The sequence below is a fragment of the Pseudomonas sp. HN2-3 genome, from assembly GCF_020691745.1.
Taxonomy (GTDB): Bacteria; Pseudomonadota; Gammaproteobacteria; order Pseudomonadales; family Pseudomonadaceae; genus Aquipseudomonas; species Aquipseudomonas capeferrum.
Window position 1 is genome coordinate 1,653,010 of record NZ_CP085704.1, and the last position, 57,671, is coordinate 1,710,680.

At 63.1% G+C, this 57,671-nt stretch carries 48 protein-coding genes and 1 pseudogene (1 of these 49 running past the window's edge); 25 read left to right on the forward strand and 24 right to left on the reverse strand.

The features are described from left to right. Nucleotides 1-29: 29 nt before the first annotated feature. The 5 genes from LJX93_RS07540 to LJX93_RS07560 all read right to left on the reverse strand — a co-directional run bounded on the left by LJX93_RS07540 (nt 30) and on the right by LJX93_RS07560 (nt 4,471). Nucleotides 30-812, reverse strand: coding sequence for an aldolase (locus LJX93_RS07540; RefSeq protein ID WP_033701487.1), 783 nt, complete (start codon nt 810-812; stop codon nt 30-32). Between the two features lie 156 nt (nt 813-968). Beyond that, the gene (soxR, locus tag LJX93_RS07545; RefSeq protein ID WP_081874759.1) at nt 969-1,415 is read right to left on the reverse strand and encodes a redox-sensitive transcriptional activator SoxR; all 447 of its coding nucleotides are present in this window, start codon (nt 1,413-1,415) and stop codon (nt 969-971) included. A gap of 62 nt (nt 1,416-1,477) precedes the next feature. Next, nucleotides 1,478-1,948: an NUDIX hydrolase gene (locus LJX93_RS07550; protein ID WP_033701486.1), complete on the reverse strand. Its 471-nt coding sequence runs from the start codon at nt 1,946-1,948 to the stop codon at nt 1,478-1,480. A 92-nt stretch (nt 1,949-2,040) separates the two neighbouring features. Continuing rightward, nucleotides 2,041-3,129, reverse strand: coding sequence for a polyamine ABC transporter substrate-binding protein (locus tag LJX93_RS07555; RefSeq protein ID WP_052040669.1), 1,089 nt, complete (start codon nt 3,127-3,129; stop codon nt 2,041-2,043). 43 nt (nt 3,130-3,172) lie between these two features. Then, nucleotides 3,173-4,471, reverse strand: coding sequence for an NAD(P)/FAD-dependent oxidoreductase (locus tag LJX93_RS07560; protein WP_095064918.1), 1,299 nt, complete (start codon nt 4,469-4,471; stop codon nt 3,173-3,175). A 133-nt stretch (nt 4,472-4,604) separates the two neighbouring features. On the opposite strand from LJX93_RS07560, the gene LJX93_RS07565 reads away from it, so the two are divergent. Next, the gene (locus LJX93_RS07565) at nt 4,605-5,552 is read left to right on the forward strand and encodes a LysR substrate-binding domain-containing protein (RefSeq protein WP_050506121.1); all 948 of its coding nucleotides are present in this window, start codon (nt 4,605-4,607) and stop codon (nt 5,550-5,552) included. Between the two features lie 52 nt (nt 5,553-5,604). Here the strand turns inward: LJX93_RS07565 and LJX93_RS07570 are convergent, their stop codons facing one another. After that, nucleotides 5,605-5,958: a hypothetical protein gene (locus LJX93_RS07570; protein WP_033700495.1), complete on the reverse strand. Its 354-nt coding sequence runs from the start codon at nt 5,956-5,958 to the stop codon at nt 5,605-5,607. A gap of 273 nt (nt 5,959-6,231) precedes the next feature. On the opposite strand from LJX93_RS07570, the gene LJX93_RS07575 reads away from it, so the two are divergent. Then, the gene (locus LJX93_RS07575; RefSeq protein WP_033700493.1) at nt 6,232-11,097 is read left to right on the forward strand and encodes an NAD-glutamate dehydrogenase; all 4,866 of its coding nucleotides are present in this window, start codon (nt 6,232-6,234) and stop codon (nt 11,095-11,097) included. Nucleotides 11,098-11,233: 136 nt separating this feature from the next. On the opposite strand, the gene LJX93_RS07580 is transcribed toward LJX93_RS07575, so the two are convergent. Further along, on the reverse strand, nt 11,234-12,052 hold the full coding sequence (locus LJX93_RS07580; RefSeq protein ID WP_033700492.1) for a pyruvate, water dikinase regulatory protein: 819 nt from the start codon (nt 12,050-12,052) through the stop codon (nt 11,234-11,236). A gap of 177 nt (nt 12,053-12,229) precedes the next feature. On the opposite strand from LJX93_RS07580, the gene ppsA reads away from it, so the two are divergent. The 8 genes from ppsA to LJX93_RS07620 all read left to right on the forward strand — a co-directional run bounded on the left by ppsA (nt 12,230) and on the right by LJX93_RS07620 (nt 20,472). Continuing rightward, a complete protein-coding gene (gene ppsA / locus LJX93_RS07585) occupies nt 12,230-14,605 on the forward strand; it encodes a phosphoenolpyruvate synthase (protein ID WP_033700491.1) in 2,376 nt (791 codons plus the stop codon). 102 nt (nt 14,606-14,707) lie between these two features. Then, nucleotides 14,708-15,700 carry an alpha/beta fold hydrolase gene (locus LJX93_RS07590; RefSeq protein WP_077068566.1) on the forward strand — a complete coding sequence of 331 codons (993 nt, stop codon included), beginning with the start codon at nt 14,708-14,710 and terminating at the stop codon, nt 15,698-15,700. 220 nt (nt 15,701-15,920) lie between these two features. Next, nucleotides 15,921-16,412 carry a ribonuclease E activity regulator RraA gene (gene rraA / locus LJX93_RS07595; protein ID WP_033700488.1) on the forward strand — a complete coding sequence of 164 codons (492 nt, stop codon included), beginning with the start codon at nt 15,921-15,923 and terminating at the stop codon, nt 16,410-16,412. Between the two features lie 27 nt (nt 16,413-16,439). Continuing rightward, nucleotides 16,440-17,435, forward strand: a complete 996-nt coding sequence (locus LJX93_RS07600; RefSeq protein ID WP_033700487.1) for a zinc transporter ZntB — start codon at nt 16,440-16,442, stop codon at nt 17,433-17,435. A gap of 121 nt (nt 17,436-17,556) precedes the next feature. Next, on the forward strand, nt 17,557-17,820 hold the full coding sequence (locus LJX93_RS07605; RefSeq protein WP_033700486.1) for a hypothetical protein: 264 nt from the start codon (nt 17,557-17,559) through the stop codon (nt 17,818-17,820). 2 nt (nt 17,821-17,822) lie between these two features. Beyond that, nucleotides 17,823-18,647: a mechanosensitive ion channel family protein gene (locus LJX93_RS07610; RefSeq protein ID WP_033700485.1), complete on the forward strand. Its 825-nt coding sequence runs from the start codon at nt 17,823-17,825 to the stop codon at nt 18,645-18,647. 112 nt (nt 18,648-18,759) lie between these two features. Further along, entirely contained in the window at nt 18,760-19,326 is a 567-nt protein-coding gene (gene sigX / locus LJX93_RS07615) for an RNA polymerase sigma factor SigX (RefSeq protein ID WP_033700483.1), read from the forward strand. A gap of 111 nt (nt 19,327-19,437) precedes the next feature. After that, nucleotides 19,438-20,472 (forward strand): OmpA family protein, encoded by a 1,035-nt coding sequence (locus LJX93_RS07620; RefSeq protein ID WP_047583273.1) that lies wholly within the window; start codon nt 19,438-19,440, stop codon nt 20,470-20,472. A gap of 87 nt (nt 20,473-20,559) precedes the next feature. On the opposite strand, the gene cobA is transcribed toward LJX93_RS07620, so the two are convergent. From cobA to LJX93_RS07645, 5 genes are all read right to left on the reverse strand, one after another. Further along, nucleotides 20,560-21,303, reverse strand: coding sequence for a uroporphyrinogen-III C-methyltransferase (cobA, locus tag LJX93_RS07625; protein ID WP_033700480.1), 744 nt, complete (start codon nt 21,301-21,303; stop codon nt 20,560-20,562). Between the two features lie 27 nt (nt 21,304-21,330). Beyond that, nucleotides 21,331-23,001 (reverse strand): bifunctional protein-serine/threonine kinase/phosphatase, encoded by a 1,671-nt coding sequence (locus tag LJX93_RS07630; protein WP_047583275.1) that lies wholly within the window; start codon nt 22,999-23,001, stop codon nt 21,331-21,333. A 9-nt stretch (nt 23,002-23,010) separates the two neighbouring features. Next, a complete protein-coding gene (locus tag LJX93_RS07635) occupies nt 23,011-24,222 on the reverse strand; it encodes a nitrate/nitrite transporter (protein WP_033700478.1) in 1,212 nt (403 codons plus the stop codon). Between the two features lie 165 nt (nt 24,223-24,387). Beyond that, nucleotides 24,388-24,963, reverse strand: a complete 576-nt coding sequence (locus tag LJX93_RS07640; RefSeq protein WP_033701481.1) for an ANTAR domain-containing response regulator — start codon at nt 24,961-24,963, stop codon at nt 24,388-24,390. A gap of 11 nt (nt 24,964-24,974) precedes the next feature. After that, a complete protein-coding gene (locus LJX93_RS07645) occupies nt 24,975-26,189 on the reverse strand; it encodes a CmpA/NrtA family ABC transporter substrate-binding protein (protein ID WP_227696894.1) in 1,215 nt (404 codons plus the stop codon). Between the two features lie 136 nt (nt 26,190-26,325). Between LJX93_RS07645 and LJX93_RS07650 the strand changes: the two genes are divergently transcribed. Further along, nucleotides 26,326-27,363, forward strand: coding sequence for a quinone-dependent dihydroorotate dehydrogenase (locus tag LJX93_RS07650; protein ID WP_047583277.1), 1,038 nt, complete (start codon nt 26,326-26,328; stop codon nt 27,361-27,363). 93 nt (nt 27,364-27,456) lie between these two features. Here LJX93_RS07650 and rmf read toward each other — a convergent pair whose 3' ends face one another. Next, a complete protein-coding gene (rmf, locus tag LJX93_RS07655; protein WP_003248687.1) occupies nt 27,457-27,672 on the reverse strand; it encodes a ribosome modulation factor in 216 nt (71 codons plus the stop codon). A gap of 559 nt (nt 27,673-28,231) precedes the next feature. Between rmf and rlmKL the strand changes: the two genes are divergently transcribed. Both rlmKL and LJX93_RS07665 read left to right on the forward strand, forming a co-directional pair. Beyond that, entirely contained in the window at nt 28,232-30,424 is a 2,193-nt protein-coding gene (gene rlmKL / locus LJX93_RS07660; protein ID WP_095064873.1) for a bifunctional 23S rRNA (guanine(2069)-N(7))-methyltransferase RlmK/23S rRNA (guanine(2445)-N(2))-methyltransferase RlmL, read from the forward strand. A gap of 94 nt (nt 30,425-30,518) precedes the next feature. Next, a complete protein-coding gene (locus LJX93_RS07665; RefSeq protein WP_227696896.1) occupies nt 30,519-32,924 on the forward strand; it encodes a diguanylate cyclase in 2,406 nt (801 codons plus the stop codon). Between the two features lie 78 nt (nt 32,925-33,002). Here the strand turns inward: LJX93_RS07665 and dacB are convergent, their stop codons facing one another. The 8 genes from dacB to LJX93_RS07705 all read right to left on the reverse strand — a co-directional run bounded on the left by dacB (nt 33,003) and on the right by LJX93_RS07705 (nt 42,055). Continuing rightward, nucleotides 33,003-34,460 carry a D-alanyl-D-alanine carboxypeptidase/D-alanyl-D-alanine-endopeptidase gene (gene dacB / locus LJX93_RS07670; protein WP_033700473.1) on the reverse strand — a complete coding sequence of 486 codons (1,458 nt, stop codon included), beginning with the start codon at nt 34,458-34,460 and terminating at the stop codon, nt 33,003-33,005. A 196-nt stretch (nt 34,461-34,656) separates the two neighbouring features. After that, the gene (locus LJX93_RS07675; RefSeq protein WP_047583280.1) at nt 34,657-35,001 is read right to left on the reverse strand and encodes a YggL family protein; all 345 of its coding nucleotides are present in this window, start codon (nt 34,999-35,001) and stop codon (nt 34,657-34,659) included. A gap of 63 nt (nt 35,002-35,064) precedes the next feature. Beyond that, entirely contained in the window at nt 35,065-38,673 is a 3,609-nt protein-coding gene (locus LJX93_RS07680; RefSeq protein ID WP_095064876.1) for a transporter substrate-binding domain-containing protein, read from the reverse strand. A gap of 8 nt (nt 38,674-38,681) precedes the next feature. Next, nucleotides 38,682-39,299 carry a response regulator transcription factor gene (locus LJX93_RS07685; RefSeq protein ID WP_033700468.1) on the reverse strand — a complete coding sequence of 206 codons (618 nt, stop codon included), beginning with the start codon at nt 39,297-39,299 and terminating at the stop codon, nt 38,682-38,684. Nucleotides 39,300-39,581: 282 nt separating this feature from the next. Beyond that, nucleotides 39,582-40,913 (reverse strand): deoxyguanosinetriphosphate triphosphohydrolase, encoded by a 1,332-nt coding sequence (locus LJX93_RS07690; RefSeq protein ID WP_033700467.1) that lies wholly within the window; start codon nt 40,911-40,913, stop codon nt 39,582-39,584. Between the two features lie 117 nt (nt 40,914-41,030). Next, entirely contained in the window at nt 41,031-41,360 is a 330-nt protein-coding gene (locus LJX93_RS07695; protein ID WP_186653961.1) for a hypothetical protein, read from the reverse strand. Further along, a complete protein-coding gene (locus LJX93_RS07700) occupies nt 41,357-41,731 on the reverse strand; it encodes a phage holin family protein (RefSeq protein ID WP_033700463.1) in 375 nt (124 codons plus the stop codon). The genes LJX93_RS07695 and LJX93_RS07700 overlap by 4 nt, the downstream gene beginning before the upstream one ends. Before the next feature lie 9 nt (nt 41,732-41,740). Beyond that, complete coding sequence (locus LJX93_RS07705; protein WP_047583282.1) at nt 41,741-42,055, reverse strand: DUF883 family protein; 315 nt, start codon at nt 42,053-42,055, stop codon at nt 41,741-41,743. 323 nt (nt 42,056-42,378) lie between these two features. Here LJX93_RS07705 and LJX93_RS07710 point away from each other — a divergent pair, with 323 nt between their 5' ends. From LJX93_RS07710 to LJX93_RS07730, 5 genes are all read left to right on the forward strand, one after another. Beyond that, nucleotides 42,379-43,587 carry an ammonium transporter gene (locus tag LJX93_RS07710; RefSeq protein ID WP_186664138.1) on the forward strand — a complete coding sequence of 403 codons (1,209 nt, stop codon included), beginning with the start codon at nt 42,379-42,381 and terminating at the stop codon, nt 43,585-43,587. 72 nt (nt 43,588-43,659) lie between these two features. Beyond that, nucleotides 43,660-43,899 carry a glutaredoxin family protein gene (locus tag LJX93_RS07715; RefSeq protein WP_033700458.1) on the forward strand — a complete coding sequence of 80 codons (240 nt, stop codon included), beginning with the start codon at nt 43,660-43,662 and terminating at the stop codon, nt 43,897-43,899. A gap of 107 nt (nt 43,900-44,006) precedes the next feature. After that, complete coding sequence (locus LJX93_RS07720; protein ID WP_033700455.1) at nt 44,007-44,438, forward strand: D-Ala-D-Ala carboxypeptidase family metallohydrolase; 432 nt, start codon at nt 44,007-44,009, stop codon at nt 44,436-44,438. A gap of 73 nt (nt 44,439-44,511) precedes the next feature. Next, nucleotides 44,512-44,820 carry a hypothetical protein gene (locus tag LJX93_RS07725; RefSeq protein ID WP_033701480.1) on the forward strand — a complete coding sequence of 103 codons (309 nt, stop codon included), beginning with the start codon at nt 44,512-44,514 and terminating at the stop codon, nt 44,818-44,820. A gap of 51 nt (nt 44,821-44,871) precedes the next feature. Then, entirely contained in the window at nt 44,872-45,756 is an 885-nt protein-coding gene (locus LJX93_RS07730; RefSeq protein ID WP_033700454.1) for a pseudouridine synthase, read from the forward strand. Nucleotides 45,757-45,802: 46 nt separating this feature from the next. On the opposite strand, the gene LJX93_RS07735 is transcribed toward LJX93_RS07730, so the two are convergent. Together LJX93_RS07735 and acnA are read right to left on the reverse strand one after the other, a co-directional pair. Beyond that, nucleotides 45,803-47,368, reverse strand: a complete 1,566-nt coding sequence (locus tag LJX93_RS07735; RefSeq protein ID WP_033700452.1) for a PAS domain-containing methyl-accepting chemotaxis protein — start codon at nt 47,366-47,368, stop codon at nt 45,803-45,805. A 326-nt stretch (nt 47,369-47,694) separates the two neighbouring features. Next, entirely contained in the window at nt 47,695-50,436 is a 2,742-nt protein-coding gene (acnA, locus tag LJX93_RS07740; RefSeq protein ID WP_033700451.1) for an aconitate hydratase AcnA, read from the reverse strand. A gap of 223 nt (nt 50,437-50,659) precedes the next feature. On the opposite strand from acnA, the gene rlmM reads away from it, so the two are divergent. The 3 genes from rlmM (at nt 50,660) to pdxB (ending at nt 53,244) form a co-directional block, all read left to right on the forward strand. Next, nucleotides 50,660-51,724, forward strand: coding sequence for a 23S rRNA (cytidine(2498)-2'-O)-methyltransferase RlmM (gene rlmM / locus LJX93_RS07745; protein WP_047583284.1), 1,065 nt, complete (start codon nt 50,660-50,662; stop codon nt 51,722-51,724). A 74-nt stretch (nt 51,725-51,798) separates the two neighbouring features. After that, nucleotides 51,799-52,041 (forward strand): sulfurtransferase TusA, encoded by a 243-nt coding sequence (gene tusA / locus LJX93_RS07750; protein ID WP_033700449.1) that lies wholly within the window; start codon nt 51,799-51,801, stop codon nt 52,039-52,041. A 60-nt stretch (nt 52,042-52,101) separates the two neighbouring features. Then, a complete protein-coding gene (gene pdxB, locus LJX93_RS07755) occupies nt 52,102-53,244 on the forward strand; it encodes a 4-phosphoerythronate dehydrogenase PdxB (RefSeq protein WP_227696897.1) in 1,143 nt (380 codons plus the stop codon). Nucleotides 53,245-53,325: 81 nt separating this feature from the next. On the opposite strand, the gene LJX93_RS07760 is transcribed toward pdxB, so the two are convergent. Further along, nucleotides 53,326-53,499, reverse strand: a complete 174-nt coding sequence (locus LJX93_RS07760) for a PA1571 family protein (RefSeq protein ID WP_167334463.1) — start codon at nt 53,497-53,499, stop codon at nt 53,326-53,328. Between the two features lie 212 nt (nt 53,500-53,711). Here LJX93_RS07760 and LJX93_RS07765 point away from each other — a divergent pair, with 212 nt between their 5' ends. The 4 genes and pseudogenes from LJX93_RS07765 to mqo all read left to right on the forward strand — a co-directional run. Next, entirely contained in the window at nt 53,712-55,475 is a 1,764-nt protein-coding gene (locus tag LJX93_RS07765; protein ID WP_033700445.1) for an ABC transporter transmembrane domain-containing protein, read from the forward strand. A 765-nt stretch (nt 55,476-56,240) separates the two neighbouring features. Continuing rightward, nucleotides 56,241-56,351 (forward strand): annotated as a pseudogene (locus LJX93_RS27445) (hypothetical protein); the annotation flags it as partial. A gap of 228 nt (nt 56,352-56,579) precedes the next feature. Continuing rightward, nucleotides 56,580-57,284: a methyl-accepting chemotaxis protein gene (locus LJX93_RS27450; protein ID WP_410936563.1), complete on the forward strand. Its 705-nt coding sequence runs from the start codon at nt 56,580-56,582 to the stop codon at nt 57,282-57,284. Nucleotides 57,285-57,452: 168 nt separating this feature from the next. Further along, nucleotides 57,453-57,671 carry the beginning of a malate dehydrogenase (quinone) gene (mqo, locus tag LJX93_RS07775; protein ID WP_033700443.1) on the forward strand. The gene runs 1,350 nt beyond the window's last position, so only the first 219 of its 1,569 coding nucleotides appear in the window; it begins with the start codon at nt 57,453-57,455; its stop codon lies beyond the right edge, outside the window.

Here is a 57,671-nt window from a genome sequence, read left to right on the forward strand (position 1 = left end):
CCGTTGTTCAGGAAGGGGGACAACTTCGATCAGCCCAGGCAGTCGCCATGGGCACGCAAGGCACGACGCGCGTAATAGCTGAACGCGGCGCCATGGCGTTTTGGCGTGGAAATCCAGTCATGGGCTTCTTTGCCAAGTGCTTCGGGGATCGGGCGGATCTCACCGGCGCCCATGGCCAGCAGCTGCATCCTGGCGGCGCGTTCGAACAGTAGAGCAAGCACACAGGCTTCCTCGATCGAGCGGCCGGCGATCAACAGGCCATGGTGTGAAAGCAGGATCGCCCGCTTGTCGCCGATGGCCCCGGCGATGATCTCGCCTTCTTCATTGCCCACCGGCACACCCGGCCATTCCTTGAGGAAGGCGCAATCGTCGAACAGCGGGCAAAGGTCCATGTGCGAGATGGCCAGCGGCACTTCGAGCATCGACAGGGCGGCGCTGTGCAACGGGTGGGTATGGATGATGCAGTTCACGTCGGGGCGTGCGCGATACAGCCAGCTGTGAAAGCGATTCGCTGGGTTGGCCATGCCGTGGCCGTGCAGCACGTTCAGGTCTTCGTCGACGACCAGCAGGTTGGAGGCCGAAATCTCGTCGAAGCCCAGGCCAAGCTGTTGGGTGTAGTAGGTGCCAGGCTCCGGCGCCCGTGCGGTGATCTGCCCGGCCAGGCCGGAGTCGTGGCCGCCGTCGAACAGGATTCGGCAGGTCAGGGCGAGTTTCTGCCGCGGGGTGTAAGTGTTGTCGGCCAGCGCAGTCAGCATCTGCTGCTGGGCATGTTTGACGAGCTGGTCCTTGGGGGTCTGCATGGTCGTGGTCACGGAGAGTACCTGCATGAGAAGGCGGTAATGACTACCTGGCTGGCACAGCGTGCAAGCTAGGACACACATCGATACTAATGACACTTCGTGTCATAAGCAAGCAATGTGTCATCGCTTCTCGATGATCAGATACAGGTCGCCATGAAAGGCCCGCGCTTACCGTCCCCCGGCAGCGCCGCCATTTTCCAGGATCCTGGCCCCCGATCCCTCCTTGCCCAGCACGTCCTCGGGGTTGCGCAGCGGGCAGTCTTGCAACGACAGGCAACCGCAGCCGATGCAGTTGTCCAGGCTGTCTCTCAGGGCCTCCAGCGTGCGAATGCGGGCGTTCAGGTCTTCTCGCCAGGCCGATGACATCTCGCCCCACTGGGCGGCCGTGAGTTTGCTGTTCGGCGGGTAGCGGCCCAGGGCGCGTTTGATTTCTTCGAGGGGGATGCCGGTGCGCTGGGCCACCTTGATGATGGCGATGGTGCGCAGCACCAATGCGGGGTAACGCCGCTGGTTGCCGGCGGTACGGGTGCCGGCGATCAGCCCTTTGGATTCGTAGAAGTGCAGGGCGGAGACCGCCACGCCACTGCGTTTGGCGACCTCGCCGACGGTGAGCAGCCGCGAGCTGTCGGTGGATGATTTAACTGTCACGCCGGTTGACCTCAAGTTAGCTTGAGCTCTTATAGTCCCGCCCGATCGTTCCTGCAACCACCCAGCAGGTGCGCATCTGGCCAATGGCCGCCTAGTTTCAGCGAATTGCTCAAGTAGCCCAGTGCTCGCTGAAAGACCGGGTGGCACTCGGCATAGGGCAAATGGTCGAGCGCAGCCCAGAAGAACTCGAACGTATGGCCATGGTCATCCAGTGTCTGGTGAAGCCATCGCTCAGGTAGAACACCCTCTGCCCGGCACAGGTGAAACGACCAGGTCTGCCCAAGATGGCCGGAATCCCAGCACCCCAAATCGTCCCCGATCGTGGCGTTGTGGATACCAGACTCTTCATGCAATTCACGCAGGGCGGCTTCCCGCGGCGTTTCGCCGTTTTCAATGGAACCCTTCACCAGCTGTACGCCCGCCAGGGGATGACGGAACAACAGAATACAGGGCGGCGACGAGGGAGAGAGGACGACTGCGCACGCCTTGTCCGGGAGCATGTTGATTTCCGTATCGATAAACAGGGGGGCAGCATCATACGCGCTCATGCGCTCGCAGGTGTCGACAGCGCTTGCAGGCAGCACGCAGCCGCTCACTTGCCGCTGATCACCCGGGTCCACAGCCGGGTGCTCAAGCGCATGCCCGCCGGTGACAAGGTCTGGATCGGGAACAGCGTATCCAGCACGGCCTGGGGCGGGTACACCGCCGGGTTGTCGCGCAGCGCCGGGTCCACATACGGTAATGACGCCGCATTGCCGTTCGGGTACTTCACCGCATTGCTGATATGCGCCATGACCTGGGGGTCGAGCAGGTAGTTGAGGTAGGCGTAGGCTGCATCCAGGTGCGGCGCAGCTTTTGGAATCACCACCATGTCCACCGCCACCGTCGAGCCTTCACGGGGAATGCTGTAGCCCAGGTGCACGCCGTTGTTGGCCTGCTGCGCGCTGTTCATCGCCTGCAGCACATCGCCGCTGAAGCCGATCGCTACGCAGATGTTGCCGTTGGCCAGGTCGCTGACGTACTTGGACTGGTGGAAGTAGCTGATCGACGGGCGAATCGCCATCAGCGCCGCCTCGGCATGCTTCAGGTCTTCAGGGCGCTCGCTGTGCGGGTCGAGCCCCAGGACCTTGAGGGTGATTGGCAACACCTGCGTCGGGTTGTCGAGGAACGCCACGCCACAGGCACTGAGCTTGCGGATGTTTTCTGGGTTGAACAGCAATTGCCAGGACTGGGTGACATCGGTGTCGCCGAAGATCGCCTTGATCTTGTCGACGTTGTAGCCGATGCCGGTGGTCACCCACATGTAGGGGATGGCATGGCGGTTGCCGGGGTCGCTGGCCTGCAGCAGTTGCATCAGCTTGGGGTCGAGATTGTTCCAGTTGGGCAGCTTGCTGCGGTCGAGCGCCTGGATGGCGCCGGCCTTGATCAGCCTGGGCAGGAAGTGGTTGGACGGGCTGACCAGGTCGTAGCCGCTGCCGCCGGTCATCAGCTTGGCCTCGGTCGTCTCGTTGCTGTCGATAAGGTCGTAGGTGGGCTGGATGCCGGTGCGGCGGGCGAACTCGGCCAAGGTGTCATCGGCAATGTAGCCGCTCCAGTTGGCGATGTTGACCGATTCGGCGGCCTGGGCCGTCAGGCTGAACAGCGCCGCGGACAGCACGGCCATGCAGGTACGTTTCATCATCTTGCCCTCTGTTGTTGTAAGTGTTCGCAAGTGCTCATGGCAGTCAACGTTCGCGCCGCGCGCGGCGTACTTCCCAGGCCATGCGCAGGGAGGCGCCGATATCGAAGAACGGGCGTGGCGGCAGGTAGCCGGGTTGGGCCTGGCCGAGCACGTCGGTGAGCAGCGCCGAGGTCGATGTGCTGGCCATGTCGACCAGCAGCCTGCCCCACAGGGTGCCGCGGGCGACGCCCGAACCGTTGCAGCCGGCCACGGCATGCAGCCCTTCATCGATCCGCGCGAAGCACGGCTCGCCGGAGCGGGTGCCGCTCAGGTGGCCGGTCCAGGTGTATTCGAGGTCCGTGGCGGCCAGCCCGGGGAAGCGTTTTTCCAGCCCTTGCAGATGTTGCTGGCGACGGGCCTGCAACTGCGTGCCATTGAGGTCGCGCTGGCGGTACTCCACCGTGTTGCGAATCAACAGCCGTCGGCCCGGCAGCAGGCGCAGGGTCGCGCCGCCCGGCAGGGTCGACAGCACGCCCCAGGTGCGCTCGCCGAACTGGCTTTGCCAGCGAGCCTCGGTCAAGGGGCGGGTGATGCTGGCGCTCAGTTCCAGCGCGAAGGTGCCGCTATGGTGCACGCCGACCCGGGGCAAGAACGCCCCGACGCAGGCCAGCACTTGGGGCGCGTTTATAACGCCGGCTTCGGTCTGGGCCTGCCAGCCACGCCCGGCGCGGCGAAGGCTCAGCACCGCGCTGTGCTCGTATACCTCCACCGCCTTGGGCAGGCTGTCGGCAAGGCCGCGCACATACTTCGCCGGCTGCAGCAGTGCGTTGCCACCGGCGCAATGGATGGCGCGGGTGTAGAAACTGCTGCCAAGGCGCTGCTGCAACGCTTCGCCTTCCAGGTAGCGAGCGTTGGCGCCAACGGCCTCCAGTGTGTGGATCACGGCGTCGGCCTGCTGCAGGTGCGCGGGTCGATGCACGGCAAAGTGATAGCCCGCGTCATCGTATTCGCAGGCGATACCCAGCTCGCCGATACGCTGGCGCACCTCCTGTGCGGCCGCCACACCAATGCGCGAAGCCACGGCAAAGCCGGCAAAGCCTGGGTTGCCGAGCAATTCATTGGGCGAGGGTAGTTCATGGCTGACGGCAAAACCCGAGTTGCGTGCCGAGGCACCCTGGGCCACTCGCTGCCGGTCAAGCACGACAATGCGTTGCCCTGGGAAACGTGCGGCCAGCGTGTGGGCTGCGGCAAGGCCGGTGATGCCGCCGCCAATGATCAGCCAGTCGCAGGCGTGCTGGCCTGAAAGGCGCGGGTGCGGGGCAGACTCGCCCGCCAAGGCGATCCATCCACAGCGGTTGTCGATTGCCATCAGCTCCTCCACAATCAATGCGCACCGGTTATCGGTGTTGGTCTTGGGTGCGCCTTCAGGGCTTAATCTACGAGGGCTGTGGCCTTGTTTCTAACGCTAAAATTTCATTCAGCTATTCTTGAAACGCATGGATAAAATCTTTCGTGTGCCCTCGCTTCAAGCCCTTCAGGCGCTTATCCACGTAGCGGACAGCAGCAGCTTTACCGAGGCCGCCAGGCAGCTGCACTTGACCCAGAGTGCGATCAGCCGCCAGGTTCAGCAGCTGGAGGAGCATTACGGTGTGGCGCTGTTCGACCGCACCAGCCGCAAGGTGGCGCTGACCGAGCAGGGCCGTGATGTGTATGCGGTGGCTTGCGAAGCGCTGAACGGTCTGCGGGCCCTGGCGCAACGGCTTTCCCCGGCACCGGTGGATCGGCCGTTTCGTATTCGTATCTTCGTGTCACTGGCGGTGCGCTGGCTGCTGCCCAGGCTGAGCAGCTTCTACGCACTCAACCCGGCGTTATGCCTGTCCATCGAAACCGTGAGCGGGGAGGTGGTGGACACCAGCGGGGATTGCGATGCCTACGTGCTGTATTTGCGTGACGGCCTGGATGGTCGACCCTTGACGGTCTTGTTCGATGAGTACCTGGTGCCGGTCTGTGCGCCAAAGCTGGGCGACGGGCAGTTGCCGCCACGCTCGCTGAAGGCGCTGGGTGAGCATGCGCTGATCCATGGCTCGACCGCGCGTCACGAGTGGAACCTGTGGCTGCAGGCGCACCAGGAGGGCCCCGAACGCAGTTACAAACACCTGATGTTCAACCTTGACGACCTTGCCCTGGATGCTGCCGCCCGCGGCCTGGGCGTGGCCATGAGCGACCAGGTGCTGGCGCACGACGCACTGGCCCGGGGCGACCTGATCGTGCCGTTCGGCGCACCGCTGAAGACCGGTGGCGTGTACGCGCTGTGGTTACGCGACAGCGGCGTCGCGCACCCGGCCTGCAAGGCGGTATTGCAGTGGTTTGAGGCGCAGCTGGAGCGCACGCGCCAGGCGAATAGCGAATGGCATGATCTGGGCGTGACCAGGTCAGCGCCCTGATGTAGTCCATTGCCGAAACAAACTTCTGCCTTCGCGGCCCTTCAGGCTTGCATCAGACCTCGCAGACGAACGTCCCGGTCCCCTGCAGAATGTTCTGCAGCGTTTCCTTCACCTCGTCCATATCGCTCAGTTCGCTGGTCAGGATGATCTCCAGCGTTTCATCCCCCTTCAAGGCATCGCGATCCCCGGCCGCCACTTCGATCAGCAGGCGCTGGGCAGTCAAGGTCACCTTCAAGCCATCCAGCGTCGAGGGCTCGTCATCGAGCGTCAGGTCGACCGTGTCTTCATCCGGGTAACGGGTGAGCAGGACCATCTGACCCTTGTCGCCGTGGCAGCAGAGGGTCGCCATGTTGTCTTCCTCGTCATCGCAAGGGTTGGCGAAGAGCAGGGCGGTCTTGATTTGCATGAACAGGCTCGGGTCAAAGGAAACGGAAGGGAATTCTGACAGTCTTGTGTACATCCATAAACGTAAAGTTACCGCCCCTTGACCGAAATTGTCGCAGCGCTGCAAGCGTTGGTGACTACTCAGTCGTTAAGCTTCGGCGAGCCCTGAGCGTGCCACGCACGTTCAACGCCTGGTTTAACCGTCCGCCTTGCCACGGGTTGGCTATCGTTGATTCGTACACGGCGCACGCGAGCGACGCTTCAATTATTACAAAGCCCAAGCGGAGTACCACAGATGGCGTTTTTCACCGCAGCCAGCAAGGCCGACTTCCAGCATCAACTGCAAGCGGCTCTGGCGCAGCACATCAGCGAACAGGCACTGCCACAAGTGGCCCTGTTCGCCGAACAGTTCTTCGGCATCATCTCAATGGACGAACTCACCCAGCGCAGGCTTTCCGACCTGGCTGGCTGTACCCTTTCTGCCTGGCGCATCATCGAGCGCTTCGACGCCGAACAACCCCAAGTGCGGGTGTACAACCCTGATTACGAACGCAACGGCTGGCAGTCGACCCACACCGTGGTCGAGGTGTTGCACCACGACCTGCCGTTTCTGGTGGACTCGGTGCGCACCGAGCTCAACCGCCGCGGCTACAGCATCCACACCCTGCAGACCACCGTACTGAGCGTGCGCCGCGGTGCCAAAGGCGAGCTGCTCGAGCTGCTGCCCAAGGGCACCCACGGCGAGGGTGTGCGCCATGAGTCGCTGATGTACCTGGAGATCGACCGTTGCGCCAACGCCGCCGAACTGACGGTGCTGACCCGCGAGATCGAACAGGTGCTGGCTGAAGTGCGTGTGGCGGTCGCCGACTTCGAACCGATGAAGGTCAAGCTGCGCGAAGTGGTGGCGCAGGTCGAGCAGACTGCGTTTGGCCCGGCGCAGCACGAGAAGGGCGAGGTGAAGGCGTTTCTCGAGTGGTTGCTGGACAACCATTTCACCTTCCTGGGCTACGAGGAGTTCACCGTCCAGGGCGGCAGCGATGGCGGCCAGATGGTCTACGACGAGCAGTCCTTCCTCGGCCTGCCGCGGCGCTTGCGCGTGGGGCTGACGTCTGAAGAGCTGCGCATCGAAGACTACGCCGTGGCCTACCTCAACGAGCCACTGTTGTTGTCCTTCGCCAAGGCCGCGCTGCCCAGCCGTGTGCACCGCCCGGCCTACCCGGACTACGTGTCGATTCGCCAGCTGGACGCCGAGGGCAAGGTGGTCAAGGAATGCCGCTTCATGGGCCTGTACACCTCTTCGGTGTACGGCGAGAGCGTGCATGCCATCCCTTACATTCGGGTCAAGGTTGCCGAAGTCGAGCGCCGTTCGGGCTTCGATCCCAAGGCTCACCTGGGCAAGGAGCTGGCCCAGGTGCTCGAGGTGCTGCCGCGCGACGACCTGTTCCAGACGCCGATCGACGAGCTGTTCAGCACCGTCATGGCCATCGTGCAGATCCAGGAGCGCAACAAGATCCGCGTGTTCCTGCGCAAGGACCCGTACGGCCGCTTCTGCTACTGCCTGGCCTACGTACCGCGTGAGATCTACTCCACCGAAGTGCGGCAGAAGATCCAGCAGGTGCTGATGGAGCGCCTGAAAGCCAGCGACTGCGAGTTCTGGACCTTCTTCTCCGAGTCGGTACTGGCGCGGGTGCAACTGATTCTGCGGGTCGATCCGAAAAACCGCATCGACATCGACCCGCAACAGCTGGAAAACGAAGTGATCCAGGCGTGCCGCTCGTGGCACGACGACTACTCGACCCTGGTGGTGGAGAACTTCGGCGAAGCCCAGGGCACCAACATCCTGGCCGACTTCCCCAAAGGCTTCCCGGCGGGCTACCGCGAGCGCTTCGCTGCGCATTCGGCAGTGGTCGACCTGCAGCACGTGCTGGGGCTGTCCGAAAGCAAGCCGCTGGCCATGAGCTTCTATCAGCCATTGACCCAGGTCGGCGAGCGTACCCTGCATTGCAAGCTGTACCACGCCGACACCCCGCTGGCGCTGTCCGATGTGCTGCCGATCCTGGAGAACCTCGGCTTGCGCGTGCTGGGCGAGTTCCCGTACCGCCTGCGTCACGCCAATGGCCGTGAATACTGGATCCACGACTTCGCCTTTACCTACAGCGAAGGCCTGAGCCTGGACATCCAGCAGCTCAACGACACCTTGCAGGACGCGTTCATCCACATTGTCGGCGGCGACGCCGAGAACGACGCCTTCAACCGCCTGGTGCTGACCGCCGGCCTGCCTTGGCGCGATGTGGCACTGCTGCGTGCTTATGCCCGCTACCTCAAGCAGATCCGCCTGGGCTTCGACCTGGGTTACATCGCCAGCACCCTGAACAACCACACCGACATCGCCCGCGAGCTGACCCGGTTGTTCAAGACCCGCTTCTATTTGGCGCGCAAGCTTACCCAGGACGACCTGGACGACAAGCAGCAACGCCTGGAACAGGCGATCCTGAGCGCCCTGGACGATGTTCAGGTACTCAACGAAGACCGCATCCTGCGTCGCTACCTGGACCTGATCAAGGCCACCCTGCGGACCAACTTCTACCAGCCGGACGGCAACGGCCAGAACAAGTCGTACTTCAGCTTCAAGTTCAACCCCAAGCTGATCCCCGAGCTGCCAAAGCCGGTACCCAAGTTCGAGATCTTCGTCTATTCGCCACGGGTCGAGGGTGTGCACCTGCGCTTTGGCAACGTCGCCCGCGGCGGCCTGCGCTGGTCGGACCGCGAGGAAGACTTCCGCACCGAGGTGCTCGGCCTGGTCAAGGCCCAGCAGGTGAAGAACTCGGTGATCGTGCCGGTCGGCGCCAAGGGCGGCTTCCTGCCGCGCCGCCTGCCACTGGGTGGCAGCCGTGACGAAATCGCCGCTGAAGGCATTGCCTGCTACCGCATCTTCATTTCCGGCCTGCTCGACATCACCGACAACCTCAAGGACGGTGGCGTGGTGCCGCCGGCCAATGTGGTGCGCCACGACGATGACGACCCGTACCTGGTGGTGGCCGCCGACAAAGGCACCGCGACGTTCTCCGACATCGCCAACGGCATTGCCATCGACTACGGCTTCTGGCTGGGCGATGCCTTCGCCTCGGGCGGCTCGGCCGGCTATGACCACAAAAAAATGGGCATCACCGCCCGGGGCGCGTGGGTTGGCGTACAACGCCACTTCCGTGAGCGCGGCATCAATGTGCAAGAAGACCCGATCACCGTGATCGGCGTCGGCGACATGGCCGGCGACGTGTTCGGCAATGGCTTGCTGATGTCCGACAAGCTCAAGCTGGTGGCGGCGTTCAACCACCTGCACATCTTCATCGACCCGAACCCGGAGCCGGCCAACAGCTTCGCCGAGCGCAAGCGCCTGTTCGACTTGCCGCGTTCGGCCTGGAGCGACTACGACACCAGCATCATGTCCGAAGGCGGCGGGATCTTCCCGCGCAGTGCCAAGAGCATCGCCATCAGCCCACAGATGAAAGAACGCTTCGCCATCGAAGCCGACCGCCTGACCCCGACCGAGCTGCTCAATGCACTGCTCAAGGCGCCGGTCGACCTGCTGTGGAACGGCGGCATCGGCACTTACGTCAAGGCCAGCACAGAAAGCCACGCCGATGTCGGCGACAAGGCCAACGACGCCCTGCGCGTCAACGGCAACGAGCTGCGCTGCAAGGTGGTGGGCGAGGGCGGCAACCTCGGCATGACCCAGCTCGGCCGGGTCGAGTTCGGCCTCAATGGCGGTGCGACCAACACCGACTTCATCGACAACGCTGGTGGCGTCGACTGCTCGGACCACGAGGTCAATATCAAGATCCTGCTCAACGAAGTGGTGCAGGGTGGCGACATGACCGAGAAGCAGCGTAACCAGCTGCTCGGCAGCATGACCGAAGAGGTCGGCGCGCTGGTGCTGGGCAACAACTACAAGCAGACCCAGGCGCTGTCCCTGGCAGCCCGTCGCGCCCGCGAGCGGATCGCCGAATACAAGCGCCTGATGGCGGACCTGGAAGGGCGTGGCAAGCTGGACCGTGCCATCGAATTTCTGCCGTCCGAAGAGCAACTGGCCGAGCGCCTGGCCGCAGGCCAAGGCCTGACTCGCGCCGAGCTGTCGGTGCTGATCTCGTACAGCAAGATCGACCTCAAAGAGCAACTGCTCAAGTCGCGGGTGCCGGACGACGACTACCTGACCCGCGACATGGAAACTGCGTTCCCGCCCTCGCTGGTCAGCAAGTTCGCCGATTCCATGCGTCGCCACCGCCTGAAGCGCGAGATCGTCAGCACCCAGATCGCCAACGACCTGGTCAACAACATGGGCATCACCTTCGTCCAGCGCCTGAAGGAGTCGACGGGCATGAGCCCGGCCAACGTGGCGGGTGCGTATGTGATCGTGCGCGACATCTTCCACCTGCCGCACTGGTTCCGTCAGATCGAAGCCCTGGACTACCAGGTGCCGGCCGAGGTCCAGCTGACCTTGATGGACGAACTGATGCGCCTGGGCCGCCGCGCCACCCGCTGGTTCCTGCGCAGCCGTCGCAATGAGCAGGACGCCGGGCGCGACACCGCGCACTTCGGGCCGAAGATCGCGCAACTGGGGCTCAAGCTGGACGAGTTGCTGGAAGGGCCGACCCGCGAGCGCTGGATGGTGCGTTACCAGGGCTTTGTCGAAGCCGGTGTGCCTGAACTGCTCGCGCGCATGGTGGCCGGTACCAGCCACCTGTACACGCTGTTGCCGATCATCGAGGCGGCTGATGTCACCGGCCATGACCCGGCGCAGGTGGCCAAGGCGTTCTTCGCGGTGGGCAGTTCGCTGGACCTGACCTGGTACTTGCAGGAAATCAGCAACCTGCCGGTGGAAAACAACTGGCAGGCCCTGGCCCGCGAGGCATTCCGCGACGACATCGACCTGCAGCAGCGGGCGATCACCATCTCTGTGTTGCAGATGGCCGATGCGCCGCAAGACATGGATGCCCGCGTGGCGCTGTGGGCCGAGCAGCACCGGGTGATGGTCGAGCGCTGGCGTGCGATGCTGGACGACCTGCGCAATGCCACCGGCACGGACTATGCGATGTATGCGGTGGCCAACCGCGAGCTGGTCGACCTGGCAATGAGCGGGCAGGCGGCGGTGGTGCCTTCATAAGTCGCAGGCTGTAAGCTACAAGCTGCAAGCAGACCTTCGCAGGTTTCGCTTGCAGCTTTTGTCTCCGCCACCATTGGCTGTCTTGGCGCAGTCCCGCTTTTTTCTTGTAGCTTGAAGCTTACAGCTTGAAGCTTTCTTACTTGAACCGACGCTCCACGCCTTTTTCCACCAGAATCTTCGCCGAAATCTCCTCCACCGAAAAATGCGTGGAATTGATATTGGGAATGTTCTCCCGGCGGAACAGGCTCTCTACCTCGCGGACTTCGAACTCGCACTGGGCAAAGCTTGAGTAGCGGCTGTTGGGCTTGCGCTCGTGGCGAATGGCGGTCAGGCGGTCGGGGTCGATGGTCAGGCCGAACAGCTTGTTGTGGTGCTTTTTCAGCACCGCTGGCAATTGCAGGCGCTCCATGTCGTCTTCGGTCAGCGGGTAGTTGGCCGCACGGATACCGAACTGCATGGCCATGTACAGGCAGGTTGGCGTCTTGCCGCAACGCGAGACCCCGACCAGAATCAGGTCGGCCTTGTCGTAGTAGTGCGTGCGCGCGCCATCATCATTGTCCAGGGCGAAGTTGACCGCTTCGATGCGCTCCATGTAGTTGGAATTACCGCCGATCGAGTGCGATTTGCCGACGGAATACGACGAATGGGCGGTCAATTCCTGCTCAAGCGGGGATAAAAACGACGAAAAGATGTCGATCATGAAGCCGTTCGAGGTGGCCAGGATCTCACGGATGTCCTGATTGACGATGGTGTCGAAGATGATCGGCCGCACGCCATCACGCTCGGCAGCAGCGTTGATTTGCTGCACCATGGTTCGCGCTTTGTCCGGCGAATCGATGTAGGGACGGGTGAATTTGCTGAACGGAATGCTTTCGAATTGAGCGAGCAGGCTTTGCCCCAGGGTCTCGGCAGTGATGCCGGTGCCGTCGGAGATGAAGAACGCGGTTCTTTTCATTTGCACCCTGGGCCTTAAGCTGATGACGTTTCTTGGATATGATAAGTTCGGTTTGCCGAATGCGGCTGTCGGCATTCTCACTTATTTTCCAGGTACAGGCCACAAACGCCCGGCCAAGTCAAAGAAGACAGGCGGGCGCCTTTGAGCTTTTCCAACACAGTTAGTGGAGAGATCACCTTGGTAGAGTACGTAGTTTCCCTCGAAAAGCTCGGCGTCCATGATGTGGAGCATGTGGGGGGCAAGAACGCATCCCTGGGCGAGATGATCAGCAACCTTGCGGGTGCTGGTGTATCGGTGCCGGGCGGCTTTGCCACTACGGCGCAGGCGTACCGCGATTTTCTCGAACAGAGTGGTCTCAACGAGCGTATCCATGCCGCGCTCGATGCGCTGGATGTCGATGACATCAATGCCCTGACCAAAACCGGCGCGCAGATTCGCCAGTGGGTCATGGAAGCCGAATTCCCGGCGCGTCTGGATTCGGAAATCCGTACGGCCTTCGCTGAAATGGCCGCAGGCAACGACAACATGGCCGTAGCCGTGCGCTCGTCTGCCACCGCCGAAGACTTGCCGGACGCCTCGTTCGCCGGCCAGCAGGAAACCTTCCTCAACATCCGTGGCGTCGACAACGTGATCCGCGCGGCCAAGGAAGTGTTCGCCTCGCTGTTCAACGACCGCGCCATCGCCTACCGCGTGCACCAGGGCTTCGACCACAAGCTGGTGGCCCTGTCTGCCGGTGTGCAGCGCATGGTCCGTTCGGAAACCGGCACCGCCGGTGTGATGTTTACCCTCGACACCGAGTCGGGTTTCCGCGACGTGGTGTTCATCACCGGCGCCTATGGCCTGGGTGAAACCGTGGTGCAGGGTGCGGTCAACCCAGACGAATTCTACGTACACAAGAACACCTTGCAGGCTGGCCGCCCGGCGATCCTGCGCCGCAACCTGGGCAGCAAGGCGATCAAGATGGTCTACGGCGACGAAGCCAAGGCCGGTCGTTCGGTCAAGACCGTCGAGGTCGACCGTGCCGAGCGCGCCCGCTTCTGCCTGAGCGATGCCGAAGTCAACGAGCTGGCCAAACAGGCCATGATCATCGAGCAGCACTACCAGCGCCCGATGGACATCGAGTGGGCCAAGGACGGTGACGACGGCAAGCTGTACATCGTTCAGGCCCGCCCTGAAACGGTGAAAAGCCGCTCCAGCGCCAATGTCATGGAACGCTACCTGCTGAAAGAAAAGGGCACCGTACTGGTCGAAGGCCGTGCGATCGGCCAGCGCATCGGCGCCGGCAAGGTCCGCGTGATCAACGATGTGTCCGAGATGGACAAGGTGCAGCCCGGTGACGTACTGGTCTCCGACATGACCGACCCGGACTGGGAACCGGTCATGAAGCGCGCCAGCGCCATTGTCACCAACCGCGGCGGGCGTACCTGCCACGCGGCGATCATTGCCCGTGAGCTGGGTATCCCTGCAGTCGTCGGTTGCGGTAACGCCACTCAGTTGCTCAAGGACGGCCAGGGCGTGACAGTGTCCTGCGCCGAGGGCGACACCGGCTTCATCTTCGAAGGTGAGCTGGGCTTCGACATCAAGCAGAACTCGGTCGACGCCATGCCGGACCTGCCGTTCAAGATCATGATGAACGTCGGCAACCCGGACCGTGCCTTTGACTTCGCCCAGCTGCCCAACGCCGGTGTCGGCCTGGCGCGCCTGGAGTTCATCATCAACCGCATGATCGGCGTGCACCCCAAAGCGCTGCTCAACTACGCCGGCCTGCCGGCAGAGTTGAAGGACAGCGTCGACAAGCGCATCGCCGGCTACGACGACCCGGTCGGCTTCTATGTCGAGAAGCTGGTCGAAGGCATCAGCACCCTGGCGGCAGCCTTCTACCCGAAAAAGGTCATCGTGCGCCTGTCGGACTTCAAGTCCAACGAGTACGCCAACCTGATCGGCGGCAAGTTGTACGAGCCGGAAGAAGAAAACCCGATGCTGGGCTTCCGCGGTGCTTCGCGTTACATCAGCGAATCGTTCCGTGACTGCTTCGAGCTCGAGTGCCGTGCCCTGAAGCGCGTGCGCAACGAGATGGGCTTGACCAACGTCGAGATCATGGTGCCGTTCGTGCGCACCCTGGGCGAAGCCAGCCAGGTCATCGACCTGTTGGCCGAAAACGGCCTGGCCCGTGGCGACAATGGCCTGCGCGTGATCATGATGTGCGAGTTGCCGTCCAACGCGATTCTGGCCGAAGAGTTCCTCGAGTACTTCGACGGCTTCTCGATCGGCTCCAACGACCTGACCCAGCTGACCCTGGGCCTGGACCGTGATTCGGGTATCATCGCGCACCTGTTCGACGAGCGTAACCCGGCCGTGAAGAAGCTGCTGGCCAACGCCATCCAGGCGTGCAACAAGGCCGGCAAGTACATCGGCATCTGCGGCCAGGGCCCATCGGACCACCCGGACCTGGCCAAATGGCTGATGGAGCAGGGCATCGAAAGCGTGTCGCTGAACCCGGACTCGGTGCTCGAGACCTGGTTCTTCCTGGCCGAGGGCCAGGGCGCAGCCTGATACAGTGGATTGCGGGGGCGCGTCTGGCGCGCCCCCGCCTGGTTTGATCCAGGGCGAGTTCCAGTAATGGTTCCCGCCCTTTTTTGTGCACCAAGCAACCTTATGCAAAGCAGCAGCACTTTATTTCCCGTGGCCTTGCTCAGCGCTGAGCGGCGAGGCGACTTGAGCGAAGACGTGTACCGGATCAAGGCCGGCAACAGCCCTGACCCGAGCGTCGAGCTGGCCGTGACCCGCCTTGGCCTGGCCGATCAGGGTCAGGCTCAAGGCGTACCGGTCATTCTTTTGCACGGCAGTTTTTCCAATCGGCGCTTCTGGTATTCGCCCAAAGGGGTCGGCCTGGGCGCGTTTCTGGCCCGCGCGGGTTTCGATGTGTGGATCCCGGAGATGCGCGGCCATGGCCTGTCGCCGCGCAATCGCCAGTGGCAGCACAACCGTGTCGCCGACTATGCCCGCGATGACTTGCCGTTGATTGGCGCTTTCGTGCTGGAACAAACCGGCCAGGCGCCGCACTGGCTTGGCCATTCCCTGGGCGGGACAACCTTGGCCGCTGCACTGGGTGGCGGCTACCTGCCAACCGAGCAGGTGGCCAGCGCCGCGTTCTTCGGTACCCAGGTCAGCCGCGTGTACTGGCCGTTGAAAGTGCCGCCGGTGGTGTGGGGGGCGAAGCTGCTGCTCAAGCGCTGGCGGCAGATTCCCGGGCAGCGGCTTAAGCGTGGCCCCGAGGACGAACCGATCGGCTTGGCACTTGAAAGCATGCGCTGGCATGGCCTGTTCGGGCGCTTTGGCGACAAGGACAACGACTGGTGGGCGGGCCTTGCGCAAGTGGATGTGCCGGTGCTGGCCGTGGCCGGTACGGGCGATTACCAGGACCCGGTCTGGGCTTGCCGCAAGCTGTTCGACCAGTTGGGCGGGGAGCGCAAGCAGTTTCTGCGCTTGGGCCGCGAGGAAGGCTTCGATGCGTTCGGGCATGTCGACATGCTGGTCAGCAAGGCCGCGCAGGCGCAGGTCTGGCCGTTGGTGGAACGCTGGTTGAGGAACCCGTCTATGCCGGTGCATGCATCGACTGTTGTGGCGCAGGCTGTGCCAGCCAGCTGATTCCATGCTGCCTGCGCTGGCCCCTTCGCGGGGCAAGCCCGCTCTCACAGGTGCCCCACTGTTCTTAAGGCAGTGAAATACCTGTGGGAGCGGGCTTGCCCCGCGAAGAGGCCAGTGCCGAAGGAATGCAACTGACTGCTCGGTCCCGGATGACGTCAACAGCTTCCTCGGTGTAGCCTTGGCCCATACCCGCTTTCGTTGTGACTGACAGGAGCTTCCCATGCAGCATTACGTAACGCCCGACCTGTGTGACACCTACCCTGACCTGGTCCAGGTGCTCGAACCTATGTTCAGCAACTTCGGCGGCCGCGATTCGTTCGGTGGCCAGATCGTCACCCTCAAGTGCTTCGAAGACAACTCGCTGGTCAAGGAGCAGGTCGAGCTCGACGGCAAGGGCAAGGTTCTGGTGGTTGACGGTGGCGGTTCGCTGCGCTGTGCGCTGCTGGGCGACATGCTGGCCGAGAAAGCGGCCAAGAACGGCTGGGAAGGCCTGGTGATCTACGGCTGCGTGCGTGACGTGGACATCTTGATCCAGACCGACGTCGGCGTGCAGGCCTTGGCCAGCCACCCGAAAAAAAGCAACAAGCGTGGCGTCGGCGAGCTCGACGTGCCGGTGACTTTCGCCGGGGTGACCTTCCGCTCGGGCGAATATGTGTATGCCGACAACAATGGCGTGCTGGTTTCGCCAAGCCCGCTGAAAATGCCGGAGTGATGCGCCGCACGCGCTGATGGAGCTTTGATGTTCGAGGAAGACAACGCGCAGTGGGGGCTGGTGCATGCCCTGGTGCTCGATGGCAAAGGCGGCGCGCGCTCGATTGCCCGTACCGAACTGGACGACCTGCAACTGCACCCCCAGGAAAGCCTCTGGTTGCACTGGGACCGCAGCCATCCACAAACCCGCACCTGGCTGCTGCGCGACAGCGGCCTGAGCGAGTTCGCCTGCGAACTGCTGCTGGAAGAAAACACCCGGCCGCGCTTGCTGCCGCTGGTGGACGAACAGTTGTTGCTGTTCTTGCGCGGGGTCAACCTCAACCCGGGCGCCGAACCTGAAGACATGGTCTCGGTGCGCATCTTCGCCGAGGCGCAACGGGTCATCTCGCTGCGCTTGCGGCCGCTTCGGGCCAGTGACGAGATGCTCCAGTTGCTCGGCGAGGGCAGGGGGCCGAAGTCAGCTTCGGCGTTATTGCTGCTGATGGGTGAGCTGCTGACCGAGAAGGTCCAGGGCCTGGTCAGCGACCTGTCCGAGCTGGTCGACCTCGAGGAAGAAAAGGTCGAATCCGACGAGCGGTACACTCCCGAGCAGGGTAGCCTGCAGCAGATCCGCCGCCGTGCGGCCGGCTTGCGACGTTTTCTGGCGCCGCAGCGGGAAATCTACGCACAGCTGTCACGCAGCAAGTGGAGCTGGTTCGCTGATGCCGATGCCGACTACTGGAACGAGTTGAACAACAGCCTGATCCGTTACCTCGAAGAGCTGGAGCTGACCCGCGAGCGGGCCGCATTGGTGCTTGAAAGCGAGGACCGGCGGCGCAGCGAGCGCATGAACCGCACCATGTACCGCTTCGGCATCATCACCTGCATCTTCCTGCCCATGAGCTTCATCACCGGCTTGCTGGGCATCAATGTCGGCGGCATTCCGGGGGCGGAAAACCCCTACGGCTTCTTGTTTGCCTGCATCATCGTGCTGGGGCTGGCGGTAGGGCAGTGGTGGCTGTTCCGTCGGCTGCGGTGGGTCTAGATGTTGAATTCCTTGCCCGCGAAGCAGGCGACAGCGGTTCATTTTGCACCACACGCCCCCAGGCGATGTGTGACCCATGCCCCGGCGCTCTCGTCTCTGACAGATACTGCGCGAGGTGCCCATGCACGATCCGTTTGAAGAATCCCTGCGCGACCTGCTCAAGGCGTCGCCGTCCGGCCAGGACCGAGACGACGCCGCCTGCCTGGGTCGTGTGCTGAAAACCGCCAACCGCCAGGTCGGTGCGGGTGATCTGTTCAGCCTGCTTGGCCGTTGGAGCCAGGCGCTGCTGATCGCCGTCAACAATGGCTCGGCGCATGTAGCGCCGGTGCGCAGAAACTCTACCCGCAACGCTGCCACCGGCAGCAAAGCAGATAAGGCCGATTGAATATGGAACTGGATCTCTGGACCCAAAGCCTGGTCACCGCCATGACTGCCCTTTGGACCAAGGTGGCGAACTTCATCCCTAACCTGTTCGGCGCCCTGGTCGTGGTGCTGCTCGGTTTCGTAGTGGCCAAGCTGCTCGATACGCTGCTGTCCAAGCTGCTGGCCAAGCTCGGCCTGGACCGCCTGATGGCAGGTACCGGGCTGACCAAGATGCTGAGCCGCGGTGGCATCCAGGTGCCGATTTCGACCCTCATCGGCAAGATCGTCTACTGGTTCGTACTGCTGATCTTCCTCGTCTCGGCCGCGGAATCGCTGGGCCTTGAGCGGGTTTCGGCGACCCTCGACATGCTCGCCCTGTACCTGCCGAAAGTATTCGGCGCGGCGCTGGTGCTGCTGGCCGGTGTGCTGCTGGCGCAGGTGGCCAATGGCCTGGTGCGCGGCGCTGCCGAAGGCATTGGCCTTGAGTACTCCGCAGGCCTTGGGCGTATCACCCAAGGCCTGGTGATCATCATCAGCATCTCGGTGGCCATCAGCCAGCTCGAGGTCAAGACCGACCTGCTCAACCACGTGATCGTCATCGGGCTGATTACCGTTGGTCTGGCCGTTGCCTTGGCCATGGGCCTCGGCAGCCGCGAAATCGCCGGGCAGATATTGGCCGGTATTTACGTGCGTGAGCTGTATCAAGTCGGCCAGCAGGTGCGGATTGGAGAGGTCGAAGGGCATATCGAGGAAATCGGCACGGTCAAGACGACGCTGTTGACCGATGATGGCGAACTGGTGTCGCTGTCGAACCGTGTGCTGCTTGAGCAGCGCGTCAATAGCCGCTAACCGCACAAAAGCTGTTAATGTATGCCGCCGCGAAATCGACCCCCGGGGTCGCGCGGCGACATTGACCTGACTGTCGGCCAGATTCGTTTTGAATAAAGTTCATTCGCCGCCCATGCGTTATGACCCCCGCGAGCTCACCGACGAAGAGTTGGTGGCGCGTTCGCATGAGGAGCTGTACCACGTTACCCGCGCCTATGAGGAGCTCATGCGGCGCTACCAGCGGACCCTGTTCAACGTCTGTGCGCGTTATTTGGGGAACGACCGGGATGCCGACGATGTCTGTCAGGAGGTGATGCTCAAAGTGCTGTACGGGCTGAAGAACTTCGAGGGCAAATCGAAGTTCAAGACCTGGCTCTACAGCATCACCTACAACGAGTGCATTACCCAGTACCGCAAGGAGCGCCGCAAACGTCGGCTGATGGATGCCTTGAGCCTGGACCCTGTTGAAGAGGCGTCCGAGGACAAGGCTCCGAAACCCGAAGAAAAGGGCGGGCTGGACAAGTGGCTGGTGCATGTGAACCCGATCGACCGGGAAATCCTGGTGCTGCGATTTGTCGCAGAGCTGGAATTTCAGGAGATCGCCGACATCATGCACATGGGCCTGAGCGCGACGAAAATGCGTTACAAGCGCGCGCTAGACAAGCTTCGGGAGAAATTTCACGGGCTCGATGAAACTTAAGCGTGTGCAAATATCTCTAACGAATCGGCGAGTTCTGCTAGACTTGCCGTCGAGTTGTCCCCCTTGTTGTTGGTGGGACTGCTTAACTATCACCAGATGGGGATTTAACGGATGAAATTGAAAAACACCTTGGGCTTGGCCATTGGTTCGCTTGTAGCCGCCACTTCGATTGGCGCTATGGCACAAGGTCAAGGCGCCGTCGAAACTGAAATCTTTTACAAAAAAGAATTCTTCGACAGCCAGCGCGACTTCAAGAACGACGGCAACCTGTTCGGCGGCTCGATCGGTTACTTCCTGACCGACGACGTTGAACTGCGTCTGGGCTACGACGAAGTTCACAACGCTCGTGGCGAAGACGGCAAGAACATCAAGGGCTCGAACACCGCCCTGGACGCCGTTTACCACTTCAACAACCCGTACGACGCCATCCGTCCGTACGTTTCCGCTGGTTTCTCGCACCAGTCGCTGGGCCAGACCGGCCGTGGCGGTCGTGACCACTCCACCTTCGCCAACGTTGGCGCTGGCGCCAAGTGGTACATCACCGACATGTTCTACGCCCGTGCCGGCGTTGAAGCTCAGTACAACATCGACCAGGGCGACACCGAGTGGGCCCCGAGCGTTGGCGTTGGTCTGAACTTCGGCGGTAGCCCGAAGCAAGCTGAAGTTGCTCCGGCCCCAGTTGCCGAAGTCTGCTCCGACAGCGACAACGATGGCGTCTGCGACAACGTCGACAAGTGCCCAGACACCCCGGCCAACGTCACCGTTGACGCCGACGGCTGCCCGGCTGTTGCCGAAGTCGTTCGCGTTGAGCTGGACGTCAAGTTCGACTTCGACAAGTCGGTCGTCAAGCCTAACAGCTACGGCGACATCAAGAACCTGGCTGACTTCATGAAGCAGTACCCATCGACCACCACCACCGTGGAAGGTCACACTGACTCCGTGGGTCCAGACGCTTACAACCAGAAGCTGTCCGAGCGTCGTGCCGACGCTGTCAAGCAAGTACTGACCAATCAGTACGGCGTAGAATCCAACCGTGTTGAATCGGTTGGCTACGGCGAGACCCGTCCGGTTGCCGACAACGCCACCGAACAAGGTCGCGCTGTTAACCGTCGCGTTGAAGCGCAAGTAGAAGCCCAGGCCAAGTAATTGGTTTGATGCTTCATGAAAAACCCGGCCTCGGCCGGGTTTTTCTTTGTCTGTGATTTAGGGGGTGACACTGAGATTCTGGGGCTGCTACGCAACCCTTTCGCAACGCAAGGCTGCGCTTACAGCGCCGGTGACGACCTCGCCGATCACCAGAATTGCCGGGCTGCTTAGCCCGAACGCCCGCGCATCCTCAACCATCCCCTGTACATCACTGCGGCATTCGCGCTGCTGCGCCAATGACGCATTCTCGATCATCGCCACCGGCATATGCGCAGCCATCCCGCCGGCCAGCAGGCCTTGGCGAATCTGCTCCAGCCGCGCAACGCCCATGTACACCACCAGCGTCGTACCGCCCTGGGCCAGCGCCGCCCAGTTCAGCTCGCTGTCATCCTGGGTGTGTGCCGTTACCAGCGTCACGCCGCGGCTCACCCCGCGCGAAGTCAGCGATATACCGCATTGCGTCGCGCCTGCCAGGCCCGCCGTGATGCCGTTGACCAGCTCCACTTCGATGCCATGCCCTTGCAGCCAGGCAGCCTCTTCGCCGCCACGGCCGAAGATGCACGGATCGCCCCCTTTGAGCCTGACCACGCAGCGCCCCTGGCGCGCATGGCGCAACATCAGGCGCTGGATAAAGGCTTGAGGCGTGGACCGGCAGCCGCCGCGCTTGCCCACGGCCATCACCCGTGCCTGGGGGCAATGCTCAAGCACTGCGGGGTTGACCAGGTCGTCGATCATCACTACCTGGGCTTGCTGCAATGCGCGCACGGCCTTGAGGGTAAGCAGTTCGGGATCACCAGGGCCGGCGCCGACCAGCCAGACTTTCGCATTCATCGTTGTTTCCTCTTCGGCAAGGTGTACTCAGCCCTTGAGCAGGACGAGCAGCACTATCAGGTTGCACAGCAGGGACAGCAGGGCCAGGGTGCGCCAAACTTTCAGCGGTTCGCGCTCCAGCAAGGGGCGGGGGCGGTGGGCCAGCTCCTGGCGGTCGCCGCGTTCGAGTAGCAACAACCAGTGCTCGGCGGTTTCAAAGCGTTGCGCCGGGTCGGCCGCTACCGCTTGCAGCAGGTTGTGCTGCAACCATTCCGGCAGGTCGGGGCGATAGCGCGCAGCGTTGACCGGCTGGCTGAAGCGTGGCCGCTGGAACGGCTCCACTTCGCCATAGGGGTAGTGCCCCGTCAGCAGCTGGTAAAGCGTCACGCCGACGGCATAAAGGTCTTGCCGCGGGCTGGGTGGTTGGCCGTCGAAGGCTTCCGGGGCGATATAGGATGGCGTGCCAGGCAGCTCGTGCTGCGGGTCTTCAGACAAGCCGGGGCAATACGCCAGGCCGAAGTCCAGCAACCGCAACTGTCCATCGGCGCCCAGGTGCAGGTTGTCTGGCTTGATGTCGCGGTGCAGCAAGTTGCGCCGATGCAGCACGCCGACCGCTTGCAGCAGTTGACGGGCGATCTCCAGCCACTGCGCCAAGGGCAGCGGCCCGTGCTCGGCGAGCAGTGCCGAAAGGCTCTGGCCGGGGTGTTCGCGCATCACGTAATACAGGTGCTGGCGCTGGCTGGCGACGTGGAGTTCGGGGAAGTGTCGCCCTGCGACCCGGCGCAGAAACCACTCTTCCATCAGCAACCCTTGGGCGGCCCCTGGCTCCTGTTCGCGCGCGCTGGGCAGGGTCTTGAGCAGCCAGGGCTGGCCGTGGCCGTCACGTACCCGGTACAGCAGCGATTGACGGCTGTGCGAGAGCAGGGTGTCGACCTGCCAACCATCGAGCGCCTGGCCTTCACGCAGGGGGCCGGGTACAGGCCACTGTTGCAACTGCGCCAGGGTATCGCCCAGGCTGGCCGTACCCAGCTGTTGCACCTGCACCAGCAGGGCGCTGGCGTTGTCCTGGCTGCCATTGAGGTGAGCGCTGGCGACCAGCGTGTCAGCGGCCAACTGCAGGTCGGGTTGCTCGCGCAATACCGCCTGGATGTGCTGGTCCCCCAGGCTGGCCCAGACGCCGTCGCTCACCAACACATAGCACTCGCCCGCCTGCAGTTCACCTTCCAGGTAATCGACCAGCAGTTGTTGGTCCAGGCCCAGCGCGCGCTTGAGCACATGCTGCATACCCGGTTGGTCCCAGACGTGGTCTTCGCTCAGGCACCGCAGGTGCCCTTGGTGCCAGCGGTAGACCCGGCAGTCGCCAACATGCGCCAAGGTAAAACGCCGCCCGCGTAGCACCAGGGCGCTGAGCGTGGTCAGCAGCGGTTGGCCGCTACCCTGGGCACGCAGCCAACGGTTCTGCGCCAGCAGCAGGCGGTCCAGCGCCTGCGCCACGCTCCAGGTGGCGGGGGTGGCGTAGTAGTCCAGGGCCAGGGCCTGCAAGCTGGCGCGTGCTGCCAGGCCGCCATCGGCGCATTGGCTGACACCGTCGGCGAGGGCGAACAGGTAGCCTTTGCTGGCGGCCAGTTCCGGCGCCGGCGTGACCAGGCGCAGGGCATCCTGGTTTTCCGCGCGCGGCCCGGTGGCACTGGCGTGGGCAAAGCTCAGTTGCAGGCTCATCGGCGTGCCTCAGACCCGCGCCGCAGTCACGGCGGCCGAGCCCCAGGTGGTGCGCCAGCGCTGTTTGACGCCATGCAGGCCGAACCAGGCCAGCAGGCCGAGGCTGGCGAACAGCCACAGCCCCAACTGGTAGTCACCGGTGTGCTGCTTGATGGTGCCAAGCCCCGCAGCCAGCAGGAAGCCGCCAATACCACCGGCCATGCCGATCAGCCCGGTCATCACGCCGATCTCCTGGCGAAAGCGTTGCGGCACCAGCTGGAATACCGCGCCATTGCCGGCGCCCAGGCCGAGCATGGCGCTGACGAACAGCGCCAGGGCAGCGGTTGCGCTGGGCAGGTTGAAGCCGACTGCGGCGATGCAGATGGCGGCCACGCTGTACATGCCCAGCAAGGTGCGGATGCCACCGAAGCGATCGGCCAGGGCGCCGCCGAGTGGGCGCATCAGGCTGCCGGCAAAGACGCAGGCAGCCGTGTAGTAGCCGGCGGTGACCGGGCTCAGGCCATATTGGTCACTGAAGTAGCCGGGCAGGGCGCTAGCCAGGCCGATGAAGCCGCCGAAGGTGACGCTGTAGAAGAACATGAACCACCAGCTGTCGCGGTCACCGAGGGCCTTGAGGTAGTCGGCCATGGCCTTGCGCTTGGGCCGCTCAGGTGCGTTGCGCGCCAGCAGGGCAAATACCACCAGGGTCAGCGACAGCGGGATCAGGGCGAAGCCGAACACGTTGTTCCAGCCAAAGCCTGCGGCCAGGGCGGGCGCCAGCAACGCCGCGAACACCGTGCCCGAGTTGCCGGCACCGGCGATCCCCATGGCCTTGCCCTGGTGCTGAGGCGGGTACCACTGCGAGGCCAGTGGCAGCGAAACGGCGAACGAGGCCCCGGCAAAACCCAGGAAGACGCCCAGCAGCAGGGCGTGCTCGTAGCTGTGCACGCCCAGGTACCAGGCGCCGGCCAGGGCAATGATGACCACGACCTGGCCGATCAGGCCGGCGGTCTTGGGCGACAGGCGATCGACCAGCAGGCCCATGGCGAAGCGCAATATCGCACCGGCCAGAATGGGTGTGGCCACCATCAGGCCACGTTGCTGTGCACTCAGCTGCAAGTCGGCGGCAATTTGCACCGCCAGCGGGCCGAGCAGGTACCAGACCATGAAGCTCAGGTCGAAATACAGGAACGCAGCGAACAGCGTGGGCACATGCCCGGATTTCCAGAAGCTGGTACTCATTGAACACCTCACTCGGCAAAACAACGGAACGAAAAAGACGCCGCTACCCGGCCCACGGCTGTGGAGGGGTGAGCGACGTCTTTGTCGGGATCAAGTGGGGCAACCGCCGTTGGCTACCGGTGTGGTTTCTTCAGCAAGAGCTGGGCCAACTCGCTCCTTCGGGGTTCAGCCCAACATTTCGTGCATGGCGATGATCTGCTCGGCCACCTGGATCAGCTTTTGTTGCCGGCTCATGGCCTGGCGGCGCATCAGGGTGTAGGCCTGCTCTTCGTTGCAGTCCTTCATCTTCATCAGCAAGCCTTTGGCCTGTTCGATGCGCTTGCGCTCGGCCAACTGCAGGTCGCGCGCCACCAACTGCGCCTTGAGCGCCTGGTCGCTCTCGAAGCGGGCCATGGCCACATCCAGGATTGGCTGCAGCCGCGCAGCGTGGATGCCCTCGACGATGTAGGCGCTGACCCCCGCCTGGATAGCCTGGCGCATCACGCCCGGGTCATGCTCGTCGGTGAACAGCACGATGGGCCTTGGGCGGTCGCGGCTGACCAGCACCACTTGTTCCATCACGTCGCGATCCGGTGAGTCGGTATCGATCAACACGACGTCCGGGTGCACCGTTTCGACGCAGGCGGGCAGGTCGATGGTCAGGCCCGGGGCTTCGATGACGTCGAAACCGGCCTCGCTCAGGGCCGCCTTGAGCCTGCCCAGCTTGTTTTGAGTGTCGTCGATCAGCAGGATACGCAGCATGTTCATCCCCCTCACAGGCCAGCGCAGGCTTCGGGTGTGTCGCCCAGGGCATGCAAGCGGAAGCTGCGGGCATAGCCGTAGGGGTCGCTGCCGTCCCAACGTGTACCGTCGATCAGCAGGCTGCTGCGCATCGGCAGGCCGTGGCAAGGGATGCCGAGGGTGTCTGCGGCTTCGCGATAGAGCCCCAGTTGCTGGACCTGGCTGGCCACGCCGAGGTAGTCGGGGTCGTCGCGCAGCAGGCCCCAGCGGCGGAACTGGGTCATGAACCACATGCCGTCGGACAGGTACGGCAGGTTGGCTTGGCCCTGGTCGAACAGGCGCAGGGCGTGGGGGTCTTGCCACTGGTTGCCCAACCCGTCCTGGTAGTCGCCAAGCAGGCGTGGCTCAATGTTGCCCACCGGGGTGTCCAGGTAGGCATTGGCGCTGAGTAGCTGTGCGGTGCTGCGGCGGTTCTCAGGGCTTTGCTCGATGAAGCGGCTGGCCGCGAGGATCGCCTTGATCAAGGCGCGGGCACTGTTGGGGGACTGCTCGGCGAAGGTGCGGGCGCACGCGAGGACCTTCTCCGGGTGGTCCGGCCAGATCGACTGGCTGGTTGCCAAGGTAAAACCCTGGCCCTTGCCGACGGCATCGGCTGACCAGGGCTCGCCGACACAGAAACCGTCGATGCGGCCTGCCTGGATATGCGCGGCCATCTGTGCCGGCGGTACCACCACGCTGTCGACATCGCGCAGCGGGTGGATGCCTTGGCTCGCCAGCCAGTAGTACAACCACATGGCGTGGGTGCCCGTGGGGAAGGTCTGGGCAAAGGTCAGGCGTGCGCCATGCTGGTGCACCAGGCGCGCCAATGCCTCAGGGCTGGTCACACCCTTGCGTTGCAGGGCAGGGGAAAGGTTGATGGCCTGGGCATTCTGGTTCAGCCCCATGAGCACGGCCATGTCACTGGCTGGCACACCACCGATGCCCAGGTGCACGGCATAGGCCAGGCCGTACAGGCAGTGCGCGGCATCCAGTTCGCCGCTGACCAGTTTGTCGCGCAGCCCCGCCCAGGAACCCTGGCGCTTGAGGTTGAGGGCCAGGCCGTGCTGCTGGGCAAAACCCTGGGTGGCGGCGACCACCACCGAGGCGCAATCGGTCAGGGCCATGAAGCCAATGTTCAGGCTGGGTTTTTCCGGCGCGTCGCTGCCGTTGACCCAGGCCAGGGGCGTTGCTCGGGGTGCTGTGTTCACAAGGTTCCTCGCCCGTACTGAAAAGGCAGTGCGGTGTGCGAAGCAACGCATGTGCCAAGCGGCCGAGGATTTACTGTCATGCCAGCCGTGCGCTGGCTATAATCGCCCCCTCATTCACCCCGAGCCTTGCCCGCCCATGTATACCCTGGCCCGCCAGCTGCTGTTCAAGCTTTCCCCGGAAACCTCCCACGACCTGTCCCTGGACCTGATCGGTGCCGGTGGCCGTCTTGGCCTCAATGGCATGCTGTGCAAGCAGCCGGCGGCTTTGCCGGTGTCGGTCATGGGCTTGAACTTCGCCAACCCGGTGGGCCTTGCCGCTGGCCTGGACAAGAACGGCGCGGCCATCGATGGCTTTGCTCAGCTGGGCTTCGGCTTCGTCGAGATCGGTACCGTCACACCGCGCCCGCAGCCGGGCAATCCGAAGCCGCGGATTTTCCGCCTGCCGGAAGCCACGGCGATCATCAACCGCATGGGTTTCAACAACCTGGGCGTCGATCACCTGCTCAAGCGCGTGCGAGCTTCGCGTTACAACGGCGTGCTGGGCATCAACATCGGCAAGAACTTCGACACCCCGGTCGAGCGTGCGGTCGATGACTACCTGATCTGCCTGGACAAGGTCTATGCCGACGCCACCTACATCACCGTCAACGTCAGTTCGCCGAACACGCCGGGGCTGCGCAGCCTGCAGTTTGGCGACTCGCTGAAGCAGTTGCTCGATGCCTTGGCCGAGCGCCGCGAGCAGTTGGCGGTTACGCAGGGCAAGCGCGTGCCGTTGGCGATCAAGATCGCCCCGGACATGAGTGATGAAGAAACCGCACTGGTGGCTGCTGCGTTGATGGAATCGGGCATGGACGCGGTGATCGCCACCAACACCACGCTGAGCCGTGAAGGCGTCGAAAGCTTGCCTTATGGGGGCGAAGCCGGTGGTTTGTCGGGTGCTCCGGTACTGGCGAAGAGTACTCACACGGTGAAGGTGCTGGCAGGTGAGCTGGGCGGCAAGCTGCCGATCATTGCTGCGGGTGGCATCACCGAGGGGCGTCACGCCGCCGAGAAAATCGCCGCCGGGGCCAGCCTGGTGCAGATCTACTCGGGCTTCATCTATAAAGGCCCTGCGCTGATCCGCGAGGCAGTGGATGCTATCGCCGCGATGCCACGACAACCTTCAGGTTTTTAACCGGCCATAAAAAGGGCCCCATCAAGGGGCCCCTGGGCCTTCGCCCGCCGCCCGGATGGGGCGTGCATGGTAAATCGAATTCAGTGTCCTCGATCAGCCAACGGCGTGATTTTCGTTGAGTCTATGGATGCCAGCGGTGCCAGTCATGCCGTCCCAGTTATCACCGCGACCTTCACGCCAGCCGTTGATCCAGGCTTGGCGAACAGAAGGAAGATTGAACGGGCAAAGTTCGCGGGATTTGCCGGTGACCCCGTATTGGTAGCCACGTGAATATGCTCTTTCCAACGGATCACGCTTAAGTCTTCTCATAGGGTGTTGCCCTCACTTGTTGACTGTAATGTCCCGTCGGCCTCTCCGAGGCCGGGCAGAGTCTTTCTGCCGGTTTGCGCTCGCTGCCGGCGTGGCGAGCTGAAGGTGCCGCCTCGTTGCGAAGCGGCCTAAGACCAGTTCTAACGAATGCGAGTCACGGTGTGAATGATCGATTTGTCATAAGCACGTAACCTTTCCAAGGGTGAAGTGATAAGTAAATAAATGCGACTCAACCTTATTTGCCGTTGAGCCCGCTATGATCGGGGTTTGCCGATCATTGACGTCATTTCGCCAGCGTTGCTGGGCCATGACAGAATTATTTTGAAATGCGACGAAGGGTCACATCGGTCCCTGAATCGCTCGAATTTTTCAAACTGCCTGATGATCTAAGCTGTCTTTGCCCCTGGCGAAGTGCTGATCGGTCAGGCGGCCCGGTCGTTCTGCTGCGCAGTTGTGCAGGGGAGGGCCACTCGGATGCCTGCTGGAAGGGTGTTCGGGCAAACATCGCGGGGCGATGCGTCGCCTCGTCAGTCAAATAGCCAAAGGCTCTGGAATCCTCATGTCGGACCGTTTCGAACTCTATCTCACCTGCCCCAAAGGCCTGGAAGGCCTGCTCGCCGAAGAGGCCAAGGGCCTCGGCCTCGATGAGGTGCGCGAGCACACCTCGGCCATTCGCGGCGCCGCCGACATGGAAACCGCCTACCGCCTGTGCGTCTGGTCGCGCCTGGCCAACCGGGTGTTGCTGGTGCTCAAGCGCTTCAACATGAAGAACGCCGACGACCTCTACGATGGCGTCAACGCGGTTGACTGGGCTGACCACCTGGCCGCCGACGGTACGCTTGCGGTGGAATTCAGTGGCCATGGCTCGGGCATCGACAACACCCATTTCGGTGCGCTCAAGGTCAAGGACGCCATCGTCGACAAGCTGCGCAACCGTGAAGGCCTGCGCCCGTCGGTGGAAAAGATCGACCCCGATGTGCGTGTGCACCTGCGCCTGGACCGCGGCGAGGCGATTCTCTCGCTCGACCTGTCCGGCCACAGCCTGCACCAGCGCGGATACCGCTTGCAGCAAGGCGCCGCGCCGCTCAAGGAAAACCTGGCGGCGGCTGTGCTGATCCGCGCCGGTTGGCCGCGCATCGCTGCCGAAGGTGGCGCCCTGGCTGACCCGATGTGCGGTGTGGGTACCTTCCTGGTCGAAGCCGCAATGATTGCCGCCGATATGGCACCTAACCTCAAGCGCGAGCGTTGGGGCTTCAGCGCCTGGCTTGGCCATGTGCCGGCACTGTGGCGCAAGGTCCATGACGAGGCGCAAGCGCGCGCGCAGGCCGGCCTGGCCAAGCCACCGCTGTGGATCCGTGGCTACGAGGCCGACCCGCGGCTGATCCAGCCTGGGCGCAACAACGTCGAACGTGCCGGCCTGAGCGACTGGGTAAAGATCTACCAGGGCGAGGTCAGCACCTTCGAGCCGCGGCCAGACCAGAACCAGAAAGGCCTGGTCATCAGCAACCCGCCTTACGGCGAGCGCCTGGGCGACGAAGCCAGCCTGTTGTATCTCTATCAGAACCTGGGCGAACGTTTGCGCCAGGCCTGCATGGGCTGGGAAGCGGCGGTGTTCACCGGGGCGCCGGAGCTGGGCAAGCGCATGGGCATCCGTAGCCACAAGCAATACGCATTCTGGAACGGTGCGCTGCCGTGCAAGCTGCTGTTGTTCAAGGTGCAGCCTGACCAGTTCGTCACCGGCGAGCGTCGCGACCCTCAGGCTGAAAACGGCGAGGCCCGGCGCCAGGAGCCACAGGCAAGCGAGCCAGCGCGCCTGTCGGAAGGTGCGCAGATGTTCGCCAATCGTCTGCAAAAAAACCTCAAGCAATTGGGCAAGTGGGCCCGTCGCGAGCAGGTCGACTGCTACCGCCTGTACGATGCCGACATGCCCGAGTACGCCCTGGCAGTAGACCTCTACCACGACTGGGTGCACGTGCAGGAATACGCGGCACCCCGCACGATCGACCCAGAGAAGGCCCAGGCGCGTCTGCTCGATGCCCTGGCCGCGATTCCGCAGGCACTGGGTATCTCGCCCCAGCGTGTGGTGCTCAAGCGCCGCGAGCGCCAGAGCGGCACCCGCCAGTACGAGCGCCAGGCCACCGAAGGGCGCTTCCAGGAAGTCAACGAAGGCGGCGTCAAGCTGCTGGTCAACCTCACCGACTACTTGGATACCGGCCTGTTCCTCGACCATCGCCCGATGCGCATGCGCATCCAGCGCGAGGCTGCCGGCAAGCGCTTCCTCAACCTGTTCTGCTACACCGCCACGGCAACCGTGCATGCGGCCAAGGGCGGCGCGCGCAGCACCACCAGCGTCGACTTGTCGAAAACCTACCTGGACTGGGCGCGGCGCAACCTGTCGCTCAATGGTTTCTCCGAGCGCAACCGCCTGGAGCAGGGCGATGTGATGGCCTGGCTGGAAGCCAACCGCGACACCTATGACCTGATCTTCATCGACCCGCCGACCTTCTCCAACTCCAAGCGCATGGAAGGTGTGTTCGACGTACAGCGTGACCATGTGCAACTGCTGGACCTGGCGATGGCGCGGCTGGAGCCAGGTGGCGTGCTGTACTTCTCCAACAACTTCCGCAAGTTCCAGCTTGATGAGCACCTGATGGCGCGTTACGCGGTAGAGGAGATCACCGCCCAGACGCTGGACCCGGACTTCGCCCGCAACAACCGTATCCACCGCGCGTGGCGCCTGCAATTGCGCTGAAGCGACGAGGTGCATTGCGCCGCTAATGGCCAATAGCTATAACTGACGGCAGGGCAAGATAATCCGCAGGACGCTGATGTGACGAGATGGGTTTATGTCCAAGTTTGGCGTACGTGCGAGGTTTCTTGGCCTGTGCAGCGAAGGGGTGTCCGCCTGGGCCGTGGCGCTGGTGGCCTTGGTGGCTGGCGGCCTGCTGTCGGCCACCCTGGCGCTTGCCGCGCACACCTTTTACAAGCAGCAACTGCGCCAGCGCTTCGAGTTGCTGGCCAGCGAGCGCTACAGCCGCATCGCCGAGCGTTTTGATGATCAGCAGCAGCGCCTGGACGGGCTGCGGCGGTTTTTCAGCTTCTCCAATGAAATCACCCCCCGCGAATTCGATGGTTACGCACGGCCCTTGCTGCAGCGCACTTTGGCTTACGCCTGGGCGCCGCGCGTAGAGGCGGCGCAGCGTGCCGATTTCGAACAGCGCACCGCGGCCTGGCTGGGCCAGGGTTATGTGATCCGCGATCAGGATGCGCAGGGCAACTGGCAGCCGGCGCCACTGCGTGACCACTACTTTCCGGTGCTCTACACCCAGTCAGCTGATCAGCCGGCACTCCCTTACGGGCTCGACCTTGCTGGCCAGGGCGCGCGCCAGGCAACCCTGGCGCGTGCGCTGGAGCCTGGCAGCATGGCGGTGTCCGAGCCCCTGCAGATCATGGATGCCGAGGCTGGGCGGCCGGCAGCACAGGCAGGTGGCCTGCTGATGGTGGCGCCGGTGTTCTCCGACGCAGCGCCGCATGGCGCGGCGGCGGGGTATGTGATGGCGTTGCTCAACCTGCGCGAGCTCATCAGCGATGGGTTGCCGGCCCTGGCTGATGACAATCTGGTCGTGCGCATCGAAGACCCTTCCGGGCTGCAAGGGCCTGAAGTGGTGTTCGACTCCCAGAACGAGGCAGCACCCCTGGCGTTGGCGAGCAGCCAGTTGCTGCACCTGGCTGACCACCCATTCCAGATGCTTGTGCGGCCGAGTGTGGCGTTTCTGAAGGCCAACCGTTCATCGGCTGCGCTGACGGTCGGGCTATTGGGCGGGCTGTTGAGCTTACTGCTCAGTGCCTTGCTCTACAGCCTGTTCAGCCAGCGCCAGCGCGCCTTGACCCTGGTCGAGCAGCGCACTGCAGAGCTTCGAGTCAGCGAGCAATCCCTGCGCGGCACTCACAACCAGTTGCGCAGCGTGCTGGATGCCGCGACCCAGGTGGCGATCATCGCTACCAACCTCAAGGGGGTGGTCAGCACCTTCAATGCCGGAGCCGAGCGCATGCTTGGCTATACGGCCAGCGAGGCGATCGGCCAACTGCGCCTGGAGGACCTGGTGCTGCCTGAAGAACTCAGCCAGCGCGCCCATGCCTTGAGCCAGCGCTACGGGCGGTGTATTGCCGGTGGCCTGGCGATGTTTGCCGAAACGGTGCAGGAAAGCGGTGCCGAGCCTGGCGAGTGGACCTTGCTGCGCGCCGATAACAGCCATCTGCTGGCCAACATGCTGGTCACGGCCATGCTCGATGAACAAGGCCTATGGGTCGGCTACCTGGCGATCTGCATCGATGTCACGGAACGACGCCGGGTGCATGAGGCGCTGGCGGCGCGTGACCGGCTGCTGGAAAAACTCAGTGCCGAGGTACCCGGCGGCATCTATCAGTACCGCCTGGATGCCGATGGCAGCTCGTGCTTCCCGTATGCCAGCAAAGGCCTGTACGACATCTACGAGGTCGACCTGCAGCAGCTGCACGAGGACGCCACGCTGGTGTTCGAGCGTATCCACCCCGATGACCTGGACCGCGTACGCCGGTCGGTGCGCTACTCGGCCGACCACCTCACGCCGTGGCGCGAGGAGTACCGGGTCTGCCTGCCGCGTGCGGGCTTGCGCTGGGTGCGCGGCGAAGCGACACCAGAGGTCGGCGATGCGGGGTGTACCCTTTGGCATGGCTACCTGACCGACATCTCCGACCTCAAGGGGGTGGAGGAGGAGTTGCGTGCGCTGTCGGTGACCGACGCGCTGACCGGTATTCATAACCGGCGCTATTTCCAGGAGCGGCTCAAGGTCGAGCTGGATCGCGCTCAGCGTGATGGCTTGGCGTTGGCGGTGATCATGCTCGATATCGATCACTTCAAGCGCATCAACGACCAGTTCGGCCACGCGGTGGGTGACCTGGTGCTGCGCAGCCTGTGCCAGCGCATCGCCTTGCGTTTGCGACGAACCGACGTGTTCTGCCGGCTGGGCGGGGAGGAGTTCATGGTGCTGTGCCCGGGTAGCGATGCCGAGCAGGCGCGGCTACTGGCGATAGAGCTGTGGCAGGGTGTGCGCAACGTACCGATCGAAGGGGTAGGCGAGGTGACCGCGAGCTTCGGTGTGGCGGGTTGGCGGCCAGGCGAGGGCGCCGATGCCTTGCTGTGGCGCGCGGATGCCGGGGTGTATGCCGCCAAGCAAGCGGGGCGGGACCGGGTGGAAGGGGAATTGACCTGAGCCCTGCACGGGCTCGGTGGCCGGCAGACGCGGGGGGCCGTTCCTGCGGCCCCCACCGGTGTTTAGGCCGAGACTTGGTCAGTTGGCCGCAGTACTGGTGCCCAGTTTCGGCTGGCGATAGAGGTCCAGCAGCACCTGGTCAAGCACCTGCGATGCGCCCCACGGCTTCGGGTCATTGAGAATGGCCGCGACCGCCCAGGTATGCCCGTTGCTGTCGCGGCTGAAGCCCGCGATGGCCCGCACGGTATTCAGGGTGCCGGTCTTGATGTGCCCCTCACCGGTCATGGCCGTGCGTTTCAGGCGCTTGCGCATGGTGCCGTCCATGCCCACCAGCGGCATGGAGCTGATGAACTCGGCCGAGTAGGGGCTCTTCCAGGCAGCCTGCAGCAGCGCGGCCATCTCGCGGGTACTGACGCGTTCGGCGCGCGACAGGCCGGAGCCGTTCTCCATCACCAGGTGAGGTGCAGTAATGCCTTTTTTCGCCAACCACTGGCGAACGACGCGTTGCGCCGCACGGGCATCATCGCCATCGGCATCGGTACGGAACTGTGCACCCAGGCTGAGGAACAGCTGCTGGGCCATGGTGTTGTTGCTGTACTTGTTGATGTCGCGGATCACTTCCACCAGGTCGGGCGAGAAGGCCCGTGCCAGCAGGCGTGCGCTCTTGGGCACGTTCTCGATGCGATCGCGGCCCTGGATGCTGCCACCGAGCTCGTTCCAGATCGCCCGCACGGCGCCGGCGGCGTAGGTCGGGTGATCGAGCAGCGACAGGTAGGTCTGCGAGTTGCAGCCATCGCCGAGTTGGCCGCTGACCACCACGCTGACGCCATCGGCCTGGGGCACAGGGTTGTAGCGCACGTCACCCTTGCACTGCTTGGACGCCACGGGCTTGACCTGGTTATCGATGCGGATGTTGGCAATCGGCGGTTCGACGGCGATGGTCACCTTGCCACCATCGTTGCGGGCGACAAAGCGCAGTGCCTTGAGGTTGACCAGCAACGAGTCAGGCTTGACCAGGAACGGCTTGTTGACGTCGCCGCCATCATCGTTGAACTGCGGCAGGTTGGGCTGCACGAAGTGGCTGCGGTCCAGTACCAGGTCACCGCTGATGGTGCGCACGCCGTTGGCCCGTAGGTCACGCATCAGCAGCCACAGTTTTTCCATGTTCAGCTTCGGGTCGCCGCCACCTTTGAGGTACAGGTTGCCGTTGAGCACACCGTTGCTCAAGGTGCCGTCGGTGTAGAATTCGGTCTTCCACTGGAATGTAGGGCCGAGCAGTTCAAGCGCTGCGTAGGTGGTGACCAGCTTCATGGTCGAGGCCGGGTTCACCGAGACATCGGCGTTGAACACGGTCGCGGCGCCTGGCCCATCCAGCGGCAGCATCACCAAAGACAGCGCAGTGTCTTGCAGCTTGTTGGCTTTAAGCGCCTGCTGCACCTTGGGTGGCAGGCTGGTATTGACGGCGGCGGCCTGGCTGGGCAGGGCGAAGGGCAGGAGCAGGCCGGCGAGAACGAGGGGACGGAGCGTTTTGATCATATTCAGTAAATACCCTGCGGCGAGGGAGAAGGACATTGGGGCTGTAAGAGATGATGGCCCCAGGACGAAATAGAACGCGCATTATGCCCCAAGCTTAGCCACGATGGGCCACGTTCGACACAAAAGCGACGCCAACAAAAAAGGCCACCCCGAAGGGTGGCCTTTTCAGCGTGCAAGCCGCTGGGTAGCGCAGGTATCACTCGGCCGCGTTGATCGCGTTGCCCGGATACCATGCGTCGAGCAGCGGGCTGACTTCGATCTTGGTCAGTTCGCTGCGGCCCTTGAGCCAGGCTTCGACGGCAGCACGCTGCTCTTCGGTGACCGAACCGCGTTTGGCCGAGCACACCAGACCGAAATCGTCACCGCCTACGTAGTCGAGGCCGTTGGCGTCCATGGCTTCTTCCAGGAAGGCATCGAGGAATGCGTCGATCGCCTGATCATCCAGGTCTTCCTTGAAGTCCAGGTTCAGCTCGAAGCCCAATTCCTGAAACTCGTCGACACACAGCTTTTTGCGCAGGCGGCGGGAGCGGTTAGTGGCCATGAAACAATCCTCTTAGGTAATATCGCCGCGCAGTCTACCAGCTTCGGCGTGTGGCTGCCTTGCTCATTCAAGCCCGCCGGTAGCCTTGATGTCAGCGGCCAACGCCTTCTCCACCCGGCGCATGTGCCGGGCCAGTGCCTGGCGCCGTAGGCGCAGTTGCGGTGTCGGCAACGTGGTGTTCTGCAGCGCTTCGCACGCCGCCATCAGCTCGGGCGCCTCCAGCATGCGGGCGGCGCTGAGGATCTTGTGCGCCTGGTCGGCAACGGCGTCGGCGTCTTGTGCGGGCAGGCTCATCAGAATCACCAGGTCCGTTTGCAGGCTCTCGTGCAGGGCGGCCAGAAAGCGCTGGCGGTCGTTCGGGGCTTGGCCGACGATCGTGCCCAGGCCCTCCAGGTCGAACAGTTTGCGCCGCCATGGCTGTCGGCCCCGTGGGCTGATGCCGGCCAGGCGCTGGCTCAGGGTGGTCAGGCTGATGGGTTTGAGCAGGCAGTCATCCATGCCGGCATCCAGGCACTTGCGCATGACCTCGGGCTGGGCGTTGGCGGTATAGCCGAGGATGGTGCAGCGCGATCGCCCGTATTGCCGTTCTTCGGCACGTACGGTACTGGCCAACTGGTAGCCGTTCATGTGCGGCATGTTGCAGTCGAGCACCAACACATCGAAGGCGCCTGCGCGCCACAGGCCCAAGCCTTCACGGCCATCCCTGGCGCAGGTGTGGCCCAGGCCCAGGTAACCCAGCTGCTGCGCCATCAACTGCAGGTTGGCGGGATGGTCGTCGATCACCAGCACGTTCAGGCGTGGATCGGGTACGTCGACAGGTTCGATCACCGGCCTCTCGACAGCGTCGGCGCTGACAACTTGCAACGGCATTTTCAAGCGAACCTGGGTGCCGACATCTTCGAGGCTCTTGATGGTCAGCGTGCCTCCCATCATTTCGCACAGGCTCCGGCAGATCGCGAGGCCAAGGCCAGTGCCTGCGCGGGCACCCTGGCTGTGCGGGTTGGCCTGGATGAATGGGTTGAACAGGCGTTGCAAGTCATCGGCGTGAATGCCGATGCCGCTGTCACGTACTTCCAGCTCTAGAGTCGGGTAAGAGGAGGCTTCTGCTTCCTGCAGGCAAACGCAGATGCGTACCTGGCCATGCTCGGTGAACTTGATGGCGTTGCTGACCAGGTTGGACAGCACCTGCTTGAAGCGCAGCGGGTCGAGCAATGCATGGCAGCGGGCCGCCGGTTCGATCATCACCTCCAGGGCCAGGCCCTTCTGCCGCGCCTGGCCATCGAAGATACGGCCCACCGACTCGACCAGTGCGGCCAGGTCGACCGGCTCCGGAGTGAGTGACAGATGCCCGGATTCGATGCGCACGATATCGAGGATATCGCCGATCAGCCCCAGCAGGTCCTTGGCCGAATGGTGGGCCAGTTCCAGGGCTGAACGGTCCACCCGACCCTGGTCGGCACGTTTGACGGCAAGTTCGAGCATGCCGATGACGGCGTTCATCGGCGTTCGGATTTCATGGCTGATGGTGGCCAGGAACGTGCTTTTGGCGCGGTTGGCATCTTCGGCTTGCTGCTTGGCCTGGCGCAGTTCCTGAACCAGCTGGCGCCGTTCGCTGATATCGATCCAGCCGCCGATGATGCCTTGTACTTCGCCCAGTGAGTCGCGGTATGGCAGGATCCAGTGGTAGATGGTCATTTCGCGGCCTTTGACCCGCAGCGGCCGATCGATGATCAGTGGGGTCCCGGCGGCCATGACCTTCAGGTAATCGGCCTGGATCTGGTGAGTATGTTCGCAGTCAGCGAACAGGCTTTGCTCCAGGCGCTTGCCCATGACCTCTTCGCTGCAGGCCTGAACGGCTTCCAGGTAGCTGTCGTTGCAACTTTGCAGGCAACCTTCGCGATCACGCACGTACATGGGGTGCGGTGTGCCGTTGAGCAGCGCACGCATGAATGCCAGCTGGTCGTTCAACGCCCGCTCGGCGCTTTGACGCTGCTTGATCTGCAGGCGCAGGCGGGCATTCCAGATCAGTGCCAGCAGCAGCAACAGCCCGGTACCCAGCAGCACTTGCCAGGCGAGCCGGCGAAAGCTCTGCCAGGTGCTGTCGTCATGCAGGCCGTAACCACGCCAGCGGTTGTTGATCACCCCCAGCTCTTCCGGCGGAATGCTCAACAACGCTTTGTCGAGGATCGATACCAGCGTCTGTGAATGGCTGGCGGCTGCCATGGCGTAGCTGGCCGGCTCGCTGCCGACGGTGGCGCGTATGACCAGGTCGGGGTGGGTGGCCACCGCATGGTTGGCGTCTATCAAGGTGGTGATCACGGCATCTACAGCACCGCTTTTGAGCAGCGCCGTGGAATAGAAGGAGCTCTCGGTCTCGATCCAGCCAATGTGCGGATAGCGCGTGGAAAGGTCATCCATCGCGCTGTAGCGGGTAATCGCGATGCGTCGGTCCTTCAGTTGTTCCAGAGAGGTGTATTGCCCATTGCTCGCTCGGCTGACCAATACATAGACACTTTCAAGGTAAGGGCGGCTGATTTGCAGGGTCTGCTCGGCCTCACCGTCGGTAGTGAGCGCCGCAATCACATCCACCCGGCCGTCCTTGAGGCGGGCGATCATGTCGGCAATGCCGCTGGCGCGCTGCACCTCGAAACGCAGGCCGGTGCGCAGGCGGATGAGCTCCAGCAGGTCGGCGGTGATGCCCCTGAAATATCCCGAACCATCGAAGAAGGACAAGGGCGCCGCAGTATCGTCGATGGCCACGCGCATGACCGGGTGGTGTTGCAACCAGAATTCCTCAGCCTCTGTCAGTTGCAGCTTGCGGTCAGTCAGGAGCAGGTCGCTGCCGGCACTCCAGCGCTTGAAGATACTGGCGCGCACGGCTGCAGGCTGATTGTCGAGAATGGCGTTGACCAGTTCCAGCAGCAACGCATCCGCCTTGCGCATGGCAAAGCTGAAGCCGATCGCTTCGTGCTTGCTGAAATTGGCGATGCGCAGGCCGGGCAGGTGGCCGCGATTGAGCTGGTAATGGGTGGAGATGGTGTCGCCGATGAACACGTCGGCCTGGCCAAATGCAACGGCATTCAAGGCCTGGGAAGACGAGCCGAAGGCCAGCACCTGGGCCTTGGGGTAGGCACTGCCTATCTCCTGCCTCGGCAGGTAGTGGTAGAGCATGCCCAGCCGCATGTTCTCCAGGCCCAGGTCCAAAGGGCGGCGTTCGTCCTCACGGGTGACCAGCACCGGCTGGTCAATGGCATAGGGGTGCGACAGTGCCAGACCGTCCGTTGTCGCTTCATAGCCGTTGGCACTGCCGAGCAGGTCGATATCGCCGCGTTTGAGTGCCTCTACCGCTGCCTGTCGGCTGTTGAAGCGCAGCACGCGTACAGGCAGCTGCAGGGCGAGGCTGATCAGGTTTGCATACTCGGCGGTGAGGCCTTGATAGTCGCGGCCGCCACTGGTGATGTCGAAGGGCGGATAGTCGGGCGCAGAGGTCCCCAGCACCAGTTCGTGTCGGCTTTCGAGCCATTGGCGTTGCGGGGCCGTAAGAGAAGGCTGTGCTGGCATTACCGATGAGCGTGCCAGCAGGGCATACGCGGTAACTCCGTGGTGGTTGGCGTGTATTGCGCCGCTGACCAGTGCCAGGGCGAGTAACAGCCGGGCGATATGGCGCGCCATGAAAACCCTCAGACCAGTGCGTTGCGTTTGGCCATTTCGATCAGGTCCACCAAGGTCTCGACCTGGAGTTTGTGCATCAGGCGCTTCTTGTAGGTACTCACCGTCTTGTTGCTGAGGAACATGCCTTTGGCGATTTCCTTGTTGCTTCGCCCTTGGGCAAATAATTGCAGGACCATGAGTTCACGGTCATTGACCTGGCGGAAGAGTTGCAGGTCGGCATCTACCGTTTGATTGTGTTTGATTGCCTGGCTGGGGAAATAGTTGTAACCGGCAAGTACTGCCTTGATCGCGCTGAGCAGTTCGCTGAGGTCTTCCTGCTTGCACACATAGCCCGCAGCGCCCGAGTGCATGCAGCGTACGGCGAACAACGCCGGGGATTGGGCGGTCAGCACCAGAACCTTCAACGGCAGGGACATGGCCTGGAAGCGGGAAAGCACCTCTAGGCCGTCTAGCTTGGGGATGCTGATGTCGAGGATGACCAGGTCAGGGGCGGTTTCTCGAATCATCTGCATGGCGTCAACGCCATTGTCCGATTCGCCGACGATCTTGTAGTTCTGATTTTCCAGCAACATACGAACGGCCAGGCGGATAACGGGATGGTCGTCGACAATAAATACGGAGTGCATGTTCAACTTCCCTGCGGGCGAGTGAGGGTGACGGGTGGCACCTTATCCCAGTTGGAAGTCGTCGGGCATGTGAGGAAGGGCTATTCGCTGTATATGGGAAATGGCTTACAGGATAAAACAAATCGGGCTACGAATTTGGCCTGTGGAGCTTGATGTCAAACCTTGTTTGGTAACTTTTCATTGACTGTTATTCGTGGTGTTTAATCGGCACCTACACAAGTAGGAAGTTTCCTTCAAGAAAGGGTGCAGCCAGAGGCTGTGCTCGGGCTGCACCTGACGGGCTCAGGTCGGGCTGGAGCGCCCCGTCATTTCGCGGGCCATTTCACTGGCATAGCTGTCGGTCATGCCGGCGATGAAGTCGATCATGCGCAGGAAGGCGCTGTGCAATGAGCCATGCGGGTCCGGTGCATTGTTGCCGATCAGGTCGAGTACACGCCGGCTCTTGAACGAGGGGGTGCGGCCGCCATGCTGTTCGAGGGCCGCGCCGCAGAAGGTGTTCAAGAGGATCTCGAGCGTGGTGTAGGCGCCGATTTCGTGCAGGGTCTTGCGTTTGTCCTGGAAGATCTTGTTGCGCGCCATGTCCTTGGCTTGCAGCACGCAGTGCTTGGCCGGGCCGTGCATATGTTCGACCAGGTCGCCGGGCAGATGCCCGGCGAGCAGTGCCTGTTGCTGTTCGACGAAGGCGTGGGCGGCGGCGTTGGTCAGGTGTTCGATGGCCTTGCCGCGCAGGATCGCCAGCTTGCGCCGTCGCGAGTCGCGCGGGCCGAGTTGGCGATAGGTTTCCGGCAGGTCGTCGCCCACCAGGCCGAGTAGCAGCGCCTCGACTTCGGCATACTCCAGCAGCTCCATCTCCACGCCATCTTCCAAGTCGATCAGCGCATAGCAGATGTCATCTGCGGCCTCCATCAGGTAGACCAGCGGGTGGCGCGCCCAGCGTTGATCTTCCAGTTGCGGCAAGCCGAGTTTGCGGGCGATCTGTTCGAGCAACGGCAGTTCGCTCTGGTAGCTGCCGAACTTGTGTTTCTTGTAACCCAGGGCATCGGCATGGCGGGCGCTCCAGGGGTACTTGAGGTAAGTGCCGAGGGTGGCGTACGTCAGCCGGGTGCCGCCGTCGAACTGGTGATACTCCAGTTGGGTGAGTACGCGAAAGCCTTGGGCATTGCCTTCGAAGTTGAGGAAGTCGGCGCGCTCGTCATCGCTCATGTCGTCCAGCCAGCCACGCCCTGCTGCCTGCTGGAACCAGTGGCGGATGGCGTCTTCGCCGGAGTGGCCGAACGGCGGGTTGCCGATGTCGTGGGCCAGGCAGGCCGATTGCACGATCATCCCGAGGTCGCTTGGTTCGCACCAGTCTGGCAGGCTGTCACGCAGGGTTTCGCCCACCCGCATGCCGAGCGAGCGGCCGACGCAACTGACTTCCAGGGAATGGGTCAGGCGCGTATGGATATGGTCGTTGCTGGTAACCGGGTGTACTTGAGTCTTGCGCCCAAGCCGGCGGAAGGCGCCGGAGAAGATGATGCGGTCGTGGTCCTTGTGGAAAGGGCTGCGCCCGAGTTCTTCGGGGCTGTACAGGGCTTTGCCCAGGCGTTCGCGGGTCAGCAAGGTATGCCAGTCCAAGGCTCGATCTCCTGTCGGTCGATGGGCATAGCTTCCTGTGTCGTGAGTCACCATGCAAGCTGAAGGTTTACGCGATCACCGGCGGGTGATCGCGTCTGTTCAGGTGATGCGAAAACGTCAGTGCCGGCGGCTGCCCTGCAGGTACAGCCGGATCAGTGGCAGCAGGCTGCCGCCCAAGCGCACCAGCCGTGTCAGGTTGCCACTGCGCACGCCCTTGCCGGTGAGAAAGCCCAAGGCGACCACCGCGCCAATCCCCCACAGCGGCGCATGCTTGATGCCAAGCCCCTCGTGCAGCGAACTGCCCATGCCGCGCATGCGCTGCAGTGGCTCAAGCAGTTGCCCCGACTCGTGGCGGATTTCCTGGCGGTGCATCTCCAGACGCAGGCGCAACAGGGCCTTGCGCAGTTCGCGAGGGTTACGGGTATTGGGTAGTTCAGGCAGGCTCATGGCAACAGGCGCTCCCGGTCCTTGGCAAGTTCCTCGAGGGTCGCGCCGAACGGCGATGACTCGTCGAACACTGCAGCCTTCAAACGCAAACCGCAATACAACGCGGCCACACCGTAGAACACGCACAGGCCGATGATGCCCGCCAGGCGATAGCTGTCCCACAGCAGCACCAGCAGCAGCCCGGACAGCGCCGTCAGCAGCAGCAGGGCGAACACCAGTGCCAAACCTGCGAACAACAGCAGACTCAAGGTGCGGCCCTTCTGCTCCTGCAGCTCGATACCAAACAGCTCGATGTGGCTGTGCAGCAGCCCGAGCATCGCCGCGCCCAGGCGTTTGCCCGAAGCACCGGCGCCGATGGCGTCATTCTCCATGGGAACCCCTCAGCGCCGATTGGCCAGCAGGCCGATCAACAGCCCCACGCCCGCCGCAATACCGATGGCCTGCCAGGGGTTTTCCTGCACGTACTGCTCGGCGGTGCCAAGGGCTGCCTGGCCGCGGTCGCGCACCGATTCCTGAGTCAGTTGCAGGGTTTCACGGGCCTGAGTCAGGCGGTCATGGATCTGTTCACGCAATTCGTCAGCCTGATCGCCTGCCAGGTTGGCGGTGTCGGCGAGCAGCTTCTCGGTGTCGCGGACCAAGGCCTGAAAGTCAGCCATCAATATCTCTTGAGCAGTCTTTGCCGATTTGCTGGCCATGGGTCTCTCCCTGTTGATGAGTCTTGGTAGTTCGAGTGATAGCACATGCCGAAGGTTCAAGTGGCTGTGCGGGTAACTGGGCTGGTATGGGCCTTGCTAAGGCTTTGCCACGTAGCGGGGCGCCGCTGGCGCGCACTGCGCCGATTCGGGGCGCCCTGCGTGACGAACTACCGTAAACCTTAACCCAATCCTCGACAAACCCAAGAATAAACCATGCAGGCCTCGCCCCATTCAGCAAACGGGGCAGGGGGCTGGCACCGATTCGGTGCAGGGATGCAGGTTCTTGAACTGTCCTGGTGCCTTTTCCGCAGGTCTGCCTATTCATGGAACACATGCACAGCGCGATGGACTCCCTGGTCCACGGTTCGAATACCCTGTTCATTCTCATGGGCGCCATTCTGGTGCTGGCCATGCATGCTGGCTTCGCCTTTCTCGAAGTGGGCACCGTACGGCACAAGAATCAAGTCAATGCCTTGTCGAAGATCCTCAGCGACTTCGCCATTTCGGCGCTGGTGTACTTCTTTATCGGCTATTGGATCGCCTACGGCGTGAGTTTCTTCCAGCCGGCGGCGCAACTGGCCGTCGACCATGGCTATGCGCTGGTCAAGTGCTTCTTCCTGCTCACGTTCGCAGCTGCCATCCCGGCGATCATCTCCGGGGGCATTGCCGAGCGTGCGCGTTTCGTTCCGCAGCTGTGTGCCACCGCGTTGATCGTGGCGTTTGTCTATCCGTTTTTCGAAGGCGTGGTGTGGAACGGCAACTTCGGTGTGCAGGCCTGGCTGCACGCACGCTTCGGGGCGCCGTTCCATGACTTTGCCGGCTCTGTCGTGGTGCATGCCATGGGCGGCTGGCTGGCGCTGGCGGCAGTGGTGTTGCTGGGGCCACGGCGCGGGCGCTACCGCGACGGCCGCCTGGTGGCTTTTGCACCTTCGAGCATTCCGTTTCTGGCGCTGGGTTCGTGGATCCTGATCATTGGCTGGTTCGGCTTCAACGTGATGAGCGCCCAGACCTTGCAGGGCGTAAGCGGCCTGGTGGCGATCAATTCGCTGATGGCCATGGTCGGCGGCACCCTGGCGGCCTTGCTGGCCGGGCGCAACGACCCGGGCTTCCTGCACAATGGGCCGCTGGCCGGGCTGGTGGCGATCTGTGCCGGTTCCGACCTGATGCACCCGATTGGCGCGCTGGCCACCGGCCTGGTGGCTGGGGTGCTGTTTGTCTGGAGTTTCACAGCGGCGCAGAACCGCTGGAAAATCGACGACGTGCTGGGCGTGTGGCCGTTGCACGGCCTGTGCGGTGTGTGGGGTGGCATTGCCTGTGGCGTGTTCGGCCAGGCCGCCCTTGGTGGCATGGGCGGTGTCAGCCTGGCCAGCCAGTTGCTGGGCAGTCTTATGGGGGTGCTGGTGGCATTGCTCGGAGGCTTTGTCGTCTATGGGGTGATCCGAGCGCTGCATGGCTTGCGCTTGAGCCACGAGCAGGAGTTTCAGGGCGCGGACCTGTCGCTGCACCGCATTGGTGCGACCAGCCAGGATTGAGCGAGGCCAGGTGCGCAGTGGGCGGGACGGACCTAGAATAGGCTTTTCCAAAGCCAAACCGAGAACTGCCCCATGCTGCCTGAATGCCAATTGTTCGGCACCCTCGGCTGCCACCTGTGCGAAGTGGCCGAGGCTGTGCTGATGCCTTTCGTCGATCATGGCCTGTTGGTGGAGCTGGTCGACATTGCCGATAACGAGGCCATGTTCGAACGCTATGGCCTGATCATTCCCGTGCTGCGTCGCTGTGACAATGGCGGCGAGCTGCATTGGCCGTTCGATGCCGAGCAAGTGGTGGCGTTTCTCGCGCAATGATCGCCCAATGGGCACGCGTTCCTCACGCCATGGTTGGGATTACAAGTCGATGATCGGGTGCCGGCCACTGCTGCCGGTGTCCTTGAACTGTCATCGAGAATCTAACCATGTTCATCACGCCTCATTTCACCCTGGATGAAATGACCGCTTCGAAAATCGCCGCAAGGGAAGGGTTTGACAACACCCCTACACCTGAGGTACTGGCCAATCTAACTGTCCTGTGCGGCGTGCTTGAAAAGGTACGTGCGCTGCTCGGCATGCCGATCATCATCAGTAGCGGCTACCGCTGCAGTGCGCTTAATCAGCGTGTCGGTGGGGCACCGTCAAGCCAGCATGTGCTGGGGTTGGCAGCCGACTTCACGGTGATCGACGTCAGCCCGCGTGAGGTGATACGCAGAATCAGCGACAGCGACGTACCCTTCGATCAACTGATCCTGGAGTTTGACCGGTGGGTGCATTTGTCCGTGACCACTGGCACTCCGCGGGGCCAGGTGCTGACCATTCGCAGAGGCACCGGTTACCTGCAGGGGTTGCAATGACGCGCTGGCGAATTGACGTGGAGGAGGGGAGGTCCGTATGCTGTATATAAATACAGTGTTCGAGGGGAAGGCCATGCTCAACGTCGAGCAACTCAAGTACAGCGTCAACCACATGCCCGTCGAGCGGGTGTGCGACGCCGTTCTGGAACTGCGCCTCGAAGGCCTGGTGACTGAAGACCGAACGCCGTTCGGCAAGGTTCACTTCAATACCTGTTTTGCCGAGATCGAGGCATTGTTCCAGCGTGCCGGTTACCACCGTGGGCTGGACGTCGTAGGTTACCAGGGTTTGTTATATGCCCTGTACGACCCCAACCGCTGGGAGGCCGTGCAAGTACTGCGCTGGTTGAAGGCGCGCAGCGAGGCGACGCTACAGGCTGGTTGAGGTGGAAGGCTTGGAGGATAATGCGCGGCCTCCAACCTTTTGAGCGCTGCCATGACCACGCCTTTCGACCCTGCCCGCCAGCAAGCCAGCACGGTGTGCCTGCCCCCCGGCAACTGGGCGACGGTGCTCGATTGCCTGTGTGACCATTTCAAGGCCATCGAACGGGCGCAGTGGCTTGACCGCTTTGCCCGCGGCCGCGTGCTCGATGCGCAGGGGCAGGCAATCTCTGCTGGGCTGGCTTATAAACGCGGCATGCGCTTGCACTACTTCCGGGAAGTGCCAAATGAGCGGCCGATCCCTGTGCAGGAAACCCTGTTGCACGTGGACGAGCATTTGGTGGTTGCCGACAAACCGCACTTTCTGCCGGTGACCCCGACCGGTGAGTATGTCGAGCAGACTTTGCTGCGCCGGCTGATTCGGCGTCTGGACAACCCGCATCTGGTGCCTTTGCACCGCATCGACCGGCATACCGCAGGGCTTGTGCTGTTCTCCGCCAACCCCCAGACGCGCAGTGCCTACCAGCGCTTGTTCCCCGAGCGGCGGATCGACAAACGCTACCAGGCCATCGCCGCAGCCATGCCCCAGCACAACTTCCCGCTGGTGCACAAAAGCCGCCTGGTGCATGGCGAGCCGTTCTTCCGCATGCAGGAGGTGGAGGGCGTTGACAACAGCGAAACCTTGGCCCAGGTGCTGGAGACGCGTGGCGAGTTATGGCGCTACGGTCTGTCGCCGGTGACCGGCAAGACCCACCAATTGCGTGTACACATGGCGGCATTGGGCGCGGCAATCTGCAACGATCCGTTCTACCCCGAACTGCTGCAGACCGATGACGATTATCAGCGGCCTTTGAAACTGTTGGCGCAGAGCCTGCGTTTCGAAGATCCGTTGACGGGTGAGGAGCGGTATTTCGAGAGCCGGTTGCAATTGGACTGGTAGGAGCGGCCCGCCAAGGCCGCCCCAATATCACACAAGGCTCGGTGTCTTAGCGGTTGAAACGCTCCACCAGCGAATACTGGCTACCGGCAGTGCTGGTCAGTTCCTCGCTGAGCAGCGCCGAATGCTGGGCCTGTTCAGCTGTCTGGTCGGCAAGGTCGGCAATGGTGCTGATGTTGCGGCTGATCTCGTCGGCGACGGCAGTCTGCTCTTCGGTAGCGGCTGCGATCTGGGTCGCCATGTCGGTGATATTGGCCACCGCTTCGCTGATACCGACCAACGCTTCATCGGCCTGCATGACCCGGTCGACCCCTTCCTGTGCCTGGCGGTGGCCGGTTTCCATGGTCAGTACGGCGTTGCTGGCTGTCTGCTGCAGCTTGGCGATCAGGCCGTGGATCTGCCCGGTGGATTCGGCAGTGCGCTGGGCCAACTGGCGTACCTCGTCGGCCACGACCGCAAAACCACGGCCCATCTCTCCGGCGCGGGCGGCTTCGATGGCGGCGTTCAGCGCCAGCAGGTTGGTCTGGTCGGCGATGCCCTTGATCACATCGACCACACCGCCGATTTCGTCGCTGTCCTTGGCCAGTTGCGTCACCGTTGCACCGGTTTCACCCACTGCCGCCGACAGGCGCTCGATGGCCTCACGGGTTTCACCGGCAATCTGCCGGCCCTGGCTGGTCAGGCGATTGGCTTCCTGGGTGGCGTCGGCAGTGCGTTGCACATGGTTGGCCACTTCCTGGGTGGTGGCAGCCATCTGGTTGACGGCGGCCGCCACTTGCTCGGTTTCCACCCGCTGGCGCTCCAGCCCCGAAGAGCTCTTGTGGGCCAGGGCATCGGATTGCCGCGCCTGTTCGCTGAGGTGTTCTGCACTGTCCTGCAGGCGTGTCAGGCAGGTTTTCATGCGTGCATCCTGGCTGAGCATGGCCATTTCCAGGCGGGCCTGAACGCCGCGGCTATCGGTGTACATCTGCGCGATGAGGGGGTCGGACGTGGTTTGTTCCGCCAGGCGCAGCAGGCGCTTGAGGCCACGTTGCTGCCAGCTCAGGCCGAGCAGGCCAAGGGGCACCGACAGGGCCGCCGCCAGGCCGAAGCCCCAGGAGTGGCCAAGCCAGTTGCCAATCAGGAAGCCCACCTGGCTTACCAGAATGAACGGCAGCCAGTCCTGCAGAATCGGCAGCCATTGATCACGTCGCGGCACCGCCGACTTGCCCTGGTTCAGGCGCTGGTAGAGGCCTTCGGCTCGGCGGATCTGTTCGGCGGTGGGTTTGACCCGCACCGATTCGAAACCGACCACCTGGTTATTGTCGAAGATCGGCGTGACATAGGCGTTGACCCAGTAGTGGTCACCGTTCTTGCAGCGGTTCTTGACGATGCCCATCCAAGGCTGGCCCTGTTTGAGGGTTTGCCACATGTGGGCGAACACGGCCGCGGGCACATCCGGGTGACGCACCAGGTTGTGCGGCGCGCCGGTCAACTCTTCGCGGGTGAACCCACTGATTTCGATAAACGCGTCATTGCAGTAGCTGATCACGCCCTTGGCGTTGGTGGTGGAGATCAACCGCTGCTGGGCAGGGAAAGTCCGTTCTCTCTGGGTAATCGGCTGGTTGTTACGCATGGGTGGGTAATCCGCAAAGAATCCGCAAGGCTTTCGTGAGGTATCGGCAAGCCGCTGGTTTTATTGAATGGATATTTAATGGGCTTGATTTGTGGCAATAAGCCATTATTCGGAATGAGCTAGGGAACAGGCACGTTTGATCAAAATGGCGTCATTTTTGCGTTTTTAAGGCTGTTTGGTGACGTGTGAGTCTGATGATGACTCAATGGCTGGCCAAGAGCCAGTAGCCGATAGCGGAATGAGGCCGCCGAGAGAGGGTGGAGGGGGGTGGTGGCGTTGGCTGGGGATTTGCGGTGCCTGTGAAATCCCCAGCCAAGCCTTGCATCTCAACCAGCAATCAACTGGCGCAATACATAATGCAGAATCCCCCCCGACTTGAAGTACTCCACCTCATTCAAGGTATCGATGCGGCACAGCACCTCGATCTGCTCCTGCTGCCCGTCCTCGCGGGTGATACGCAGCGTCAGGCTCATGCCTGGCCGTAGATGAGCACCGCTCAACCCCAGCACATCGATGCGCTCCCTGCCGGTCAGCGCCAGTTGCTTGCGATCGTGCCCGGCCTTGAACTGCAGGGGCAGCACGCCCATGCCCACCAGGTTCGACCGGTGGATGCGTTCAAAGCTTTCTGCCAGCACCGCCTTGACCCCCAACAGATTGGTGCCCTTGGCGGCCCAGTCACGGCTGGACCCTGTGCCGTATTCCTGGCCGGCGATCACCACCAGCGGCGTACCCTGGGCCTGGTACTGCATGGCGGCATCGTAGATCGACAGCTTTTCGCCCGTTGGCACGAATAGGGTATTGCCCCCTTCCTCACCCCCAAGCATCTCGTTGCGAATACGGATGTTGGCGAACGTGCCGCGCATCATCACCTCGTGGTTACCCCGGCGCGATCCGTAGGAGTTGAAGTCCCGCGGTTCCACACCCTTGCTGCGCAGGTAGCGCCCGGCGGGGCTGTCGGCCTTGATGTTGCCGGCCGGGGAGATGTGGTCGGTGGTGACCGAGTCGCCGAGCAGGGCCAGCACGCGTGCACCCTCGATGTCCTCGACCTGCGGCGGCGGCCCGCCGATGTCGTCGAAGAACGGTGGATGCTGAATGTAGGTCGATGCCTCCTGCCAGACATACGTGGCCGCTTGCGGCACCTCGATGGCCTGCCACTGCGCGTCGCCTTCGAAGACTTCGGCGTACTCCTTGTGGAACATCGCGGTGTCGACCTTGGCAACGGCGGCGGCAATCTCCTGCTGGCTGGGCCAGATGTCGCGCAGGTACACTGGCTGGCCGTCCTTGCCAGTGCCCAACGGGTCGCGGGTCAGGTCCAGGCGCACGCTGCCGGCCAGGGCGTAAGCCACTACCAGCGGCGGCGAGGCCAGCCAGTTGGTCTTGACCAGCGGATGCACGCGGCCCTCGAAGTTGCGGTTGCCCGAGAGCACCGAGGCAACGGTCAGGTCGGCGCTGCCGATGGCTTGCTCGATCGCTTCATCCAGTGGGCCGGAGTTGCCGATGCAGGTGGTGCAGCCGTAACCCACCAGGTCAAAACCCAACTCATCCAGATACGGCGTCAGCCCGGCAGCCTTGAAGTAGTCGGTGACCACCTTGGAGCCAGGGGCCAGCGAGCTCTTGACCCAGGGTTTGCGCTGCAGGCCCTTCTCCAGGGCCTTTTTCGCCACCAGCCCGGCGGCCATCATCACGCTGGGGTTCGAGGTGTTGGTGCAGGAGGTGATCGCGGCGATGACCACTGCACCGTCGCGCAGGGTGTGGGTCTGGCCTGCATGGCTGTAGTCGATTTCGCCCGCCTGATCGGCGTTGCCCACCGCCACACCGCCGCCGCCTTCGCTTTCCAGGCGGCCGACTTCCTTGGCCAGTGGCTTGGGTTGCAGTTCGATGAAGTGGTCAAACGCCTGGCTGACCTGGCCCAGGGCGACCCGGTCCTGCGGGCGTTTGGGCCCGGCCAGGCTGGCCTCGACGTCGGTCATGTCGAGGGCCAGGGCATCGCTGAACACCGGGTCCTGGCCAGGCAGGCGCCACAGGCCTTGGGCCTTGCAGTACTGTTCGACCAGTTGCACTGTCTGCTCGGGGCGCCCGGTCAGGCGCAGGTAGTCAAGGGTCACCTGGTCGACCGGGAAGAAGCCGCACGTGGCGCCATACTCGGGGGCCATGTTGGCGATGGTGGCACGGTCGGCCAGGGGCAGCTCGGCCAGCCCATCGCCGTAGAATTCGACGAACTTGCCCACCACCCCTTTCTTGCGCAGCATCTGCGTCACGGTCAACACCAGGTCGGTGGCGGTGATGCCCTCGCGCAGCTTGCCGGTCAATTTGAAGCCGATCACTTCCGGGATCAGCATCGACACGGGTTGGCCGAGCATCGCGGCTTCGGCCTCGATGCCGCCAACACCCCAGCCCAGCACTCCCAGGCCGTTGATCATGGTGGTGTGCGAATCGGTGCCGACCAGGGTGTCGGGGAAGGCATAGGTGCGGCCGTCTTCTTCACGGGTCCAGACGGTGCGGCCAAGGTATTCCAGGTTGACCTGGTGGCAGATGCCGGTGCCCGGCGGTACTACCCGGAAGTTGTCGAAGGCGCTCTGGCCCCAACGCAGGAAGGCATAGCGCTCGCCATTACGCTGCATTTCGATGTCGACGTTCTCGCTGAACGACTGGGGCGTGCCATAGCGGTCGACCATCACCGAGTGGTCGATTACCAGGTCGACCGGCGACAGCGGGTTGATCCGCTGCGGGTCGCCACCGGCCTTGGCCATGGCGGCGCGCATGGCTGCCAGGTCGACCACGGCGGGTACGCCGGTGAAGTCCTGCATCAGCACCCGGGCAGGGCGGTACTGGATTTCCCGGTCGGAGCGGCGCGCCTCCAGCCATTGGGCAATGGCGCGCAGGTCGTCACCGGTGACGGTCTTGCCGTCCTCCCAGCGCAGCAGGTTTTCCAGCAGCACCTTGAGCGACATGGGCAGGCGTTGCAGGTCGCCCAACTGGCGGGCGGCCTCGGTAAGGCTGTAATAGTGGTACGTCTGGTCGGCGACCTTGAGGGTCTTGAGGGTGTTCAGGCTATCGAGCGAGGGCATTGCCAACTCCTTCTGCGCCGGTGCCCGGCAAATCTGGGTGTTTGCCGGTGTCACCGCTCTGTTTCGATCCGCACGGTACGGACCTGGCTGAATGGTCAGGTTAGACCGGTTTGGCCTGCCTGACCCTTTTCTGGACCGGCGGGACGTGTCGCAGGTTCCGAACTTCCTTTATCATCGCCGCCCTGCCGGCGCCTGTGGTGCGCCCGCCGTAGTGGAGTGAGAGATGAGTACCCTGTTCATGCATTGCCGGCCCGGTTTCGAGGGCGAGGTCTGCGCCGAGATCAGCGAACATGCCGCCCGCCTGGGGGTTGCCGGCTATGCCAAAGGCAAAGCGCAGAGCGCCAGTGCCGAGTTTGTCTGCACCGAGGACAATGGCGCCGAGCGCCTGATGGGGGAACTGCGCTTCGCTGAGCTGATCTTCCCGCGGCAGTGGGCCCGTGGCAGTTTCGTCGAGTTGCCGGAGAGCGATCGCATCAGCGTATTGCTCGAGCACCTGGCCAGCCTGCCTGTGTTCGGCAGCCTGTGGCTGGAAGTGCTCGACAGCAACGAAGGCAAGGAGCTGTCGACGTTCTGCCGCAAGTTCGAGGTGCCGTTGCGCAAGGCCCTGGAAAAAGCCGGTCGCCTGGTTGAAGACGCCAGCCGTCCACGCCTTCTGCTGAGCTTCATCACTGGCCGGCGGGTATTTGTCGGCCAGGCTGCGGCCAACAACAGCGCGCTCTGGCCAATGGGCATCCCGCGCCTGAAGTTTCCCCGTGAAGCGCCCAGCCGCTCGACCCTCAAGCTGGAAGAAGCCTGGCATCAGTTCATCCCCCGCGAGCAGTGGGACCAGCGCCTGGGTGATGACATGACCGGTGTCGACCTGGGCGCCTCGCCTGGCGGCTGGACCTATCAGCTGGTGCGCCGCGGAATGTTGGTCACCGCCATCGACAATGGCCCGATGGCCGAGAGCTTGATGGACACCGGGCTGGTCCAGCACCTGATGGCGGATGGTTTCACCTGGCAGCCGAAGCAGCCGGTGGACTGGATGGTCTGCGACATCGTCGAGAAGCCGGCGCGGACCACCGCATTGATCGAAACCTGGCTGGGGGAAGGGCTGTGCCGCGAGGCGGTGGTCAACCTCAAGCTGCCGATGAAGCAACGTTACACCGAGGTGCGGCGCCTGCTCGACCGCATGCAGGCCACGTTCAAGGCGCGCAAGATCAGGGTTTCGATCGCCTGCAAGCAGCTGTATCACGACCGTGAGGAAGTGACCTGCCATCTGCGCAGGCTGGACCTGAAGCCGCGTTGAGTGCGTGGGGCGGCGCGCGGCCCTTGGTGCGCGCCGCACGATGCGCGACAATGATGAATATTTTGGAGCCGCCCATGACTGATTTCACCCCCGACGCCGTCCTCGATGCCACCGGCCTGAACTGCCCCGAGCCTGTGATGATGTTGCACCAGCACGTGCGTGGCCTGGCTGCAGGTGGCTTGCTCAAGGTCATTGCCACCGACCCGTCGACCCGCCGCGACATCCCCAAGTTCTGCAACTTCCTCGGCCACGAACTGCTGCAGCAGCAAGAGGACGCGGGCACCTTCCTGTACTGGATCCGCAAGAAAGCCGACTGAGCCGCTCTGGAACACGCCGCGCGTAGCGCCTACACTGCGTTCCCCTGACAGGAGAGCGCCATGCTGATAGTTGCCGACGAGAACATTCCGCTGCTCGATGCCTTCTTCGAAGGTTTCGGCGAGATCCGCCGCTATCCGGGCCGAAGCCTCGATGCCGCCAGCGTCAAGGACGCCGATGTGCTGCTGGTGCGCTCGGTGACCAAGGTCGACCGCCAACTGCTTGAAGGCAGCCGTGTGCGTTTTGTCGGCACGTGCACCATCGGCACCGACCACCTCGACCTGGACTACTTTGCCGAGGCTGGCATCCACTGGAGCAGCGCGCCGGGCTGCAATGCCCGCGGCGTGGTGGACTATGTGCTGGGCAGCCTGCTGACCCTGGCCGAGCTGGATGGTGTCGCGCTACCCAAGCGCACGTACGGCGTGGTGGGCGCGGGGGAGGTCGGTGGCCGCCTGGTGCGTGTGCTGCATGGCCTGGGCTGGAAAGTGCTGGTGTGCGACCCGCTGCGTCAGGCCGCCGAAGGGGGCGATTACGTCAGCCTCGAGGCGGTACTGGAACAGTGCGATGTGATCAGCCTGCACACCCCCTTGCAGCGGGGCGGCGAGTACCCCACCTGGCACCTGCTGGGCCAGGCGCAACTGGCACGGTTGCGCCCAGGGGCGTGGCTGATCAATGCCAGCCGTGGCCCAGTGGTGGACAACGATGCCTTGCGTGAGCTGCTGTTGGACCGTGAAGACGTGCATGCCGTGCTCGATGTGTGGGAAGGCGAACCGCAGGTCGACTTGCAACTGGCCGACCTGTGCACGCTGGCTTCGCCGCACATCGCCGGCTACAGCCTCGATGGCCGGCAGCGGGGCACTGCGCAGATCTACCAGGCGTTGTGCCGTCACCTGGGCGAAGCGGAGCAGGTGCGCCTGGCCGATTTGCTGCCCAAGCCGCCGCTGGCGCAAGTTGAACTCGATGCCACTACAGACCCGGCCTGGGCCTTGGCCACCTTGTGCCGCGCCGTGTACGACCCGCGCCGTGACGATGCAGACTTCCGCCGTAGCTTGAGCGACGACCCGGCCGAGCAGCGGGCGGCATTCGATCAGTTGCGCAAGCAGTATCCGCCTCGGCGTGAAATCGAAGGGCTGGCGGTGCGGATTCGTGGCGAGTCGCCGCAACTGGCGCAGTTGGTCAGTGCGCTGGGTGGGGTGTTGGTCTGAGTGATGTGCCTGCGTCGGCCTTTTCGCCGGCCGAGGCAATAAAAACCCGGCGCAGGCGCCGGGTTGCAATGAATTAGCCGATCAGCCTTTACGGGCTTTGGTGCCCCGGCTTTGTTCCAGTTCCTGGCAGGCTTTCTGGATCATCTGCTCGGTGATTGGAACCTCGCGCCCTTGGGCGTCGATGATCGAGCCGCACACCTGGGGTTGCGGGTTGTTCTGGGGTTTCGGGGTATCGCTGCTGTGCTGCAAGCTCATGTCCTGTCTCCTCATCAGGTTCAAGCTCAGGGTAATCCTGCGCCGTGACTGGCCTGTGACAGATCCTCGACTGTCACGGCCCTGACAGTCCAACAGAAACGGCGGTAAAGCTCCAGAGCCCTTTTAGATCGAAAGGCTATAGTCACCCCCAAGCGTTCCTCGCGCTCCGATGAGTGGTAGTCTGCTGCTTCCTTGCCGCTTTGGTTGCCGCCATGCCCGAATCCGTCTCCCCTGGCCAACGTCGCGCCCTGCGCCTGGGTTGGCAGTTCGTTCGCCCGTATCGCCGGCAAATGCTCCTGGCATTGCTGGCACTGGTGGTCACGGCGGCAATCACTCTGTCCATGGGGCAGGGCATCCGCCTGCTGGTTGACCAGGGTTTCATGACCCGCTCCGCGCACCAGCTCAACCAGACCATTGGCCTGTTCCTGCTGTTGGTGCTGGCACTGGCGGTGGGTACCTTCAGCCGCTTCTACCTGGTGTCGTGGATCGGCGAGCGCTGCGTGGCTGATATCCGCCGTGCGGTGTTCGATCACCTGGTCGGGCTGCACCCTGGGTTTTTCGAAGACAACCGCAGCTCCGAGATCCAGTCGCGGCTGACGGCTGACACAACCTTGCTGCAATCGGTGATCGGCTCTTCGCTGTCGATGTTCCTGCGCAATGCCTTGATGGTGGTAGGGGGCGTGGTGCTGCTGTTCATCACCAACCCCAAGCTCACCAGCATCGTGGTGGTGGCCTTGCCGCTGGTGCTGGCGCCGATCCTGCTGTTCGGCCGGCGCGTGCGCAGCCTGTCGCGGCAGAGCCTGGACCGGGTGGCGGATGTCGGCAGCTACGTCGCCGAAACCCTGGGGCAGATCAAGACCGTGCAGGCCTATAACCATGAGCCGCTCGATCGCGAACTGTTCGCCAGCACCGTCGAGGCGGCCTTCAGCGTGGCCCGGCAGCGTATTGCCCAGCGTGCGTGGCTGATCACCCTGGTCATCGTGCTGGTGCTCGGCGCGGTGGGGGTCATGCTCTGGGTCGGGGGCATGGACGTGATTGCCGGGCGTATCTCGGCAGGCGAGCTGGCTGCCTTCGTGTTCTATAGCCTGATCGTCGGCAGTGCGTTCGGCACGCTCAGCGAGGTGATCGGTGAGCTGCAGCGCGCCGCCGGTGCGGCCGAGCGCATTGCCGAGCTGTTGGCGGCACGCAGTGCAATCCTGCCACCGCGCGTAGCCGCCTCACTGCCTCAGCGGCGTGCTGTCGGGCGTATTGCGTTGCAAGACGTGCATTTCGCCTACCCGTCGAGGCCTGCGGTTGCAGCCATCGACGGCTTGAGCCTGGCGATCGAGCCGGGGCAGACCGTGGCCCTGGTCGGGCCTTCGGGCGCCGGCAAATCGACCCTGTTCGACCTGCTGCTGCGCTTCTACGACCCTCAGCAGGGGCGCATCCTGCTCGATGGCCAGGCCATCACTGAACTCGACCCGGCCGAGCTGCGCCAGCAGTTCGCGTTGGTGGCGCAGAACCCGTCGCTGTTTCGCGGCACGGTCGAGGCCAACATTCGCTATGGCCGCCCAGGGGCGACGCTGGCCGAGGTCGAGGCAGCGGCGCGCGGTGCGCATGCCGACGAATTCATCCAGCAACTGCCGCTGGGCTACCAGACGCCGCTGGGGGAGGGTGGCATCGGCTTGTCGGGCGGGCAACGGCAGCGCTTGGCGATTGCCCGGGCGCTGCTGGTCGATGCGCCGATCCTGTTGCTGGATGAGGCTACCAGCGCCCTTGATGCGCAAAGCGAACACCTGATTCAGCAGGCGCTGCCCAGTGTGATGGCCGGTCGCACCACCTTGGTGATCGCCCATCGTCTGGCCACGGTGCAGCACGCCGATCGCATCGCGGTGATCGACAAGGGGCGCCTGGTGGCAATAGGCACGCACCGCCAGTTGATCGAAGAAAGCCCGCTGTATGCCCGATTAGCCTCGCTGCAGTTCACCACGGGCTAGCCTGTCGTGGTTCTGTAACAATTCTGTAGGAATTGCCTGACACTATTTGTCTCAATTGTTGTGCAAGTGCTCAAGCCGGCTGCTATCGAACGATGGCAGCCTTTTTTTTGCGAGTGAGCCTACGGGGACATGGAATGTCTTACCCGGCGCCGCAAGCGTGCGCCGTTCCTTTCCTTTGGTCTTGAGATCGCGATGTTGCGTAAATCCCTCAGAGTGCAAATTCTCGCCCTGCTCGGCGGCAGCTTGGTAGCGATGTTGCTGATCGCGCTGGTGTGTTTCCAGTTTCTGTCTTCCAGCGTGCGCGGCTACGCCGAGCTGGTGGATGGGCCCTTGCGGGCTTCGCAATTGATCGATGAGGCCAACCTGCAGTTCAAGATCCAGGTGCAGGAATGGAAGAACGTGCTGCTGCGCGGTCGTCAGCCCGCCGAGCTGGACAAGTACTGGCAGCAGTTCCAGGCCCGCGAGCAGCAGGTGCAGCAGGTGCTTGGGCAACTGATCGACAGCAGCGATGCCAAGCTCAAGGCGCCGCTGCAACAGCTGCGTGCCAGCCATCTGCAACTGGGCCAGGCTTACGCGCAGGGCCGCCAGGCGTTTGTCGCCGCAGGTGGTGACCCGGTTGCAGGCGACCTTGCGGTCAAGGGCGTGGACCGTGCCGCCAGCGAACAGATGAGCGAGCTGGTCGAACAACTGCGCGCCGATGCGCGCGAGCGTGCATCGAGCATCAACGCCAGCGCAGAGCGTACGGTGTGGCTGGGCTTGCTGGTGATGCTGGGCTCGGCGGTGCTGGTCGGCCTGTTCAGCCTGTGGCTGGTCAATCGCAGCTTGATCGAGCCGATTCGCCAGTTGATCGAGTATGTCGCGCAGTTGAGCCAGGGGCGCTTCGTTGCGCGTGTGGACAGCCGCCGTGAAGATGAACTGGGGCGCTTGGCTCGTGCGGCCAATACCCTGCGTGATTTTCTTGCCGAGACAGTCGGCCGGCTCAAGGACAATGCCCAGGAGCTGGAAGGCGCCAGTGGCCAGCTGCGCAGCATCGCGGCTGACATGGCCCAGGGCACGCATGACCAGTTCCAGCGCACCGATCAGGTGGCGACGGCCATGCATGAGATGTCCGCCACCGCTCAGGAGGTGGCTCGCCACGCCGCCGACGCCGCCCGCGCGGCCGATGATGCCGATCACAGTGCCCAGGCTGGCGAGCAGGTGATGCAGCAGACCATCGACATCATTGGCGTGGTCAACCGCGAAATCGCCGGTACCGCCGCGGTGATCCGTGACCTGGAGCATGACAGCACGCGGATTGGCAAGGTGCTCGAAGTCATCCGCGGCATTGCCGAGCAGACCAACCTGCTGGCGCTCAATGCAGCCATCGAGGCGGCCCGTGCGGGCGAGGCCGGGCGCGGCTTTGCGGTGGTCGCCGACGAGGTGCGCAGTTTGGCCCAGCGCACCGCTGCATCGATCGCCGAAATTCACCAGATCATCGAAGCGGTGCAGTCGGGTGCGGTAGAGGCGGTCAAGGCCATCGAAAGTGGCCAGCAGCGCAGCGAGGAGGGTGCCGAGCAGGTGCAGCAGGCGGGGCAGATGCTGCAGCGCATCACCTCGGCGGTGGAGGCGATCCGTGACATGAACCGGCAGATCGCCACGGCGGCCGAAGAGCAGACCAGCGTGGCCGAGGACATCTCGCGCAACCTGATCGAAATTACCCGCATCGCTACCACCAACCAGGCAGCTGTGCAGCAGACCGAGCAGGCCGGGCAGCGTTTGCATGGGTTGTCCGGGCAGTTGGGGGAAGTGACTTCGCGGCTGACGGCCTGACCCTCCGGCGCGGGGAAATCCGCCACTGTTGCGCTGAACCTGGCGCAACTGTGGCGGATTGTCGCCATGCGACCGGGTGTCTCACCCCTTAGCCATTGGTCTAATGCCAGTTGGCACACTCTCTGCTTTAGGGCGCCAATCCTTCACTTCAATCGGATTGCGCTACTAATGAAAAAAATCCTGCTGACGCTCCTTTGCCTGAGCGTCATCGGCTGCTCCAAACCCGCAGAGCCGGACAAGACCGTCGACGTCCTGCTGATCGGCGGCGGCATCATGAGTGCCAGCTTGGGCACCTACCTTACCGAGCTGGAGCCGAACTGGAAGGTCGACGTCTACGAGCGCATGGACCAGGTGGGCGAAGAAAGCTCCAACGCCTGGAACAACGCC

Coding starts and splice junctions, on each gene's coding strand:
- rraA (WP_033700488.1), top strand. CDS start 15,921: ATGCAGCATTACGTAACGCCCGACCTGTGTGACACCTACCCTGACCTG.
- LJX93_RS07730 (WP_033700454.1), top strand. CDS start 44,872: ATGACCACGCCTTTCGACCCTGCCCGCCAGCAAGCCAGCACGGTGTGC.
- LJX93_RS07760 (WP_167334463.1), bottom strand. CDS start 53,499: ATGAGCTTGCAGCACAGCAGCGATACCCCGAAACCCCAGAACAACCCG.
- LJX93_RS07590 (WP_077068566.1), top strand. CDS start 14,708: ATGCAAAGCAGCAGCACTTTATTTCCCGTGGCCTTGCTCAGCGCTGAG.
- LJX93_RS07700 (WP_033700463.1), bottom strand. CDS start 41,731: ATGGAGAATGACGCCATCGGCGCCGGTGCTTCGGGCAAACGCCTGGGC.
- tusA (WP_033700449.1), top strand. CDS start 51,799: ATGACTGATTTCACCCCCGACGCCGTCCTCGATGCCACCGGCCTGAAC.
- rmf (WP_003248687.1), bottom strand. CDS start 27,672: ATGAGAAGACTTAAGCGTGATCCGTTGGAAAGAGCATATTCACGTGGC.
- LJX93_RS07685 (WP_033700468.1), bottom strand. CDS start 39,299: ATGCACTCCGTATTTATTGTCGACGACCATCCCGTTATCCGCCTGGCC.
- LJX93_RS07630 (WP_047583275.1), bottom strand. CDS start 23,001: ATGAGCCTGCAACTGAGCTTTGCCCACGCCAGTGCCACCGGGCCGCGC.
- rlmM (WP_047583284.1), top strand. CDS start 50,660: ATGAGTACCCTGTTCATGCATTGCCGGCCCGGTTTCGAGGGCGAGGTC.
- LJX93_RS07675 (WP_047583280.1), bottom strand. CDS start 35,001: ATGGCCACTAACCGCTCCCGCCGCCTGCGCAAAAAGCTGTGTGTCGAC.
- rlmKL (WP_095064873.1), top strand. CDS start 28,232: ATGTCGGACCGTTTCGAACTCTATCTCACCTGCCCCAAAGGCCTGGAA.
- sigX (WP_033700483.1), top strand. CDS start 18,760: ATGCGTTATGACCCCCGCGAGCTCACCGACGAAGAGTTGGTGGCGCGT.
- LJX93_RS07565 (WP_050506121.1), top strand. CDS start 4,605: ATGGATAAAATCTTTCGTGTGCCCTCGCTTCAAGCCCTTCAGGCGCTT.
- LJX93_RS07635 (WP_033700478.1), bottom strand. CDS start 24,222: ATGAGTACCAGCTTCTGGAAATCCGGGCATGTGCCCACGCTGTTCGCT.
- LJX93_RS07765 (WP_033700445.1), top strand. CDS start 53,712: ATGCCCGAATCCGTCTCCCCTGGCCAACGTCGCGCCCTGCGCCTGGGT.
- acnA (WP_033700451.1), bottom strand. CDS start 50,436: ATGCCCTCGCTCGATAGCCTGAACACCCTCAAGACCCTCAAGGTCGCC.
- LJX93_RS07605 (WP_033700486.1), top strand. CDS start 17,557: ATGCACGATCCGTTTGAAGAATCCCTGCGCGACCTGCTCAAGGCGTCG.
- LJX93_RS07640 (WP_033701481.1), bottom strand. CDS start 24,963: ATGCTGCGTATCCTGCTGATCGACGACACTCAAAACAAGCTGGGCAGG.
- LJX93_RS07650 (WP_047583277.1), top strand. CDS start 26,326: ATGTATACCCTGGCCCGCCAGCTGCTGTTCAAGCTTTCCCCGGAAACC.
- LJX93_RS07725 (WP_033701480.1), top strand. CDS start 44,512: ATGCTCAACGTCGAGCAACTCAAGTACAGCGTCAACCACATGCCCGTC.
- LJX93_RS07715 (WP_033700458.1), top strand. CDS start 43,660: ATGCTGCCTGAATGCCAATTGTTCGGCACCCTCGGCTGCCACCTGTGC.
- LJX93_RS07580 (WP_033700492.1), bottom strand. CDS start 12,052: ATGAAAAGAACCGCGTTCTTCATCTCCGACGGCACCGGCATCACTGCC.
- LJX93_RS07610 (WP_033700485.1), top strand. CDS start 17,823: ATGGAACTGGATCTCTGGACCCAAAGCCTGGTCACCGCCATGACTGCC.
- dacB (WP_033700473.1), bottom strand. CDS start 34,460: ATGATCAAAACGCTCCGTCCCCTCGTTCTCGCCGGCCTGCTCCTGCCC.
- pdxB (WP_227696897.1), top strand. CDS start 52,102: ATGCTGATAGTTGCCGACGAGAACATTCCGCTGCTCGATGCCTTCTTC.
- LJX93_RS07695 (WP_186653961.1), bottom strand. CDS start 41,360: ATGAGCCTGCCTGAACTACCCAATACCCGTAACCCTCGCGAACTGCGC.
- LJX93_RS07735 (WP_033700452.1), bottom strand. CDS start 47,368: ATGCGTAACAACCAGCCGATTACCCAGAGAGAACGGACTTTCCCTGCC.
- LJX93_RS07665 (WP_227696896.1), top strand. CDS start 30,519: ATGTCCAAGTTTGGCGTACGTGCGAGGTTTCTTGGCCTGTGCAGCGAA.
- LJX93_RS27450 (WP_410936563.1), top strand. CDS start 56,580: ATGTCCGCCACCGCTCAGGAGGTGGCTCGCCACGCCGCCGACGCCGCC.
- LJX93_RS07720 (WP_033700455.1), top strand. CDS start 44,007: ATGTTCATCACGCCTCATTTCACCCTGGATGAAATGACCGCTTCGAAA.
- LJX93_RS07570 (WP_033700495.1), bottom strand. CDS start 5,958: ATGCAAATCAAGACCGCCCTGCTCTTCGCCAACCCTTGCGATGACGAG.
- LJX93_RS07575 (WP_033700493.1), top strand. CDS start 6,232: ATGGCGTTTTTCACCGCAGCCAGCAAGGCCGACTTCCAGCATCAACTG.
- LJX93_RS07550 (WP_033701486.1), bottom strand. CDS start 1,948: ATGCTCCCGGACAAGGCGTGCGCAGTCGTCCTCTCTCCCTCGTCGCCG.
- LJX93_RS07555 (WP_052040669.1), bottom strand. CDS start 3,129: ATGATGAAACGTACCTGCATGGCCGTGCTGTCCGCGGCGCTGTTCAGC.
- cobA (WP_033700480.1), bottom strand. CDS start 21,303: ATGAATGCGAAAGTCTGGCTGGTCGGCGCCGGCCCTGGTGATCCCGAA.
- LJX93_RS07600 (WP_033700487.1), top strand. CDS start 16,440: ATGTTCGAGGAAGACAACGCGCAGTGGGGGCTGGTGCATGCCCTGGTG.
- LJX93_RS07620 (WP_047583273.1), top strand. CDS start 19,438: ATGAAATTGAAAAACACCTTGGGCTTGGCCATTGGTTCGCTTGTAGCC.
- LJX93_RS07705 (WP_047583282.1), bottom strand. CDS start 42,055: ATGGCCAGCAAATCGGCAAAGACTGCTCAAGAGATATTGATGGCTGAC.
- LJX93_RS07680 (WP_095064876.1), bottom strand. CDS start 38,673: ATGGCGCGCCATATCGCCCGGCTGTTACTCGCCCTGGCACTGGTCAGC.
- LJX93_RS07710 (WP_186664138.1), top strand. CDS start 42,379: ATGGAACACATGCACAGCGCGATGGACTCCCTGGTCCACGGTTCGAAT.